Origin of the sequence: Pseudomonas sp. Sample_11, from assembly GCF_004307505.1 — a bacterium.
Taxonomy (GTDB): Bacteria; Pseudomonadota; Gammaproteobacteria; order Pseudomonadales; family Pseudomonadaceae; genus Aquipseudomonas; species Aquipseudomonas atacamensis.
Map to the genome: position 1 here is coordinate 1 of NZ_RCOD01000031.1, position 57,671 is coordinate 57,671.

Here is a 57,671-nt window from a genome sequence, read left to right on the forward strand (position 1 = left end):
CCCCTCGCCACAGTGGCTCAAACCCATGCAATCAGAACTGCCAGTTCAGGCTCAGCCCTACGCCATGCAGCTGCTCGCGGCTGGCCAGTTGGCCGTTGTAATCGAGGTTGACCCGCACGTCCTTGCTCAACGCCAGACTGGCCTGCACGCCGACCAGTGCGGCATCACGCACGAGCGCCGAGCTCTCCACGGAATACGGCGCGCCGCCGCTGGCAAAACGCAAATGCTGCTCTGATTCGATATCGCTGAGGCTGTGCTGCCAGCCGAGCCGAGCGCTGACGTCCAGCGCTTGCTGACTGGAAAGGTGGAAGGTTTTGCTCGCCCGCACGCCCAGAGTGCTCAGCACCACATCGCGCTGATCGCCCGAGCTTTTCAGCGCAGCGGCATCGCCCTTCTCGGTAAAGCCTTCGGTGTCGAGATGCAGGTAGGTCAGGTTGGCGAACGGTTCCAGCGCCAGCGCTTGCAGCTGCAAGCGATACGCCGCCTCGGCAAAAACCTGAGTGGTGGTCGCATCAAGCTTGGCTTTCTGCTTGGCGCTGACCTCGTCGTATTGCAGATCGCGCTTCACATCGCCGCGATGCCAGCTGTAGGCCGCGCCGCTGCTCAAGCGCCACGCGCCGAGGTCGTGCCCGGCGTAAGCACCGAGGTGGTAGCTGTCGACTTTCGCCGAGGAATGCGTGCCCGAGCCCATGCTCAAGGAGCTGTCGCTATAACCGGTGACCAGACCGATGCGGGTCTGCTCGTCCAGCGCGCCGTCGACGCCCGCCAGCAGGCCGCCGATCGAGGTGTTGTAGCCGGCCGTATCGTGACTGGAATCGGTGCTGCCCCAGGCGCCGAGGGCTTTGATCCAGCCGTTGCTGCGGGTCGCCGACTCATCGTGCAGCCGCTCGCCGACCGCATCACGCAACTGGCGGCTGTCGTTGATCAGCATTGTCCCCAGCGCTGGATAAATCTCGCCGCTCAGTTGCTGGAAGGCTTGCTGCGCCGAGGCTTGAGTCGGTGCACGAAGCACGCTTTCGTAAACCGAATTGCCGGCGCCCAGACCTTCGACTGCCGCCGCCACCGAACGCTGGTTCGGCGTTTGCCCAACGCTGGCGAAACTGGTGGCGTTGCGCTGGATATTCAGCTGAATGCCGCTTGCGGCGTAGTCGAGGGCGCCGCCGATGAACAGGTAGTTCGGCACCACCGCAGCGAACTGCCCCTGCACGCCGCCGGCCGCTTGCAGGATGGTGTACTGGCGGCCGAGCAGGCTTTGCGCTTCGGCGCTGCTGAGCAAGGTCGGACTGTTTTCCAGCGCCAGACTGACACTGGCGCCGCTGACGGTTGCCGTGCCGCCGGCAACGATGCGATCGCTGCTGGTAGGCGACAGCTCAAGGGCGTAGGTCGAGCCCGGGGCGAGTGTCACATCACCGCCGACGTTCAAGGTGCCGATGGAATTGCCCGGTGCGACCCGGCCGCCGCTGTTGGCGGTCAACGCACCGATGCGTCCGGAGCCGCCAAGGGTGCCGCTGTTGTTGACGGTGACCGCTGAGGTCAGCGAACCGTTGACCGTCAGCAGACCGCCGTTGACCGTGGTCGGGCCGCGATAGGTGTTTGCGCCGCTGAGCAGCAGTTGCCCGGCGCCGGACTTGATCAGGCTGCCCTCATACACACGGTTTGCCGCTGCCGCATCACGCAGCATGCCGACGGCGTAATCAGTCTGCTCCTGCTGACTGGCGCCGGCCGGCACACCGTTCTGCCAGCCTTTGTCCTGCAGGGTTTGCTGCCAGGCGCTGTGCTCGGCGAGGTCTTCTTTTTGACGCTGGAGCAGCGCGTTGTCGGAGATGTCATTGCTCCAGACATCGCGCTGCCCTGCCCCCAGATTGGCATCGAACGCACCGAGCAATTGCCCCGGCCCGCGCATCGCCCGGTCGAGGTTGGCGACGCCCCAGCCGACGCGCTCGTTCGGTGCGTCTGTGACCGAGCCATCGAGTTGCGTAGCGGTGGTCAGCAGCACCTCGAGCGCCTGCTGGTTGGTCATGTACGGATAACGCTCCATCACCAGCGCCAAGGCGCCGGTCGCATGCGGTGCCGCCATCGAGGTACCGGACTTGATCGCATAACCGCCACCGGGAATGGTGCTGTCGATCTTCGCCCCCGGCGTGGTGATGCACCAGTATTTGGCGATGCCGCACTGGTTGTACTTCTGCTGATTGCTCTGATCGAGCCCGGACACCGCCAGCCAGTGACCTTCCAGATCCGGCTGAAAGTACGGCAGCGCCGAGCGCACGCTGGCGTTCGGGTAACCGCTGTTGCCGGCGCTGAAGACGTTGATCACACCGCGCCGGGAAACGTCGGCAGCGGCGTCGAGCCAGGTGCCCTTGTTCCAGTGCTGCGCGTAGGCGGCGTGCAGATCCGCGAGAGTGCGATAGCTGACATCCGCCGGCTGGCTGCCCCAACTGTTATTGATCGCCCGCACCCCGGCATCGGCGAGGCTGTCGTACACCGCTTTGAAATAACGCGGATCAGGGCTTGGACCGAAGAGGAAACTGTCGTTCTTGTTGGTGTTGCCGACGTAGATCTGCGCGTTGTACGCCACGCCGTGCATGCCGCTGCCGTCACGGGTTGCGCCCATGGTCCCGACGACGTGGGTGCCATGGGAATCATTGTTCGGGTTGAGCGTGCCGTCGACGTTGAACGCTGAGCCATCGACGTAGCTGCCGCTGGCGGTTACCGGGTGATAACGGTCGGCGGAAAATTCGGGATGGGCGGCATCGAAACCGGAATCGAGCGCGCCGATCTTCACGCCCTTGCCGGTGATGCCGGCAGCGTAGGCCTGATCGGCCTGCATGCGTTGCAGACCCCAGTCACGCAGGAACTCGGCGCTGCGCCAACTGGCCGGATTGCCGGGCTGGCCGGTTTCCAGGTATTGCGCCTGCGTTGCCGAGGTCACCAGCAACAGCGTGCCGAGCGAAATCGGTTTGATGCGTACGTCCATGGTCATCACTCTCGTTTTTGTTGTTTTGTTCAGGGCTGAATTGCGGTGTCGCCTGTTCCCCTCACCCCAGCCCTCTCCCCGAGGAGAGGGAGCCGATTTGTGTTGATGTCAAAACCTGCGTCCAGCTCGATGGTTCAGGTCGATGCAGCTATCGCAGGCCACTCGGTCAGTCCCCTCTCCCTGTGGGAGAGGGAGCCGATTTTTGTTGATGTCAAAACCTGCGTCCGGCTCGGTCGTTCAGGTCGATGCATCTATCGCGGGCCACTCGGTCAGTCCCCTCTCCCTCTGGGAGAGGGTCAGGGTGAGGGCTGTTGCGCGACCACAAATGCTTCGTCCACCCGCGCCAGATCCTGCTCATTCAGCGTCCCGGCGTAGTAATGCAATTTGGTCCAGGCCATCAGGTAGTCGTAGCGCGCCTGGGCCAGGTCGCGGCGGGTGGTGAACAGTTGCTGCTCGGCATTCAACGCATCGAGATTGGTGCGTTCGCCGCCCAGAATGCTTTGTCGGGTCGAGACCACCAGCGCCTCGGCCGACTTCAGGGCCTTCTGATAAGCGCGCAATTTGCTCACCCCGGACAGGCACGCGCTGAACTGGCGGCGCAGTTCGATCAAGGTTTCGCGGGTTTTGCCATCCAGTTCGTATTCGGCCTGTTCCATGGTGCGGCTGGCCTGCCGTGTGGAGGCCGATACCCCGCCGCCGGCGTACAGCGGCACGCTGACTTCCAGGCCGATGGTGTTGGTTTCGTACCGCTGGTTATAGGTGTTGCCGCTTTCGGACTCGTTGTCGCGCATCGAGGCATAAGCACTGACTTTCGGCAGATGCCCGGCGCGGTTGCGCTCGACTTCGTAGCGCGCCACTTCCACGGCCTGACGCTGCGAAGCGAGGTTCGGGTTGTTGCTGATCGCCAGTTCATGCCAGGTGTCGAAGTTGGCCGGTTGCAGGGTGAAGGTCTGAAATTGCTGACCAAGCGGCGCCAGATCGCCGATGTCCACCGCCGGCACGCCCACCAGCGCGCCCAGCTCGCGCAAAGCGGCATCCTGCTCGTTGCGCGCTTCGATCTCCTCGGCAGTCGCCAGCTCATAGCGCGACTCGGCTTCGAGAATATCGGTGCGCGTGCCCTCGCCCTGCTTGAACATGTGTTCGTTCTGCTGGAACTGCTGTTCGTAGGCCTTCTTCTTCGCCTGGGCGATGTCGATCTGGTCCTGGGCGAACAAGGCTTTGGTGTAGTTATCCAGCACGCGCACCAACAGTTCCTGACTCTTGCCGCGAAACGCTTCGTCGGCAAACAACGACTGCGCCACGCCTTTGCGATACGCCGCATAAGCCTCGTAATCGAGCAGCGGTTGCTGCACCGTCAGCGCCGAGCCGTAACTGTTGTAGTTGCGCTCATCAGTTCGATTGCGCGCACGATCATCCAGAGACGTCGCCTTGGAAGAGTTGCGGCCCTTGTTGTAGGTGTAACCGATCCGTGGCAGCAGCCCGGCGCGGCCAATCACGCGGTTTTCCAGGCCGGCATCGCGCTCCTTGATTGCACCGAGGAACACCGGATCGTTGCGCAACGCCTGTTCGTAAATCTCGAATGGCCCCATGGCCGCGACTGCCGAGTGACTCGCGAGCAGCATCATTGCGGCCCCCAGCATGCAAAGCTTTTTCATACAGCCGAACATCCTTATTCCTCGGTCAACGCAGAACCGGCGCGATCCAGAAGCGGTTTGAACAGGTAGTTGAGGAGTGAACGCTCACCGGTGCGCACGAACATTTCCGCCGGCATGCCGGGCTTGATCACCAGACCGTTGAGCTTTTCCATCGCCTGATCACTGACGCTGCTGCGCAACACGTAATACGGCACGCCAGTTTTCTCATCGACCATCTGGTCAGCGGAGATCAGGCTGACTTCGCCGGGCACGCGCGGGGTTTTGCTCTGGTTGAACGCGGTAAACAGAATGTCCACCGGCAAATGCGTGCCGACCTTGTCGATCAGGTTGATCGGCAAGTGCCCTTCCACTTCCAGGGTGGTGCCTTGCGGAACGATCTCCAGCAGGGTTTCGCCTTGGCGCACCACGGCGCCTTCGGTGTGCACACCGAGGTTGACTGCCACGCCATCGGCGGTGGCGAGGATCTCGCTGTGTTGCAGATCGAAACCGGCGGAGGTCAGCTGTTCTGACAGCGTCACGCTTTTCAGCTGCGCATCGGCCAGTTGCGTACGCACCTCCTTCTGGTATTCCTCGCCGTGCTGCTGCAACTTCAGGCGCGATTCAAGGATGCCCTGCTCCACGCGCCCGCTTTCACCGGTGTTTTCCGCCAGCTGCTGCTGCACCTGCGACAGTTGCCGCTGGTAGTCCATCAAACGGTTGCGCGGGATGTAGCCGTTGTCGGCCAGCGGTTGCAGGTTGCTCAATTGTTGCTGCAAGGAACTGGCCTGGGCATTGAGGTCGCTGCGGGCGCGGCGCATGCCGGCCAATTGTGCAGTGGCGCCTTCGATATTGGCGCGCAGTGCCGCTTGTTCCCGGGAGAACGCTTCACGGCGGCTGCTGAACAGTTGCCGCTGGCCTTCCAGCACCAGCGCCAGGCGCGGGTCCGGGTCGTTGCTCAATTCAGGCGGAAAGGTCACTTGTTTGAGGTTGTCGCGCTCGGCCTGCCAGCGCGCGAGGCTGGCCCAAGCCATGCGGTACTGCGCCTGCAGCGATTGCACATCGGCGGCGACCTGCGTCTGATCGAGGCGGAACAGTGGCTGGCCCTGCTTCACGATCTCGCCTTCGCGCACCAGAATCCGGCTGACCACGCCGCTACTCATCGACTGCACAGCCTTGCGTTTGCCCGAGACCACCACGGTGCCCTGCACCGGAATGCCCTGATCCAGCGGCGCCAGTGCCGCCCAAGTGAAGAAACTGCCAGCGCCGACGATGGCCAGAATCCAGCCCATGCGCGCGAAGAATTTCGCATCGCGTTCCGGGCGCTCGGTGAGGTAGGCGTGTTCCATGTTCGCTTCGTTTTCAGTGTTCATGCTGGCGCTGCTCATACACCCGAATTCCTTGTCGTGGGCTGATACTGCCGGCTCATGCTGAGCCCGCCCGGTGCTTGTGCGGCCTTTTCGCGTTGCTGTTCGTGCTGACCGGAAAGTGCCTTGAGCACATCCTGACTCGGGCCGAACGCCTGCAAACGGCCATCGTTGAGCACGAGCAATTTGTCAGCCTGAGCCAGCACCGAAGAACGGTGCGTCACCAGAATCACCGTGGTGCCTTGCGCCTTGAGTTGCGCAATGGCGCTGGCCAATGCCGCTTCGCCGACGGTGTCGAGGTTGGAATTGGGTTCATCGAGCACCACCAGACTTGGCGTGCCGTACAGCGCGCGGGCCAGGGCCACGCGTTGCTTCTGGCCGCCGGACAAGCCGCTGCCGTCCTCGCCCAGTTGCGTGTCGTAGCCTTGCGGCAGGCGCAGGATCATCTCGTGGACACCGGCCTGTTGCGCGGCGGTGACGACTTTTTGCGGATCGGCTTCGCTGAATCGCGCAATGTTCTCGGCGATGCTGCCGCTGAACAACTCGATGTCTTGCGGCAGGTAACCGATGTAGGGACCGAGCTGATCACGGTTCCAGCGGTGGATATCAGCGCCGTCGAGGCGCACCGTGCCGCCCAGAACCGGCCACACACCGACCAGCACTCGAGCCAGCGTCGACTTGCCGGAACCGGAAGCGCCGAGCACACCCAGCACTTCACCAGCACTCAGATTGAAATTGACCATGTGCAAAGTGGCTGCACGCCGCCCGGGCGGGCCGGCGCTGACTTGTTCGAAGGTGATCTGGCCTTTCGGTGCCGGCAGTGCCATCGCCTCGTCGCTAGGCGGAAACGCCTGCAACAGCGCATCGAGACGGCGGTAAGCCAGCTTCGCCCCGCTCCACTGTTTCCAAACGGCGATCATCTGATCGATCGGGCTCAGCACGCGGCCCATCAGGATCGAACCGGCGATCATCATCCCCGCCGTCATGTCACCCTTGATCACCAGCAACGCGCCCAGGCCCAGCACCAGAGATTGCAGGCACAGGCGCAGGGTCTTGCTCAGCGAACTGATCACCGCGCCGGTGTCGCTGGCCTGGTTCTGCAAGCCGAGAAAGCGCGAATGCACCCCGAACCAGCGCTTGCGCAGCGAGCCGAGCATGCCCATCGCCTGAATGGTTTCGGCGTTGTGCAAGTGGCTGGTGGCCAACTGGCTGGACTGCTGGGAAAAACCGGCGGCCTCGCCGAGGGGCTTTTTGGTCATGTATTCGTTGAGCCACGCCAGCGCGATCAACAACAGCGCGCCCGCCGTGGCCAGCACGCCGAGCCAGACATTGAACAAGTAGATGACAAACAGATAGACCGGGAACCACGGTGCGTCGAAGAAGGCGAACAACGCCGGGCCGGTGACGAACTGGCGAATGTGGGTCAGGTCGCCCAGCGACTGCCCGGCGTTGCCTTCGCCCTTGAACAGATTGCGCTCGAACGCGGCCTGATAGACGCGCAGATTGAAGCGCCGCTCCAGCTGGCTGCCGATGCGGATGACGATAAAGCTGCGGATCACTTCCAGCAGGCTGATGAAGGCGAAGAACCCGACCACCATCAACGACAGCATCGCCAGAGTGGTTTCGTTCTGGGACGACAATACTCGATCGTAAACTTGCAGCATGTAGATCGACGGCACCAGCATCAACACGTTGATCAACGCGGTGAAACAACCGACGCTGATCAGAATGCTTTTATAGTCGCCCAATGCCTTGATTAACGGAGCGGTGGCAGGAGACTTCGCCATCTTCATTGATTCTTCCTGAATTCATGCCTCGTCATTATCGGACGAGCATTCCATTGATATTCCGCCTGCCTGCCAAAGATGACTTGCAAGTAGCGCTTACAATTTCATAACAACTTGACCGGATGCCGCGCTTATAACGCACGACCACTGGCTTATATCAACTTTCTTTCATCCGACAACCATTGCCTACTGCGCTGCGCGCTCTAACGTAATAAGCAGTTCGGCGCTCAAGGCCTTTGTATAAATGCCATCACGCTGGCGGCTGAAGAAGGCGATCCTCGAACCTTCCTTGCCGGTGATGGAAATGCCATCGGGCTCTGGAAACCAGCCGATTGGCGCTTCGCCCAACCACGCGGCCAGACATTCAGTGCCCTCGCCCAAAGTCTGGTTCGGCGCAAGATCGACCAAGCAAGTGTTCGACGGCTTGTCTTGCAACGACCGCGTTTCGGGTGTGTCGCTGTGACCGGTCAAAGTGGCCTGCCAGCGCCCGGCGAATGCCGAGGGTTCTTCGAGTCTGAGGCTGCTTGCCATGCTTGTCGCTCCGGTCATCATCAGCGTGACTGCCATCAGCCATGCCATCGTCGTGTCAGTTAAAACGTATCGAGTCATAGGAAACTTCACTTCCGCTCGTAGCCTTGCTCGGCGATCAGGCCGATGCAAGCAAAGAAAGCGACGCACGAGGCGCCGCTTTCCTCTCACATCACGCGACGATGTCGCTGGTCGCAGCCTGACCCACGGTGCTGACGATAAAGTCAGCCACGCCATGCCCGGAGAAATCCACCGACAACAGGCTGTTGCCGCCCGACGAGGTCAACACTGCGTCGCCGGCCGAACCGGTGAAGCTGTTGACGAAGTGCAGGCCCGCGCCGTTGGTGATGCCGGTCAGGTCGATTTTGTCCAGACCGCTGACGAAATCGAGAATCTGATCGATCGCCCCCGGCTTGGAGTCCGAACTGGCGGCGAACACGAAAGTGTCCGAACCGGCGCCGCCCCACAGCTTGTCGGCACCGCCAGCGCCGTAAAGGATGTCGTTGCCGGCACCGCCCTTCAGCTCGTTGGCCACACTGTTGCCGATCAACAGATCGCTGCCGGAACCACCAATCGCGTTCTCGATGACCGCGCCCTTGGCGATCGACACGTTGCCGACCATGCCGCCAACGTCGGAGAACGAAGCGCTGTTGAGGTTGATCTTCTGGTTCTGGGTGAAACCGGAGAAATCCAGGGTGTCCTTGCCGCCGGCATCCCAGACCGAGAACACCACTTTGTCGCTCGACGACGAAGCGCTGAGGAAGTCGCGACCGGTATTGGAGTTGAAGCCGTAGGTGGTGTCGCCGGTGCGGGTGGTGGTGTTGGCGCCGTAGAGCTTCTGGATCGCGGCGATGTCGTCCATCAGCGGGCCGGACGAGTAGGCTTCGACGCCGGCCTTGCTGAAGTTCTGGTTGGTGTTGCTCTCGCTCCAGTAACTCATGACGCTGTAGCCACGGGTGTCCTGGCCATAAGTCGCATCGTTGTAGGTCGGGTTGCCGTTGCCGGCGTTGTAGTCGCCGGGGTGCGCAAGGCCAAGGGTATGGCCGATTTCGTGGGTCAGGGTCTGACGACCGTAGTTGTTCAGATCCGGGTTCTTGTTCTGCGTGTAACCGCTGTTGATCAAGTACCACGAGGTGCCGTCATAACCAGCGCCGGTTCCCGGCAGATAGGCAAACGCCGCAGCGCCATCCTGGCCACCGCTGTAGTTACCGAAGGTCATGTGCCCGTCGCCGCCCGAGGCTCTCTCGGTGAAGGTGACATTGGCCACGTCGGCCCAGGACTGCATGGCGAGCTTGGCCTGCGCCTGCTGCTGCGCGCTGAACTGACTGAACCCGCTGATGCCGTGCTTGTTCATCGTGCTGTTCGAGGCCGAGGTCAGGAACGTGTAGGTCAGTTCGATCTTGCCGCTGCCGTCCTTGTCCTGGTAGGCAGCGCCGTCACGCAGCAGTTGCGTAGCCGCCTGATCGACGGTGTACGAGGGTTTGCCATTGACCGTGAGGTTGCCGCCGCGGTCGTACTGATGGCTGAAGCTGTTGATCTGGTTGTACGCCGAGCTGAAGGCAGCCAGCTGGAAAGCCTGTTCGGCGGAATCAACAGCATTGGTTTTAACTTTCGACATAAACACACTTCCTTGTTTAGCAATGGAACAGTTTTTGTCCGACAGGACGATCTTTGGCGAGATCGTCCTATCACTCGCCCAATGAAGGCGTAACGAACCTGACACAATTGGAAATCTGTCGTAAAGAGTTTTTTTGCGATCCAATTTGGCTATATCAGGAAACTGCCGTAAACAAGGCGCGCGGGGAGAAAAGATTGTTTTTAGTTGCGATGAGGGTGGAAATTGTCTGACGATTTTCTATTTAAATATTAAATATCGGTAAGTTTGGATTTGTTGGGCAAGTCACACTTTCAGTCAGGCGTGCCAGTGCTTTGATATCAACTCTATGACGTTATTCGGACTGTAGGAGCTGACGAGTGCAACGAGGCTGCGATCTTTTGACTTTGACCTTTTCAAGATCAAGATCAAGAGATCGCAGCCTCGTTGCACTCGTCAGCTCCTACAGAGGACGGAGGTTCAGCTACCGGTGCGAATCTTGTTCCACACCCGCGTACGAATCCGGTCGATATTCAGCGGCATCGCTTCCAGCGCGAACAGCTTGCCCATCATTTCCGCGCTCGGGTAAACCTTGGTGTCGTTCTTGATCGCCGGGTCGATCAGTTTGTCGGCTTGTTCGTTGCCATTGGCGTAATGCACGTAGTTGCTGATGCCGGCCATGACATCGGGGCGCAGCAGGTAGTTCATGAAAGCATAGCCGGCCTTCTCGTCCGGTGCGTCGACGGGCATGGCGACCATGTCGAACCAGATCGCCGCGCCTTCCTTGGGAATCGCATAACCGATCTCGACGCCGTTCTTGGCTTCCTTGGCGCGATTCTCCGCTTGCAGTATGTCGCCGGAAAAGCCCACCGCTACGCAGATGTCGCCGTTGGCCAGGTCACTTGTGTATTTGGAGGAATGGAAGTAGCTGACGTAGGGCCGCACTTTCATCAGCAAAGCTTCGGCTTTCTTGTAGTCTTCGGGATTTTTGCTGTGGTGCGGCAGGCCCAGATAGTTGAGCGCCGCCGGGAGCAGTTCCGGGCCGTTGTCGAGGATCGCCACGCCGCACTTCTGCAGTTTTTCCATGTATTCAGGCTTGAAGATTAGATCCCAGGAGTCCACCGGCGCGTTGTCGCCCAGCACCACTTTGACCTTGGCGATGTTGTAGCCGATACCGGTGCTGCCCCACAGATAAGGGAAACCGTGCTCGTTGTTAGGGTCGTTGGTTTGCAGGGCCTTGAGCAGCGCCGGGTTGAGGTTCTTCCAGTTCGGCAACTGACTCTTGTCGAGTTTCTTCAGCGCCCCACCCTGAATCTGCCGCGCCATGAAGTGGTTGGACGGGAACACCACGTCGTAACCGGATTTGCCGGTCATCAATTTGCCGTCGAGGGTTTCGTTGCTGTCGTAGACGTCGTAGGTGACGCCGATGCCCGTGTCTTTCTGGAAATTCTTCGTGGTGTCCGGGGCGATGTAGTCGGACCAGTTGTAGACCTTGACCGTCTCGGCCGCGTGACTGACGGAAGCGGCCAGCAGCAGCGGCGCCAATGCGAGGGTTTTCTGGATCATGGGGCGATTCCTGTATGGGCTTTTTTTGTTGGCAGGCAATCAAAGGATCAAACAATCAGAAAATCAGCACGTAGCTCTTGCGCACGGTTTCCTGGATATCCCAGATCCCGAGCGTGTTGGCTGGCAACATCAGTGCGTCGCCGCCTTGTATGTGCAGGGTTTCGCCGCCACCGTCGGGGGTGAAGGTGCAGCGCCCGGAAATGAAATGGCAGAACTCCTGCGCGGTGATCTGCCGCCGCCAGCGGCCCGGGGTGCATTCCCAGACGCCGGTTTCAACACCGTCGTCGCGCTCGACACTGGTGGTCGAGGCAATTGCGACGGGTTCGCCGAGGGGCACGGCGACCGGGTTGGATTCTTCGAGCTCAAGCGTGGCGGTGTTCTTGAATTGGGTGATGCTCATGGCGTGACCTGTTTATTGTGGGAAACGGCGTTTAGTGCATGAAGCCTTCCATGAACCCGGCAACCCGGCTGGCCAGCTTGCGCCGCCAAGGCGCGGTCGCGGGATTGGCCAGGGTCTGGTCTTCGTGCACGAAACTTTTGATGATCGCGTTGTAGCCGAGCCAGCGGCATGGCTCTGGCTCCCAGGCACGCAGCGCATGAATGCCACCGTCGGGCAGGACCCATGGTTGTTGGGTCAGCTCGCTGTCGCGCTCAAGAATCAGATCGGCCAGCGTCCGGCCGCCGAGATTGCTGGCACCGACGCCCTCGCCGCCATAACCGCCCGATAGCGCGATGCCGTTGGCGCGGTCGCAGAGCATGTGCGGCTTGAAATGCCGCGACATGCCAAGGTTGCCGCCCCAGGCGTGGGTGATCTGCACATTTTTCAGCTGCGGGAACAGTTCGCCGAACAGATAGCGGCGCAACTCGACTTCATCGCGGGTCAGGTTGAAGTCATGGCGCAGCTTGCCGGCGAACTGATACCCGCCACGGGCGCCGAAGATCAGACGATTGTCGGCACTGCGCTGGCCATAGGTGACCTGACGGCTGAATTCACTGAAGGCCTGGCCGCGATTGAGGCCGATTTCATCCCAGGTCGCAGCGGACAGCGGTTCCGTGGCGACAATCAGGCTTTGCACCGGCAATTGATAACGGCCAAGTGGCGGCAAGGTCACCGAATAACCTTCCACCGCCGGGACGATCCAACGGCTGCGCACGCTGGCCTTGGCGGTACGCAGACTGCCGGGTTGCCAGTGAGTGACCGGGCTGTTTTCGTAGATTTTCACGCCCATGTTCTGCACGGTCCGCGCCAGACCACGGACCAGCTTCGCCGGGTGAATGGTCGCGACATGGGGAGCGAAGATGCCGCCGTAGGGCTTGGCCACGCGGATCTGCTGGGCCAACTGCTCGGGACTGAGCCAGCGGTAGTCGTTATCGGTAAGGCCTTGGGCGTGCAGCTTGCTCAGGTAATCACGCAGAACGGCTTCCTGCTCTGGGTAGCGCGCGGCACAATAAAGCACCCCGCCCTTACGGTAATCGCAGTCGATGCCTTCGCGTTCGAGGACGATCTCCACTTCATCGGGGATGCTGTGCAGCAGATCAAACGAAGCCCTGCGCTGCTGCGGCGACAAGCCTGCAAGCAAGCGATCCTCACCCAGCAAGTTACCCATCAGCCAGCCGCCATTGCGTCCGGATGCACCGAACCCGGCGGTTTGCGCCTCGACGATGGCGATATCCAGGCCGGGCGCCTGTTTTTTCAGGTAGTACGCCGTCCACAGTCCGGTGTAACCGGCGCCGATGATCGCCACGTCGACATCCAGGTCCCGCTCCAACGCGGGCCGCGCCAATAGCGGCTCATCGAGCTGATCCATCCACAAACTGATCGTGCGCCACGCCGACATGCCAGACTCCGCCACTGAAAACCTTCGATGGCGTCGATCCTAGTGGCTGCCTTCAGTGGATGTCTTGCGCGCGTGCCCGCAGAGAAATTTGTTTGGCGTAGGCCTTGGGCGACTGGCCGGTGTGTTCGCGAAAGCATTTGTAGAACGCTGACAGCGAATTGAAGCCGGCGGCAAACGCCAGCTCGTCGACACGCAACGGCGGCGTGGCGCTGTCCAGCGCACGCAGCAAATGCTGCAGGCGCGCCTGATTGACGTAGCGATAAAAGCTTTGCCCGAGCACCTGATTGAGCAGATAGGAAATCTGATTGCGGCTGTACCCGCACTCCTTCGCCACCCGTTGCAGGTCAAGCTCAGGGTCCAGATAGGGCTGCTGCTTTTCAAAATACTGCTGCAGGTCTTCGGCCATGAAACTCAGTTGCCGCGGTGACAGACCCAGCCGACTGACCGCCGGACGCTGACTCTGTGCCGAACTGCCGTCGGCTTGAGTACGCACCAGCGAGGCGTACTCGTTGACGCGCCAGATCAAGCCGTCCTTGACCGTGATCGCTTCGCTGGAACGAAACGACACCAGGCCGTCGCCGCCGCGCAAGGTCACCTCGTACTGAATGAACGCGGTGTTGCCATCCACCCGGATTCGGTCGCAATGTTCGAGCAGTTCGTCGGATTCTCGCGGCATGCTCACGCGCACGTATTCGCGTAACTCATCCAGACCGAGCACCCGGTTCTGAAAGAAATCGTTGTACTGGATCTCGGCGTGATAAAGCGCCATGACGCTGTCCAGATCCCGGTGTTTCCAGCTCAGGTGATAGCGCATGACCGTGGCGGCCGTGGCCTGGGTCTGTTCTGGGCCGTCGTCATCGGCGTGCATAAGCGGCTCGGCGAAAAAGAACCGAGCTTGCCCAACTTCCTCTGCCGCTTCAATGAAAAATCCATGGTGGCGTTTTGGCGATAATCGATGAGCCAGTGACTTACATCAAAAAATGCGAATCAATCGCTAAACGGACTGAAAAAACTCACAGTTTTTTCACACACGAATGCTACTTTTAAAGCTCAAGCACTGGTTGAGCCAATGAAGGCTCTTCCCACCTAACATGAGCAAAAGGAAGCGCTCGATGAAGCAGGCGGGCAACACCATGAATAAAGGGTTCAGCAAAGTCACCTTTCCAAACGCTTGCCAGCTGATGCGCTGGCATTTTCATCCCATGGGTTTCGAGGCGACGATGGACGCGCCGGGCAGCATGATCGCCCGTCTGTTCGACCGTGCCAGCGGCGAAACCATGATCGCCATCGCCGGCATTCCCTGCGCAACGGTGATGAACGCGGCGGACGTCGAGCGCATGATCGAAGCCATCGAGGATGAGCTGGAAGCCTTCACTCCTCCGGAATCCCTCAAGAACTACGCATAACCACCTGATTTAAAACAAAAAGCCCGCAGCGATGCGGGCTTTTTTATTGGTCAGGCGCTGGTCTTTTCGCGTCGATGGTCGACGAAGAAGGGCTTGCCCTTGGCGACTCGATCCGACGCCCTCGGCATGTTTACCGCTTGGGTTTCCTGCGGCTCGACGTACCAATAGCAATGGCTGACGGCGCGCGTGATACCGACGTAGGCAAGGCGCAGGATTTCGTCCTTTTGCGCAGTGTCATAAGGCTCGCTGTCGCCGCTTTTGCCCAATCCCGCCATGCGATAGACCTGATTCTTGTACGGAGAACTGGTCAGATGCTGGCAATCGCCAAGCAGAAATACCGCATCAGCCTGCAAGCCTTTGGCGCTGTGATAGGTCAGTTGCTTCAGCCGCCGCGCGTCGTAGGGCAAGCTCGAATCTACATTAAGTACAGGCTGAATATGCTGCTCTATCAATAACTTATCGCTGCTTTTTCGATAAAGCATCAAGATTGAATCGCCGCGCCGATAATGCTCGGCCAAGCGCTGACCCAATGCTTCATCATCCCGCTCAAGCACATTGACCGGGTGAAGCGGCTTGGGCTCACCACTGGCCTTGGCCTTCTTGCCTGCGATTGCCGGCGCTGCACGGACAATGTGTTCGGCGGCGTCGATGATGTGCTGATGGCTGCGATAGTTGTCACTGAGCATCACTCTTGTGGTGCTCGGTGAAGGAAATTCCTTGTTGAACTCCATGAAGTAGCTCGGTGAGCTGCCGCGCCAACCGTAAATCGACTGCCAGTCATCGCCAACACACAATAGCGACGAACGCTGCGCCCCTCGCCCAACGTGCATGGCCGGGCCACGGCTGCGGATTTCATTGAGGCTGGCGCGAATCCACGAAACGATCTGCGGCGATACGTCCTGGAACTCATCGATCATCAAATGCGCCATAGGCCGCAGCAACTCATCGCTGAGCAGCTTGAGGTTTTCCGGCGAGTGCTCGCTGAACAGCGCGAACATGCGGTTGTAGGTCATCACTGGCGGCTTCTGATCCAGCAAGTGATCTTCAAATGCGCGCCAGAACAGGCTCAGGGCTTCAAAGAAAAAACGATCAGGATCGTCCTTGGCGAAGCTCATCCGACTGACCGCGTCTGGTACATCCAGGCCGAGGTTTTCGATAAAGCCTGCTGCGGCGACAAAACAATCCAGCAATGGCGCCGATGCCAGCTCGCCTTTGACCTTGTAATCAAAGCCGGGACCGGCGCTGGCATCTCCGGCCAACGTCGCAAGAACGCGCCTGGATGACTCGTAACTATCCAGCCATATCAATGGCTTACGGCAGAAAGCTTGAAATAGGGTGCGCTTGACCGCCCACTCTGCACGGACACTCAGCTTGGCGTTGGGTCGGGTCAGCTGGGCGTTTTCCCTGGGATCAAAGCCGAGCACCACCCAGGCATCGAGGCTGGGAATATAGCCATGAGCGTGGAACTTCGAACCATTGATTTCGAAGGCCTGCCGATTCGGCTCGATGCCTTTGATCGGCCACGCCCCTGCGCGGAACCACAGATCTTCAATCACATCGCAGAGTTCTTCATCGCGCTTGGCTGCCAGTTCGGTGACCGCCATGCGCTTCTGCACATCGGGGTGATCGCGTTCCAGTTCTTTCAACTGTAACCCGGCACGGGACAGCGGCTGGATCAACTGGCGGAAACGCTCATCGTCGTTGAACAGGCGGTGATAACAAGCATTAAGTTGCTGGCGCTGCGCGTCGTTGATACGCAGGTCAAACGGATTGCTGTCAACCTCCTCTGCGCCGCTTTGCGGGCGATCGCTGAGGTTCTCGAAGGCCTGCAAACGCTCGAAACCCGGCAGGCTGCGGACCATCGGCAGGATGCGTGAGTGGAAGGTTCTGACCAGCTCACGGGCCTGCTTGAGGTTCAGCGGCTGCCCCCACAGCGTAAAGATTTCGATGAGTTTGTTGATGAAGTCCTTACGCGATTCGCGGGTGAAGGTCACCACGGTCATCGAATCCAGCTCAAAACCCAGATAATGGCTGAGCAACAGAATGCGCAGCACCAGCGTGGTCGATTTGCCGGCGCCGGCACCGGCGACCACCGAGGTGGACGGCGTATCGCTGAAGATCATCTTCCACTGCGCAGCGCTGGGCTGGGCGTGGGCCGGAAGCAAACGGGCGACGTCAGCCTTGATGCGCTTCTTCAGTTCCGCCGTCAGCGGCAGGCGCCAGTCATCGAACAGGTAGTTATCGACGCTGGGTGGGCGATGCTCGGTGTTACGGCTGTCGCGAATCAGCAGAACCTGGCGGCCTTCCTCCAACCCCTCAAGCTTGCCCTCCTTGAAACCGTATTCGACGCCAGCGGTGTGGCCACTGCGAAATCCGTCGGCTTGCCCGTGCAGCCACGACGCCCGGTGCTGGGCGCGCAGCTTGGTCAACCCGTGACCAAAGAATCGCGCGGCCAGACGTTTGAACCAGGGCATCTCGGCCAGTGGACGAAGTTCAGGGGGAAGATCGGGGGTGTGTTGCGCCACGCTGACGGACTCCAGGGTGTGAGGCTGTGGCGGCTATGGTGTCTGGATTTGCCGTCCAGTTCTAGCGAAATGCTTACAGGTCATCGGTTTAGGCGACGAATTGAAAGTCGGATAAGACGATTTCGAGGCGCATTCCCATCAAATAACCTGATCATGATGCGGCAGTTTTTGCGCTTTTTTTCGATGATTGCCTGATAGATGATCGTCGTCATCAACCACGGGGCCCGCCCCCTGACGACCCTTATTAGGAGACGATCATGCTTGAACTCAGACCCTTCAGCTCGCTGGGCGGCGCCCATCATGGCTGGCTGGACGCGCATCACCACTTTTCCTTTGCCGAATACTACGATCCGCAGCGGATGAGCTGGGGCAACCTGCGCGTGTGGAATGATGACATCATCGCCGCAGGCACCGGTTTCCCGCAGCATCCGCACCGCGACATGGAAATCATCACTTACGTGCGAGAAGGTGCCATCACGCACCAGGACAACCTCGGCAACAAGGGCCGCACCGAAGCTGGCGACGTACAAGTGATGAGCGCTGGCACCGGCATTGCTCACAGCGAGTACAACCTGGAAGACAAGGAAACCAAGATCTTCCAGATCTGGATTCTGCCGACCGAAACCGGTGCGCCGCCGTCGTGGGGAGCCAAGCCGTTTCCCAAAGGCGAGCGCGAGGGTTTTGTGACGCTAGCCAGCGGCAAGGACGGCGACGACCAGAGCCTGCATATTCGCGCCAATGCACGCCTGGTGGCGGCGAACATCAAGGCCGGTGAAACCGCCGAATATCGGCTCGACGAAGGGCGTCGCGCCTATCTGGTTCCGGCCACCGGCGTGATCGAAGTCAATGGCTTGCGTGCCCAAGCGCGCGATGGCGTTGCGGTGGCCCATGAGCAAGTGCTGACGGTCACGGCGATCGAAGACAGCGAGATCGTACTGGTCGACCTGGCTTGATCTGCAGGCAATAAAAAAAGGGCAACCATTACGGTTGCCCTTTTTTCATGTGCGCATCACTTAGTGGAAATAGCGCCATCCACCAACGTTTGCGCTTCGGCCACCAGTTGCTTGAGGTGGTCGTCGCCGAGGAAGCTCTCGGCGTAGATCTTGTAGATGTCCTCAGTGCCCGACGGACGCGCGGCGAACCAGCCGTTCTCGGTCATGACTTTCAGACCGCCAATGGCTTGATCGTTGCCCGGTGCATGGCTGAGGATACTCTGGATCTTCTCGCCTGCCAGCTCGGTCGAGGTGACCTGTTCCGGCGCCAGCTTGCTCAGCAGTGCCTTCTGCTCAGGGTTGGCCTTGGCGTCGACACGCACCGAGAACGGTTCGCCCAGTTCGTCGGTCAGGGCGCGGTAGGCCTGGCTTGGATCGCGCCCGGTGCGCGCGGTCATTTCGGCGGCGAGCAAGGCTGGAATCAGGCCATCCTTGTCAGTGCTCCACACGCCGCCGTCCTTGCGCAGGAACGACGCGCCAGCACTTTCTTCACCGCCAAAACCCAGCGAGCCATCAAACAGGCCATCGGCGAACCATTTGAAACCGACCGGCACTTCGTACAGGCGACGGCCCAGGCGCTTGGCCACGCGGTCGATCAGACCGCTGCTGACCACGGTTTTGCCGACAGCGGCATCGGCGCGCCATTGCGGACGGTTCTGGAACAGGTAGTCGATGGATACCGCCAGATAGTTGTTCGGCGCGAGCAAACCACCGGACGGCGTGACGATACCGTGGCGGTCATGATCCGGGTCGCAGGCAAACGCCACGTCGAAGCGCTCTTTCAGGCCAATCAGGCCCTGCATCGCGTGGCTGGACGATGGGTCCATACGGATTTGACCGTCCCAATCGACGGTCATGAAACGGAACGTTGAATCGACCTGTTTATTCACCACTTCCAGGTCGAGACGGTAGTGTTCGGCGATGGCCGACCAGTAGCGCACCCCTGCTCCGCCCAACGGATCGACACCCAGGCGCAGCTTGGCGTCGCGGATGGCATCGAAGTCGATGACGTTGATCAGGTCGGCGACATAGGTGTTCAAGTAATCGTGACGATGGGTCGTGCTGGCCTTGAGCGCTTGCTCGTAGCTGATGCGTTTGACCCCGGCCAGTTTGTTCGCCAGCAGCTCGTTGGCCTTGGCTTCGATCCACTTGGTGATGTGGGTATCGGCCGGGCCACCGTTGGTTGGGTTGTATTTGTAGCCACCGCTCTGTGGCGGGTTGTGCGACGGCGTGATGACGATACCGTCCGCCAGGCCAGAGGTACGGCCGCGGTTGTAGCAGAGAATGGCGTGAGAAACTGCCGGGGTCGGCGTGTACTCATCGCCTTCGGCGATCATCACGGTGACGCCGTTGGCGGCGAGGACTTCCAGCGCGCTGGCGCCGGCCGGGGTCGACAATGCATGGGTGTCGATGCCGACGAACAGCGGGCCGGTGATGCCCTGGGCTTCGCGATACAGGCAGATCGCCTGGCTAATGGCCAGAACATGCCATTCGTTGAAACTCAAATCGAACGAACTGCCGCGGTGGCCGGAGGTGCCGAACGCCACTCGCTGGGTAGAAATCGATGCATCAGGCTGGCCGGTGTAATAGGCCGTAACCAGTCGCGGGATATCGACCAACAGTTCTGCCGGTGCCGGTTTGCCCGCAAAAGGACTGAGTGTCATGCAAAAACCTCTGAAATCGGAGTGGTTCAGGAAATGCAGCGCAGTTTACTGGCAGTTTGACCACTGTGCGACGGGATGTATCCGAAACTCGCCCGATGTTTTTTAACGTTATGCTCCAGGCGACAGGCGCAAGGCATCACCCAGCAAGCCGATGACACTCGGCAGATCCCGCTCGCCGTGGTGCAACGCGCTTATCCGCAGATGATCCGCATGCAGACCTTGCAGGCTGAACAGCTCGCCGGGGGCCACGATGATCTGTTGCTTGAGCAGGCGACGGAACACATTCGCCATGTCGACCGGCCGTAACGAACGTACCCACACCGTCGCCCCGCCCTGCGGCTCGACGATCTGCAGCGTATCGCCCAAACGTTCGTGCAGAACCTGGATCAACACGGCTCGCCGCTCACCCAGCATTCGCCGCAGCACAGATAAATGCTGATCAAGCCGCCCGCCATTCAACAACCGGGCAATCGCCTTTTGGCGGATCGGCGACAAGCGAAATGCGCGCAGCAGAAAATGGCGTTGCAGCGCCTCACGCCAGTGACGCGACAGGACAAAGCCGAATGGCGCTTCAGCGCCGATGAATTTCTCGAAAGTGGAAAACACCAGCAGACGCTCAGGATCAAGCCAACTGCGCAAACGCTGTGAATCATTGCGCTCGTCAAGCTCGCTGTAGCAGTCGTTTTCCAGCACCCAGACCCCATGTTGATTGAGCAACTGCGCGGCGGCCTGCTGACGCTCATGGGTGAAACCCTTGCCGTGGGGCATGCTCAACACTGAAGACAAAAGAACCAGACGTACTGGTTCGTTCTCCAGCAGCGATTGCAGTACCGACAGGTCAAGCACGCCTTCGGCCAGCAATGGCCATTCGATCACGCGCACCCCGCACGACTCGAGCAGGCGCAATATCACCCAGTCGCACGGTGATTCGACAATCACGCTGGCGTGACGCAATTCAAGCACCGAAATCAGAATTTCCAGGACCCCGCGCAGATCAGCACCGATGTAGATGTCATCGGCATGCCAGAAATGCTCTGTCGAACTCGTGTACCGCGCTGCCAGGGCAACCCGCAACTCCAGCTCTCCGCAAGGTTGCACGAATGTCTGTAGCTGACGCGGATATTGGCGCAGAAGCTCACGTTCCAGCGTCAACAACGGACTGTCCAGCGGTTGCAGCGAGGCCGGTTCGTCGGCGCTCAACACACACATTCCGGGACGTCTGGCGTTGACGTACACGGTCTCCAGCAGATCATTGCCGTTGCCGGGCGCATCCATGCTAAACAGCGCTTGCGCGTAATACCCTGACTTGGCTATCGAATAGACTCGACCTTCCTTCTCCAGAAGCGAATATTCCATACTGTTTTCAATGACTGGTAAACAGAATTCTAGGACAGGTCGGTAAATCAAGCGTTTACGAGCAATGGCTTGAAAATTCTGTATGATTTTACGTAAACAGAGTTTTACACCAATACAAACTCCGACCAAAAACGTAAGAACGACCCAACTGACAGTAGAGACGGGCCCCATGGCACTCAAGATCAAAGACTACAAAGCAGGAGATGGCAGCCGGTTTTCACTGCTCATTGACACTGAAGATGACGGGATGCCTCTGTACTACCCCACTGCTTACGTCTCAATGAGCTTGGGTAGCCTCATGCCGAATACCCGTCGAGCAAACCTGTACGCCCTGAAGAGGGTGTACGACTGGGCAAATGACAAGGGCATTGACCTTGATCGGAGGTTTGCCACGAAGAAGCTTTTCACCATGCCCGAGGTGGAGTCGCTGGTGCAGGCGCTCTCGGTCAACTCGAAGGAGAGCGACGGTACGACGATTCAGGGATCGAAGGTCAACTATCACTTGGACATTGTGAGCACATACTTCGGATGGTTGTTTGGTAACTGGATTACCGATTCGAATGCGGACGCAAACAGACTTCTCATAGAGAGGTTGCAGGCCAGCTTAGTGGCCCGAAAACGTAAAGGTGGTTCCGTAGCGCGAGCCAAGAGGCGACGCATTGCCAAGAAGCTGAGCGATGGAGCAGACGCTGCATTACTCGAACTCTTTGCCGCATTCCAGCCGCCGGACGAGAGCACGCTTGGGCCTAACAGCCAAAACCGCTATCTGGACGCGAACGGCAAAACGATTTCTAAATTCCAGTATGGAGTGGCTTATCGCAATGTGCTCGCGCTACGCATCCTGTACGACCTAGGCATGCGCATCGGTGAACTCCTGGGCTTGCGATACTCTGACTTCATCCCTGCCTCAGGGGGTGAGACCGCTTACCTTCGGATTGAGCGCAACCACGATGACGCATTCGATCGGCGCATGTCGCAGCCAGTAGCCAAAACGCTCGGGCGCACCTTGCCGCTGACGCCGCAGCTTGAGCGAATGATTTCTGAATACCTGGCCCAATACCGTGCGGATATTCCCAATGTCGGCTATGGGGACAACGCCTTCATTCTGGTAAACCACAAACGCGGGGTGAACCAAGGGCGAGAGATAGAGATGTCGACATTCCGGTCAGCTTTAGCCGTTATCACCGAGCGAGATCCACGGCTGAAGAAGGTACACCCTCACCTACTTAGGCACCATTGGAACTACAGATTCTCCGAGTTGGCGATCCGGGAAGGCCTTACAGACGTACAAACTCGTCAAAGACGCGAGCACTGGATGGGTTGGGTAGAAGGCTCTAGTTCAGCCAGAGATTATGACCTGCGCCACATTCAGGAGTCGGCCAACAAGCATGGGCGCTTGGTCGCATCGGATACCGCCAGGAGCAAATCAGACCGCAAGAGAACCACGGATGCATGAAGCAACGTGGCCCCAAGGTAGCCCATACGCCCACCGTATTTTTGACGCGCATTATCATCAGAAGACAGGGCCAGCGATCGCCATTAGAACGCAACTGGCAGAGCCCATGTCGCCCAGATGCAGCATTTGAAATCAAACACAACACAATAAAAATAATTAACTGCCGAATTAGTAAGGATGAGTAATGATCAACACGTTCAATCCAGCCGTAGATATCGATGACATCAACGATGATGCGGACGAAAACTTCGATCATAAGGAAACTTTAGTCGGCTTCGATCGAAATGAGCCGCCGGCAAAATATGCATATGGCATTTCATATTCTGGCGACTGCCTAAATGTAGCGAATAAAACGAATATTACAATCGCAAACATTCTAAGCATGGATGCTCAAACAGTCGCGGGTTTCAAGGCAACCACGGAAGCTATAGCCTGCAGCGGATCGCGATCACCTTCAACTTTGGCGGCAATTGTTCGCAAGCTGGAGAAGGGTATAAGAGAAGTATCGATCACCAGTTTCACATCTGAAAATTATCAACTTTTGGCTAAGAATGCCAACGATGAAACTGTAAATACCTTCCGCAACCTGCTGAACCTCTGGTATCGCCTCGGTTATCCGGGTGTGGATTCTACCACCATTGACATTGTAAATATGCTGAGGCGTCCGGCGAGAAAAGTCCGTCGAAGAGTGATTTCGGATGATGTCACAGAGGGCTGGTATACCGATCAAGAATATGAAGATCTGGTCGACTCGTACTGGAATGATTACGAGGCGGGCCGTGTAAACTTGCGCTCCACAGTTGCACGATTGCTGAACGCGCAATTTGGTAGGCGTGGCGCTCAGTTGGCAGGACTAAAGATAATGGATTTTGAATTCGACGGAGAAACCGACGGCATCACCGGACGCCGAATTGCTTTCCCCGGCGTAAAGGATCGAGGCGCCGAAGAATGGTTCCGGGGATCTAAAGTCGATGTGCACCCTCTCGGAGACGACCTGTGGAAAATTTGTGAACTGCAGGCGCAAAGTTCGATCCGTGTTTTTGAGAAAAAATTGGGGCGTACGATCTCGGAGGAAGAGCGCAAGCAACTCCCTTTCTTCGAGCCCGCAAAATTTCCCAAGAAATATTCTGTACAATTAAGAGATCCCAGCTTTCCATTTACTACGCTACTACCCACGGCGCACTTTCACCTAAACTCGGCCGCGATATCGCAACTGTTAATCAGAATGACAGGCAGCCCGCCGACTTCCCATCGTACTGGCGAACCCATTCGAGAGTTCGCTTATAGGATGAGGTACACCAGGGCAAGGCAATTGGCACGCTTGGGTGTGCCCCGATTGACGTTGCAATATTGGCTTAGTCACGAGGATCGTACGAGCCTTGAGCACTACTACAGCGATCCTGCCGAGGAAGCGAGGCAACTGAACGAAGAGGTAAAGCTTATTTTGGGGCCGCTCGCCCAAGCTTTCGCTGGAACGGTCAGGGACAAGGAATCCGATGCAAGTCGCGGCAGTAATCCGGCGAGCCGCGTTGAGCTCGATGGGCGGCTCAACGTCGGTAGTTGTGGTATGCACGGCTACTGCTCAGCGTCTGTTCCTATCCCGTGCTATCACTGCGCAAAGTTTGAGCCATGGGTTCATGGCCCACATGATGAAGTTTTGATCCGGTTGATTGAGCGCCAGGAGGAGGAAAACAACATCTACCTGCCGAGCAAGGCAAGAAGGATTTTGACACCGCTGCAGCTTAAGAAAGACATCCAGGCAGTCCAGCTGGTAATCCGTTTGTGCGACGCTCGTAAGAGGGAAATCGCCCAAGCTCAAAATCGCAACGACTCAACGACCCCCCCTCCTCCAAGTGAGGCAATGAAAGGCGATAAGCGTCAGCAAAAGCAGCAGCCGGAGCAAATGCAAGAGCCAGACCTGATCGAAACTACCGCTATTGAGGTTAAGTAATGGCAATTGCAACTCCTACCCCATTTGTATCCAAAGCACAGTTGCAATGTCAGCAAAATTTGGCGACTTACATTCATCAAGCCCGAGTTGTCAGCCCAGTTTGGAAGCAAGTTCCGGGGTTCTCGTGGGAAGCTGCTGTCTGGGCTACTCCAAGGGGCTCAATCCGTTTCATGAAGTATGACGTCGAGTTGCACGCACGTGCGCTTCCGACTCCTGAACAGCAGTTTGATCATGAATTCATGGAATTTGCGAAGGCCTACCTCATCAACTCTCGTCGGGGTGATCCTGCCAAAGCGTTCAGGGGAGACTATCTCGCAGTGCAGATTGTTTGGGCGGCCCTGATGCATGTGGACGGCCATGCCGACATCACAAAGCTTTCCCCACTACACTTGGCGAAAGCTGTAGACATCATCGGCAAGAGGAACAAAAGCCATCGCAACACGGCCCTAGCTGTTCGAAATTTGGTTCGCACGGTAGCTGAGCACAATTTAAGCCCACATAGTCTTAAACACTGGAAACCATCTTTCGAACAGTGGGGAGCTGACCTGAGCAAACAGCCCGTCAAGACAGCCTTGCCGGATGACGAGGCCTTGCTGGCTTTTGCGGAGATTTTTTCTCGCGGCTACCACGGTGAGCTGGACGATGAGGCTATCTATATCACGAGCATCACCGCGATCCTGCTGTCTGTTCCGATGCGCATTGCTGAGAAGTTGCGATTCAGACTGGACACGCTCAAAAGTGAGTTCGATACAAAAGGGAAACTGCAGTGGTATCTGCAGTACTATTCCAACAAAAACAAGAAAGTCGTATTGAAAGGCATTCCCGAAGTGATGGTTGAGCATTGCCGGGAAGCATTCAGTCGTCTCGAACGCATCACTTGTGAAGGCAGAAGGCTCGCCCTTCATCTTGAAAGCGGAACGATGGAGTTTTTCCCCCATCCGGGTGTGCCTGCTGTACCCGCCGACCAAGTGCTAACTCAGGAGCAGGTCATGTCAGCCTTGGGCTGCCCTACTGCTAAATCTGCACAAATTTTTATGAGGCGTGCAACGGGCAATTATCGCCTCGAAGGACAAACTCTGACCACGCTCTGGAAAATCGTCCGCGATGAAAATATGCGCTTCCTTCCTTACTTCCCTTACCAGGTCGACCCGGATCTGCACAGTACGAAGCCACCGAAAATGTCGGAATCGTTGATATGTTTGCGCAGAGGCCAGCTAACTGATGTCTACAGGACGAGTCCAGTACTTCTCGGCCCGACTACTTTGCATCATTACTCAAAACGAGTATCTCCTAGCTATGCTAAGTCAAATGGGGATACTCATAGGTCGTTCCTTGAGCGCCATGGCTATCCCGACTCTTCGATCCGATCCCACCAGTTGCGGCATTTTTTGAATACTGCGGCAAGGGAAGCAGGCGTCGGAATCGAGGTCATCACGAAGTGGAGCGGGCGAGCCGCTGTAAAACAGACACGCGACTACATCCACCTGGATCCCGCCCGGGAAGCGCGCAAGCTCGCCGAGGGTATGATCCCCGTGGCTGATGTAACGCCAACACCCATTACGAGTGCCGAATACGATATTCGCGACAAGGGCCCCATCATCACCACCCGGTACGGCATCTGCATGCACTCATGGACGGTCAGCCCCTGCCAGAAGTCAGGTGACTGTCTTAACTGCTCTGAGCTTTTGCACTGCAAAGGCCATAAGAAATCTCTGACTGCCGTGAAGGTGGAGCGGGATCACGTGGCTGAAAACCTGAATGCGACCTTAAAAGAGATCGAGGCGGGAAACCGACCGGCTACTCGCTGGGTGGAAACTCACACCCGTTATTTGGAACGGTTGAACTCAATTGTCGCGATGCACGAAGATCCGAACATCCCAGATGGAAGTCCGGTAATGATTGCTGGGAAGGACTTTACGCAAGCACAGCGCATCCTCTCACAGGAGCAATCGGCGCCTAAGAAACCGTTACTTGAGAAGACCACTGTCGTGACGAAATTTCTGGATGATGTCTATGACGATGACCTGCGGCTCTGCCTTGACGAAATGATGGGAGCCAACTGACATGCCTCGCGCATTCACACCAAAAGAGATTAAGGAAATCGTCGGGATAATCAGGGATTGGCCTATTGGGCAGAAGCTGACTTGGGACGCAATATGCAAGGCAGCTGAGTCGGTTCTCGATTTCGTTCCGACGCGGCAGGCGTTCGTGGACAAACCGGCGGTTACGAACGCTTATAAAATCAGAAAGGCAGCCATAGCGTCACACCGGGACAGACTTGCGAGTGTCCCGATGCCCAAAAGCCTCGCTGCGGCTGCAGAGACCATTGCTCGACAACAAGAGCAGATCAATCAGCTCAAGCAGGAGATTCAGGGTCTGGCGGATATGGCGCGACGTTTCATTCATAACGGTGTGTTGCACGGACTCAAACGCGAACAGTTAAACGCCCCACTGCCTAAATTCAATCATAAAAAGTAGTCATGTGAATTGATGAAGGGAGCGTTCGACGAATGCATGCGTAAGGAGACCAAGAGCATGATAGGCACTACAAGCCCCCTACCCTACACCGGCAAGGCGACCGTCTATCTTGATCAGAACGTTCTGGACACGGCAGTCAAGGTCACGACCCTGCTTTTTTTAAATCGATAGCCGAGCGCTTCCAGATCATCTACTCAGACGAAACGCTCCGTGAGATCAAGCGCAGCGGCCAGCCAGGTAAATTCTTGGCGGCCCTCTCCTCTCTGAATGCCCTGCATTTCAAGTACAGGTTCAACGAGCGCTTCGAGCATACCGGAGAGATGACCGTCAACGCCCTATATCCTGAAGAAGCCTACGCCCAGTATCTGCTCGTGGAACCGGTCTACGACATCATGCTGGCAGCAGCTCATCAAACGACACTCAAGATGTATGGCGGCCGTTCTGATTCATCTTTTGCCGACATAGCCTCCGAGCAGGTCGAGGCGTTTGAGGGGCTCAAAGGAAGCCTGGCCGCTCACCGAGCAGAGCTGGACGATAGCAAGCTTGGTCTAAGCGCGTCGATCGACCAATTCCTGCAGCACCTGCAGTCCCAGTACGAGCAAGTTGCTGCGATGGCCGCTGTCGTGATGACGAAACACATCGGCGAAGAACCAGGTCAGTCAGAAGTGAACAATTACCGCGCCTTAGTCGGGATGGGCCCGAAAGAGCTCAACAATATAAAGCCACCCCGCATCATTGAAAAAAATCTGGCAGATCTATCAAAGCCTGTATGGATATCGCGACCAAGGATACTCGATCGAAAACTTTCTCGGCATCGCCGGCGACCCGCTGTACAGGCGGATGATGTATACGCATGAAAAGGTCACAGCCATCTATAACTTGCTGAACATTATCGGTTACAAGAGCGATAGCAAACTCAATCGTGAGCATCGACATGTCGCAGCCATCAGCGATGCCGCCCACGCTGCAATCGCCTCTGAAGCGCATTGCCTGCTGAGTGCAGATGAAGTTTTTGTAGACAAGGTGTTGGCAATTTATGAGTACCTGGAAGTGGCCACTGAAGTGGGCTTTGTAAAGCTAGCTGACAGTAGTATCCAAGTGAAAAGCCAGAGTCAGGCAACGGCTGCTGGCGGCAAGATAGCGCAGGGAGGGAGCTAGTACTCATCGGGTATGGAAGTGTGTATGACGCGCAGGGGAGCGGGATAGCAGGAAGCCTGTCACCATGATCCACGCCACCAAGCTCTCTCGCCGCCCCCAACATTTCAGAGGGCACTCATGGTCATATCTAATCAGCATTTTGCCTTGCGGGCGACTGCGAGAATACTTGATACCAAGTGGTGAAACCGGTCGGTATCAAGAAGCGTGCGATAAATACCAGCGTCCTTGAGGCAGCTTAATTTTTAGTGGCCAGGCGGGAAGTTGATCGGGGCAAATGAGCTTCGTGTCACTCTGGTTCTCACGCCCAATGCCACCTCCCCCAATGGACGAGTGAAGACTGACGACAATATCTGTTGAGAATTGTCGCCTCGTGATCTCAAAATTTAGCTGTCCGGCCCCTAAAGCAAAGGGCCAAGCATCTAATATGCTTGGCCCGGTTCATGATCGGAGCAGGAGCTGAACGCTGACGGTGCACAGCATTAGTGCGCTATTTATCCGGCGATTAAATCAGCATGCGAACCCATGATTGATTCGTTCTAGCTCTTCTATGACATGCTGATACGTTAAGTCGCTCTGGGCGTACTCCAGCGCACTGAGACCTTCAAATACAGCTCTTGGATGCATCATCCACTCCGCTGCCTTTACTTTGCACCCAAATACCTGCTCCGCGTAATGGCGAAGCGGCTCTGCAAACTCCATGACGCTCTCCTCTTTACATCGGGTAGATCACCGTGAGGCCACGGCTTTGGCTAATATCGATGCTGGTAATCATTTAAACAGGCTCCCCTCGTTCCCGCTCTGCAAGCCTAAACAGCACTGTAAAGAACTCTGAATCCTTCGAGTGATCGCAACCGCAAGGCCAATGATTATCGTCGACGTAAGAACGCCCTTAAGCCTTGTCTGCCAATCTTGCCTGTTATGACCAAAGCGCCTAAAAACCAACAATGACAAAGCACCGGCCCAACGGCTACCTGGAACTGATCACAACGGCGGTTCGTAATTTGGATCGAGCAGATAAGGGATCTCTGGAAGGTGCGGCAAGAGTGTTTCGATCAAGCCAGCCCGCAGTCGGCCATCGATGTCTTTATGCAGACGGATTTTTCCAATCGCCAATGCGATCACGAACTCCAAGGCGGCTTCACCTCGCTCATGGCCATACCCTGCGGCTACACGCTTGATGATGTCCCCCATCGACAAGCTGTGGGTTTCCTGAGCCCGGTAATCAAGCTCGGCAGGTAGCGCTGCGCGCAAAAACGCTGCCTGGATGACGCCATCATCAAACCGCGAGAACACATCTGGCGAGAGGAGCACTTGCTGAAGCTCGCCAGACTCCAGCCGCTTGGCGTTCTGCACCTTATCGCTATGCCGGGCATTCTGCAGAATCCACAGGATGGTAAGGTAGATGTCCGTCGACGTCGCGATCCTCACATCTTCCGTACCGTCGACAAATGCGAAACCTCGGCTCAGAGTCATCGGTTCATTGGTGTGGCTACTGGGCCAGAAAGGATGCTGGCCAAGCCCACCTGTGCCTGCGTTATCAAACACCTCCATGCGCTGCGTTATTGGTGCTGAGAACGTGTCGACGACTGAGTGCAAAGAGTCGAGCAGACGCTGCTCCTCGGCCCAGTGATTCGTGCAGGCCAGCTCTGCCGCAGGGATTTCCATGAAGGTCTTGAAAACGTACCTGCTGTGATCCTTGGCGGGCTGGGTCAAGTTGCTCTGCAGATCCTTCATCAGTGCGTAGCTGCGCCCGAAAAGTGCTCCAGTGATGTACAGCCGGGTGCCGGACTGCTGCGCGGTGCGCAGACGACGGCTTACGCTCTGTAGCCGCGACCCACGCTCAGCAGCAGCTGCAATGACAATGACAGACCCGTCAAAATCCACACTGGCATCAAAGTTATCGAAGGACACCTTGCTCTCGACCGTCACGCCACAGGACGCAAGGTACGCGATTGCCCGGTCAGCTAAAGCCTCGCTGGCCCCGTCGTCATCGTGAATGATCCAGCGGGTTGATGCGACCGCTTCCTCCAACAAGACGCGCTCAAACCATTCCACGAAGTCGTCGGCAGCTGCCAGATTGTCTTTATCGACGCACACCGTCCGAGGCCTGAGCCCTGGCCGATCATGGGCGTAGCAACTGAAAAGGTTCGCCCCCATGAAAGAGTGAAACAGCTTTTGCAGCAAAGCCGGTGCATGATCGGTTCCGATGTTCAGCGCCTTGGTTTCGCTGTGCTCTGCAACGAATCGCTCACCATGAATCCGAATCAGACGGGTACCGCCCGCTTCGCCCTCCCCCAAGATTTCGAAGTCCTCTGGCTGCTTGAGCGTGTACAGGACAGAACAGGAATCCGATGACCGCTCAAAGGAGAGGATGGTCGCTACACGCTCTGGAGGAGCGCTGTTCACTTTTACCCACTGCTGCGCGAGGCCGCACTGCGTCGAGGCAGAGATGAGGCACAAGGCGGATACCGCTTTGGGCAAAGGCCCGTCTTTGATCAGTCCCTCGTGCGAGTGGAAAGAACGAATGTTGGCGAAGCCTGGCAGCCCGAATTTCATGAGGTACATCTGCATGCACATCGCCAGGGGCAGCAAGGCAATCGTGTCCAGGTAGAGGGTATCAGGGCGAGCCGCGCCCTCATCCGTGGCCTTCTCGATCAGGGGCAGGCATGCGAATGCCAGGTAATAAGCGTGCAACGTCTCGGAGAGGAGGTCTTCAGCGCGGATGAAATAATTCGAGGCCCGAGAGGAAGGCTTTGAATAGAAGAAGCCCGCAGGCGCCTTCTTTAGGACGCTGGAACGCTCGACGAGGTTCGTCAGACCGGCTTTGACGATGGCCCTGGACTTGTCCTTGATGAGCGTTGCCAAGCCCTCCTCGGGCCCTGAGATGTGGACATACTCAGTTATGGCGCCCTTTACGTCGTAGAACGCACACGCATAGGTGCGAGGCGACCCCGGGCCTTTGCGGCTTAGCTCCGCCATGAGCGGGGATGTTGTGTCTGCTTGCTGAGCGCGAAATTCCGCCAAGATGTAGCCTGGCATGAGAAACACCAGGAGATCGGGCATGACATAGCCGGCGAGCTGGTGCTGGAGGGCGTGCGCTGCTTGCGTCTCGGTCAGGAGATCTGGGCCGGTGAAAAACACCACCGCGTGAACCGGCTTCCCGGCGTGACTTAGCTCGACTTCAAAATCCACGAGATCGAACATGTCAATTCACCGGAATGCAGATCGTGAAGACAGTGCCTTCGACAGCAGCCAATACTCGGCCACCGAATCGAGTCGACGGTTCGAATTCCATAACCTCATCTCTTCCATGAAAGGCCTGGTGCAATGAAAGCCGCCCCGTCCGGACACGTACAAAGGCTTTCAGTTTGTTGAGTGCCTGAACAGCGTTGTGCAGGCCCATTCCCGAATTCGGAGACTGCGTCTTGGAAGTGACGTGCTTCTTGAAGCAGTCAAGCGTGGCCTCAAGTTCAGCCTCTAAGCTCAGTCCATCCAGCGATTCGACCGGTCGTTCCTCCTTGACCGTTAGCCATCGCCGGGCCAGGCCAGGCCCGCTATCGATGACCGAGATCTCCAGGAATTCCAGTACTTCAGCTTTGACAAAACGCTTCAGAATGAATCGAGCAAGTTCTGGCTCAACGTCGGAGTACTCCAGCGCATCCTGACGACTCATCCTGTTGAGTTTGATCGAGGTGCCGCGCAACGCCTTCTTGTACTTGTTCCCATCAACGTCTGTGACCGCATGCTGGTCAGCGTTCGAGATTAGCTCCCAGAGTACGCTGCCCAGTGCAGGGAGGCCTGATCTGAGCAATGCACCTTGGTGACTGCGAGTAGTCATCAGCTTCGACGACGTCTCTACGAGCGTTGAGAACCACGTCCTGGGCTGGACTTTTGGGACGGAGTGATCGAAGTAGAACGGCTTGATGAATTCACGCTTTGCGTTGTTCACGCAGAATAGGTTGATGGCAGTTGGTCGCGCGCCTCTCAGGTTCGAGGTGTTGCGCAGATCACCTGCAAACATTGCATCGACCAGGGGTCTGATCGCCATGAGGGCTTCTCGCCGATCAATCAGTTGATGATCCCGAGCATGCACTTCACTGCACATGATCAAGGCAAAGAATCCAGCGGCGCTGTGAGCCAACTGCGTGACTTGGGCGATCGCTTCATCAGCAGGCGAGTACAGGTGAAGGACGGTCTTTTCGTATGCACGAGCCCAGGTCACGATGAACTGAGCCAATGCTGCATCAACACCCAGCCCACCGCCGTGGCTCATGCTGCGGGGAAGCCTGAGGTTGGGATCAGTGCCTAGCGACTGATAAAGATCCTCAATCTCGTAAAGGTTGAGCTTTCGGCTGATTTGCATTCACGCCCTCACATTCCATCGATGACTTGCCTGCCTGGGATTCCCGGCTGCCAGCGTCGTGACCTGCCTTAGCCGCCTCAGGCCTCGCATCGGAAAGGGCGCAGGCGGAACATGCTCCAGACTCTACTCGATGCAACAAATTTAGGCGATGATCCGAATACTGAGTAAGCTTCAATGCGGTAGATGCAGCATTACCTTGGACAAGCTCGACCAGGTCAGCCAGCGGCTGGAGCTAAGCCCACTGGCGATACTGACGCTGAGCCTCGAATTCGACAAACCTACCGTAGAGCTCATTGATCACCTACGATCCGAAATTGAAGGCCTGGAGCGCAGTGGAGGTGTTCCAGGGCTGGAACAAGCTACTCGGGGCATTGCTGCTCCGTCGCCTCGCAAAGCGCGGATTTTCCACGCTACGCATTCACTGCAAACAGAGATCTTCTTTCCGGCACCTTGAGCCACAGGCCACTACATTCGTGCGAATTGCCCTACTTGAGCACAGCGCAAAGCGGGCGCAATAAACTCAAGAGCGACAGCACTTCTTATATTTTTTTCCACTGCCGCATGGGCATGCTTCATTGCGGCCCGGCTCCACGTGACGCATGCCTCTCTCCGAAACTTTCATCGCCGCGTTCATGGCTACAGGCTTTCGCATTCCCTTAGTCAGCTCGTCCATCACGTCGGATTGAGCCCAGGGTAGGTTGTACATCATGCCGAATTGAATTTTTCCCTGCGTATTGATGGAAACACCGAACCATGTAGCAGCTCGCCCAACGTACTTGCGTTTTTCACAATGAAGCTTCAGGTGTTCAACCGCGTGAGGATCTGGAGCTGGGTAGCAATGGAACGTAATCCCCGCCTCCCCTCCATCAATGGCAAAGGTGAAGTCGTGAGGGCCTCCATCTCTCATGGCCCTACCCGTGATACCGGCTATACCATGGTGGATGTGCTGACACGCCCTGCCATCCAGCGACAGCAGCACGAAACCAAGTTCAAGCATTGCAGGATCTGCTGCTCGCTCAATCTGGGCAATCAACTGCTCATACTGAGTACCTAGCATGTGCGTCAGAATTCCTGGCGGTGTTCTTTTCCCTGGGAATCCTTCCCTGCGCACCGTCATCGCGACATCCACGTCACCCGCGAACGAGTCGTCCACCGATGCCATGCTGTAGGTTGGGTCGAGCCAGAGATTTTGATTCAGGTGATAACCCAGAGCTGTCAGCTCATGGCTAACTCTGAGTTTGTCACCTGCGATCGCCCGCAAGCGTGCGTAGCTGAGGAGTCGCAGGGGGGAGTCCAACATTTCCGTCAGGACATCCAGTAGGAAAACGTCCATCACCAATGGGGCCCGGACAATCTCCGTAGTTTCGAACTCAAGGTATTGGCTCGCCTGGAGCGCGAGCGCGGGATAGTGATCAGATACCACGCAGAACGGGAAGACCTCTTTAATCGAATTAGGCATGGCGACCTCATGCCCTGCCTCATCGATCATCCGGCACCTTCCCGAGAGAATCGCCTCAGCGCAGTCCCAGGCTTGATCAGATGCCTTCTGAATAGCCGCAGCGAAGTCAGCCTTGAGCTGACCATCGTTCCCCTTTCGTGCGGCCAGTGTTAGCTTCTTCGCTTTGGCTTGAACGATGATCATGCGGTCACCGAAGATCACCAGCACGTCAGCCTCTCCGGCCCTGTTCTTCCCGTCAAGAATGTTGACGTTGGTGTAAACGTTGGCTCTTCCAAAGACCGCAGCTAATCTTTTGTGAGCAAAACGCTCAACGAAAGCGCCACGGTTGTCAGAGGCCTGTCGGCGATAGACGGGGTCGTCTTTCATCCAAAAGAACGGTGACTCGTAGAGTGATTCGTAAATTGCGTAGTGCATGAAGAGAAGCACCGACCCGCGATCAGTCGGCAACAGCGGCGTCCCGACCACGCTGTTGTAATCTCCGAGTTCCCGGAATTCCGAGTTCTGACCGGTGAACGTCAATGCCTCAAACACTGCCTGTACGACCCCGATGTCCAGCCCAGTTTTTCGAGCGACTTCCTCAGTGGTGAACTCGAAGTGAGCCAGAGGCGAACCGGCGGCTTCCAGTGCTTTCTTACCACTTTGATGCAGCTGGGTTGCACGTAAGTCCATGAGCGAACACATCGCACGGGCAACTGTTTGTGCCTGACGACTCGTGAAGCCCTTGTTCTGCTGAAGCCAAGCGTCATCGTCCTCGTGCTTGTCGACGAAAAAATCTCGGTACTGGAAACTGTAAGCGGACTCCGGGCCGTAGAAGATTGGCTCCCTCAGCGCCGCCCCTTCCCAAATAGACATGCGATCTGTCGCGCTCGCAGATTTGCGCTTCAGCGCCTCGAAGATGACGCTATTCATTGAGCCATGGAGTTCAACCATCAGCTCATCGGTTTTCTCTACATAAGCTTGGATTTGACCAAGCTCCGGGAGCGTCAGATCCGGCGGCTGGCGCACAATAAGTCCTAGTAGGGTGTTGATTTCCGTTCTGAGAAGTCGATTGGGATCGTATAGTTCACTCAGATCAGAAGCTGTGTACTCATCTCGAAACGCGACCATGTTATCGCGATGGCAGATGTACGCGATCGCGTGAACGTAACCCGGTTTGGCAGTAAGCACGCCAAGGTCGGCGAACACCTCGGACTCACTACGTCCTGTAATACGCATGTGTCACTCCCTCAGGGTCAAGTTAGCGGCAGACGACACCAATCAGCAGATGTGTCGCACGGTGGTACAACTGATCGGCGGGCTTGGGTTATGGATCGTTGGCTGCGGGATGCGATCGCGCCCAGATCCAGGCCAATTGAATCAATATGGACGATGGGTCAGCTTTGGCTGTCGAGTTCCTTGACGTTTCGGCTTACCGGGTTTGTATTTGCAGCGAGGAAAGCCCGAGCAGGATTTGAAATCACCGAACTTACCCGTGCGCTGAAGCACGACCCCATGCTGACAGACTGGGCATCGTTCCTCTTGGATTGGTTCACCCTTCATGTCCGTGACCATGACCACACCGTCTTTCGCCAGCTCGGCCAAGAACGGCGAGTTTCTGGCAGTCACGGTGAACATGGCGACCGACCTGCGCGCCCGAGTCAACGCAACGTAGAAAAGCCGCCGCTCCTCTCCATGCAGGTAAGTGTCACCCTCCGGCATCACCAGGTTAAAGACAGGATCATTTCCTTTCAGGCTAGGGAACCCTCCAACCATCATCCCTGGCAGCAATACGTAGTCGGCTTGGTCGCCCTTTGAGGTGTGGATGGTTTTGAATTTGAGATCAAGCTTGTCGCCGTAGCGCTGCTCCCATCCCTGCGGGATGAACTGAGCATCGGATTTGTAGCGCCCAAGGACGAAGACCGATATCAACCTACCGCTGGCTCCTGGGGTGACGCCGGTCGACAAATGCTGGTAAAGGTCGTCCAGGTACTGCCGCAAGCCATCCCGAACCTGATCCCTACTGGACAGTTGAAACGCCTGGAATGCGGGGCCGATGGGCTCCGTCACAGAGATCACAGTCTTCTGCAATTGAGCCGGGTTTTTAGCCACAAACTGGCTGGAGGCATCACAGATGGCCTGTGGGCACCGGTAAGTTTTCTCAAGCCGGAATACCTCTCCGTGGCCATACCATTCCACGAAGCCAGTCATTACGCTCACATCGGCGCCTGCGAACCGGTTGATCGACTGCCAGTCATCTCCCACTGCGAACAGGTGACTGTGAGGCTCTTGAACCAACGCCCGGCATAGCCTCGCACGCGCGCGCGAGGCGTCTTGGTACTCATCAGCCATGACCAAGCGATAAGGCGACGGGTAACCACGTTCAAGACAATCTGCGGCCAGGTTGATCATGTCCTCAAAATCGATCCCACGGTCTTCTTTCAGGGCGGCATCCCACCCTTCGATCACCGGGATCGCGAGTTCCAGAAACATTTTGTACCGGAACTTGAAGACGCTGATCGGAAGAGTGTCATACCGTTCGTACAGCATCGCCGCCGTCAGGCTGTTGCTTTTGTAGTGAGAGATGAACGATCGGAGCACCTTCACCAAATCTATATGATCCAGCGGTACTAGGCCGGAGTCCGGGATCGGACGGTCGGGGTCTGGATCTAGCTCCACGCCCCGCGAAGTCAGCTCTTGGGAGAGATGTGCGAAGATTTCCCCCGTCCGCAATTGGTGAGAAGTCGACTCGATCAACTGCGTGCCATAGTTAGCATGGGTCTTCCGCTTCCAATCGGCCCCTTCCGCATAGTTCACAAAATGCGCGGGTGCCTGGCCCTCTGCATCGAAGGCGAAGTGCTCGTGATAGAGGTTCAACTGCGGGTAATAAAAGTCGGGCGCATATTGGCGGTGATCGGCGGTTGCAGTGTCGTGCTCATAGGGCCGCTCATAGGCGTACTCGACACCGTTATAGAACAGCCAGTTGGCAATCAAGCGCTCTTCCTGGCTCGCGACATGCTCGCCATTGAGAGTGATTAGCCGAGCCTCCCCTTCTCTGTCAAAGGCTTCCGCCACATCTCTCAACGGCGCAGTGGAGTGATCCCGTCCAAAGACCAAACGGAAAAGATCCCACTTGGTGCGGAACTCGTCTGAGCTGTCTTTAAGCGTATCGACAATCACCCCAAGCTTCTCCAGCCCGAGATCCGCCTTGGTCGCCCACTTCGGGACGCTTGGTTTTTTGCCTGTAGCGCCGCCAATGATTTTGAGGCCCAGTGAGTGGAACGTAAGCGCATTGATCTTGAGACCGGTCATGCCTAGCCGTGCGAGAGACTGCGCGCCCCTTTCCTGCAGCTCTTGCGCAGCATCCTTGTTGAAGGCCAGCATGATGATCTCGGATGGAGCGACAAACCCGCGATGAATCGCGTAAATCGCCTTGGCGACCATCGTAGAAGTCTTGCCGGAGCCGGCGGAGGCAATAAGCTGAACCCGATTGTCGAAGCAAACCACGGCTTTTGCTTGCTCATTATTGAGCTCTCGGGACTCGACGTTATCCAGAAGATCTGAGCAAGCATCGAGCTCCCGGGTCATGTGCATGTGGTTACGGGCTTTCCAATGCTCAGTCCAGTCCTGAGACCACTGACGCAACCGTCCCTGCACGCGCGACTTGTTATCTCCCATCGCTGCCTGGATGACTGGAGAATCAAACAACGCCTTGAGCTTTGCAGCATCGATCCCCAGGGCACCCTTTTTGGAGAGAAGCTCCTGCTGCATGTCGTGTGTCAGCCAGCGATGCTCTGCATCTGCTGTAGCCGCGACCCGTTCGGCCTCTTTCAGCCAGCCCGTGATCTTGGCGTAATAAGCCCGAAAGTGCTGCTTGCTCGTTACCGCTCGAAGCTGGTGATCCAGGGTGCTACGGGCTGCGTGAGGCAAACCAACAAGATGAACTTCATGACCAATCCAGACAGTCACGTTCGTCCACAGCAGGCGCTGATGAAAGCGCAATGAGGAGAACGCTTCGAGAGCTATCGGATACATTTGGTTGCCCAGCGTGACGCTCAGCTCATCATTTTCGATGGTCAGACGCCAAGAGGCCGCCCTTCTGAAAAGACGCGATAGGAAAGAAGGTTGCCATTCCATTGTCATCCGCCAACCACACCGCAAAAAACAGGGAGTTTATCAGAGGCCGAAAGTCATCAGGGGCCGCAGTGCGAGGCGAGACTGGTGCGACTGGAAAACCAGTAGGCCGAAAAAAAATTCCCGAACGCGGCCCCCAACGTGACGCCATCGAACCGAGGGTTGCGGGGGTGTAAAGCGGCTCGGTATAAGGAACCCCCATGCTTGTAGGCCAGCCCTCGATTGGTACACTGATGGCCCATAGCTATAAACCAGAACGCTAGAGCTGTCCGTAACATATGGAGCGCAACCGTATCGGCTATCACGCAGTCGTCGGCAGGATGACCGTGGCTTCATGCCCGATATGAGGATTGGATTTACTCCACCTTTGATATGAGGGGATTGCATGGGCATCAAGATGGATCACGCCTTCGACCAGAATGGCGATCGTTGGGAAGCTGACACGTACACGAAGGGAACTGGCGCCGAACCTCTACAGTGCCAATGCGGCACTCCAGTCGCTCACAATCCTCCCTACACCAAAGAGATGTATGACAAGCCGGTTTTCGTCCAGGGCTATTTTCGTCTCTATCCTAAGGGCGCTCACGCCGCGAACTGTCGCTTTGGAGTGGATGAGGAGATCAATGAAATTGCCAGCACTTCTGAAGACTTAATCGAAAGCATCCAGCACAACCGTTACCGGATGCGGTTGGTCATGATCAAGGAGGCACTGGAGAAAGCCGGACGCCCCTCTGGCAATGACGGGGGTGCCCGTGCGACAGCCGGTAGAACTTACACGCACAACCCCGGCCTCCTACCTGCATACATTAACTCCGCCAAGCGAGCCCTGAGGCTTCGCGCGCTCTGTGAAATGACCAAGACATCGAACAGCACCTAGAGCTGGTGTTTGAAGGCAACGTGAAGGTCGCCTGGAATCAATTCTATTTCGAGACTGAGCGTCACGCAGAGGCGTATTACGCAGTGTCGCACAACACCGTTCAACACCCCATCGCGATTCAGGGCGCCGTGAGCAGCGTCAGGACTGAAATCAGGGGTGACAAATCCAAGAACGTCATCAATCTGCAAATGAACAAATTCCGGGCCGACCCCGACGACTCTGAAAATGGCATCGGCCTTGAGGTCAGCATTTGGGCCAAAGATCCGGCTTGGATTAAGGGCATTGAGAAGGACGATGAGATCGTCGTCTTGGGCATGTGGAAGCACTCCAGTACCGCACCCGAGAAATCGCCCAGAGAGGGACGCTTCAAAACCCTCACCAAGCGCAGATTGACCTTGAACCTAGTTCTGAAGGCTCAAGTTTCCAAAATCGATCAATGACCTTTCACGGCACAGACGGCGCCGCAAAAGCAAACGTACGCATGCATCAGGAACCCTCATGACCAGTAATACCCTTTACATCATTGGCAACGGCTTTGATCTTCACCATCGCCTTCCGACGCAGTACTGGCAATTCAAGAACTACTTGGAAAAAGTGGATCGGGAGGTATACGACTGGGTCGAAAGCTACATCGCCATCGACGACGACTGGGCGGAGCTTGAACTTTCGCTTGCCGACCTGGACACCGAGAACATTGTCACCGAACTGGAGGGCTTCCTCGTTCCCTATTCGGCTGAGGATTGGAGCGACGCCGGCCATCACGACTTTCAGTACGAAGTGGAGAAGGTGGCGACCGGTTTGTCTGCTGGGTTGCAGCAACACTTCGCGGACTGGATCCGATCCATCCCGATGCCTGACCGCGACCAGGTTCCCCAGCTACTAACGTCCCTGGACAAGGATGCGGCCTACCTGACATTCAACTACACCAGAACGCTGACGAAGCTGTACGACATTGCTCCAGAGAACATTCTGCACATCCATGGTGAGGGCGAAGACGAAAGCTCTGATCTGGTGCTTGGTCACGCACGGGCAGTCGCTGATCGCTCGTCGCTCCAAGACGGGGTGGATGAGAACACTGATACCCGGTTTGCGGAGGCGATGGGTATTCTGGATGACTATTTCGAGAAGACTTTCAAACCGAGCGCCAAGATCATCGAGCAGCAAAAGCCTTACTTCGAAGGACTGAAATCGATCACTCAGGTCGTCGTCCTCGGCCATTCCCTTTCAAAGGTGGATGAGGCGTATTTCCTGGCGCTCGTTGAAGCCTTGCAGGCTAGGCCGCGTTGGACGGTGGCGGTCAGGTCGCTCAATGAGAACACGAGCAAAGCAGCGTGTCTCATCGATTTCGGTGTGCCCAGCGAATCCATAGACTTCAAGCTATGGTCGCAACTGTAGCCAGCCTGCATTAACGCTCGCGGACATTTATTGATAGCCAAGCCCTGCCCGACCTGCGCCTGGCATCAGGCGCATCAGTTCGGCTCGGAGTATGACCTGCCCAGGCGCCTGCCCCCGAGCCGCATTGATAATTGATACAGTCTCAACCTCTGGCATGCACAGTACTGACGAAGAAAAATTAGCATTCGGTTGGTCTTCCTTCTCCATCTAGTCGCCCTCGACCTCGGCTTGTAAACTAAATTTTTGACCTGTTAACTAACACGGTTTACACATCAAAAAAAAGGCTTACATGGGTCGTGATCGACAGAGTTCTTCTTGTTGGTGGTATCCAAGGACGCGCACCGAATCCCACGCACATTCTGGCGTGTGCCCCAGCAGTGTGATCGCCTTCCTAGCTGCAGCCCGGTACTGCTCAAACCCTCCGACAACGGAGCTCACGAACACCTTAATAAAGATCCCCCAAACTGAAGCCTAACTGACGGCCTTGGAGAACTACTGTGTGTCCTAACAGAGGCCAGTGCTAAGCACCCGACCTGAGCTAAGTAGCACTCAAACTAGCGGGTGATCAGCCCTTCCCCACCTGCAGTGAATATAGCTTTCAACAAGCGAACCCATGCTCGATCTGAGTCAGCACCTCGATCACCCTCTCCAAATCTTCCTGATCTTTCACGAAGTCGATAGGTGCCTCGCCACCGAATAACTGACTAAGCGTCGAAAGCCATGCTGCGGCTTTGGCCCTGTCGCCAAAAACCTGCTCAGCTTTTTGCCACACCGCATCTAAATTTTGCATACGCCACCCTGCACTATCGAGCTCGCCATCACCGTGCAAGCCTAGTCTGTTCTGTAATCATGGAAGGTCATGCAGCCAGCCCGAGAATCTCGAAGTACTCATCAATCACTTTCTTGCATAGCGCTTCAGCTTGTTTGTGCCGCTTCAACTTCCACAGAGCGATCGAGTGGCTGTAGTCAAAAACCCGCTGGTTGTCAGCGTCCGGAATTTTTGGCGTGGCGTACTCCACCGCCTGCCTCACCTCGTCCTCGCGGCCTTGGTCGGCAGCGAACAGAATTTTTCTCATCGCCCAAGCGACCTGCTCACGGAACCGAAATCCATGTTCGGTCAGGAGCTACTCCATTGTGAGCAGAGACTCAGCCACTTCGTCGAATCGACCTTCTCGCATCAACGAAAACACAAGCCCATCAAGCGCGCAGAAAGCCTAGTGGGGATTCAGACCACCTTCATCAAGCACCTGCTTTAAGGTTGAAGTGATGTCGACTGACAGCCCCATCTCGTAGAACAGCTCCTCCCCTGCCAATCCAATCAGGGTCATCACGTCGTTGAGCCTGATGAATATCCGAGTGAGAAGCGCAAACCGTGACGCATCAAGGTTCTTCTCCATGCTCTCGATCAGCAGATCCTTCAACGCTACCAGTGCAGTGGTGATCACCGGCTCACCTCTCAGCTCCAGATGGCGCATGCCCAGAGCACGGACGGCATCGTGGACTTTGAGTGTTTTGCACCGAACACCTCAACCGTGCCGGTGGCTTGGATTTTCCTGATGGCTGTGGCTGCGCCGCCCTTTGACAATTCCAGCGTGGCTGATAACAGTCGCACGATTTCTTCTTGCGTGAACCCTATATCAGCAAGGCTGACGACGGCTACTCACCGCCCTGAAGCAGTGGTGGTTTCCAGTCAGCGAAGTGTTTTAACGCATCAGGGTCGCCGACCAATTCCTTCGCGTTGGCCAGCCGCTCCATGACAGCCTCTCTCGCCACACCATCGAGGCACTGCGCTGATTTTTCGATGTCGGCGAAGAATGCGCGAACACTGTTCACCTTTGCCCACGTCTGGATTACGGCTTCGAGTTGCTCACGGCTGTCCTGTATGGCCTTGAGGTGCCGTTTTTCCTCCTCCTTTCTTTTCCATTCAGCTAATTGCAGCTGGTGCTTTTGCCATTCGAGCTCGGCTTTCTCCCGTTCGAGCTTCACTTTCTCGGCAAGCCCTGGAGCTTCAGCGATCAGAAGCTTCACGATGCTTGGGATTTTATTGATCAGATCGCCAGGCTTGTCTTCCTTCCAGCGCTGAACCCACTCCGCCCGGTAGTAAGGGGAGTAAACCTGAAGGCACAGTCGACCGCTGGGCATGTCCGCACGCATTACCCATTCGTTTCGATAAGGGGCAACGCGTTTTTTCTCTGGACGTGAACCCAGCCGGACTAACCTTTTGTCTACGCTTTTGACTTCAACGTATTCGCTGATTTCGTAGATGGACAAACCAAAAACGACGCTTCCAACATGAACCACAGTTGGACGTTGAGGCTGCCAAAGCGAGGGATAGACATATCTCGATGAGGGGTTGTCCCTATGATCAACTGGTTTGCGGCTCATGCGCTCGGCAGGATCGGTGAAGGTAACGGTGAGGCCTTTTTTCATAAACGCTAGAAACAACTGGTTTGCGAAGTTGACTGCATGAGCGAGCCCACTGCGGCTCACTATCAAATCCGCCATCGCACGTTTGGTAGGCCTATCGTAGCCGTTCTCGCTTTCCCGCACTTTTTTGAAGTGATCTTCAATGCTCAGTAAAAGTGGGTGCCTTCGGGGTTGCGCGTCAGCATTGCGCGGCGCCGTACCATTCACCTTCTTTTGTTTGATCGCTGACGGTCGCTGAACCTGAAGCGGTGCTTCATTTCGGTTCCACACCGTGGGTTCGCCAGGTTGAGCGTCAGGCAAGACTGGGCGAGCCTTAGCTTTTCCTACCGCGACTTGCGCCCAGTAGCCAACAGGCGGCCTAGGAATATTCAGGCTGATGTAGACCTTCGTGAGATAGCTGGAGGAGACTCCGTAGCGCAAGCTAATTTTGGTCATTGGCATCGTCCAAGCCTGCTCGAACAGGGACTCTCTCGTAACGACCTCGTCCAACGTATCAACGGTGCCTTCCATCCTGGTCACTTTCTACCGACTGACAAATAAATGATCGTAGCTAACCCGTCGCGACTACACAGCTGGTTACCTACTTCCGACGGATAAACGATGTGAAATGAAGCGTCGATCTTAAAGGAAATGGTGGTGCTCCGATTAGCCCGGCGTTGTGCCCGATAATGCCTTCTTACATATGAACCTACAGACGGAACAGCCGTAAACGAATCGTGCTAACGTCTGGGCTTGCCGCGACACCTCATCAAGCATTGATCGGCGCCTCAATGAATCGATCAGCCGAGTCCATGTAGGTGGCTAGGTCGACGATCTGTCGAAGGACAATGACCACCTCAAGCTTGTGTGCATCGTCGGGCAGCCCTATCCGTTTTAGCATCGCCTTTGCGTCTTCCTCGATCGCCGCTAGCGCATCGATATCGCTCTGAAACCTCATGTCGGCCTCCTGCCAGTGTGAGTCAGAAATAGATAGCCCACTTCTTCGTGTCACGCCAGCCGACACATGCGCCGCTTCCGAGATGCAGTGTGGAGCAGTGCCGGCCCTTCGTCTCCATTGGTGGCGACAGTTGCCGCCTTACAGTAGCGTTCTATCGACAACCTGTTATGACTGTACGAAGTGACATATGGTGCCAGTGCTTACGGCGCCCCACTCCGCTCCAATATTTCCGGGCTTAATTGAAGCTCCACTCGTCAGCACGAACTACATGGCAGAACGGCCCATCAAGAGTTGCATTGTGGTGAGCAACGATGTCCTCAGCCTTCATAACTGCCGTGTCTGAACAGGTATGGCCGTCGCCGATAAGTACAACGTCGAAGCCAAGATCACGAGCAGCTCGGCATGTGCTGTCGACGCAGTATTGAGTTTTCATTCCAGTGATTACCACACCGCTAGCCCCGTGAGAGCGCAAACTCCCCGCCAGTTCAGTCATTTCGAAGGCGTTGGGTCGCCGTTTTTCAAATACCACTTCTGCCCCAGAAAGCTTCAGTTCTGGCACAAGCGAAGTTAAGGGGCTACCTGGTTCTATTGGTGTGCCAACGGGCCCGACGTGGCGTGCTAGAAAAATCGGGGCACCAGCGCTGCGGGCTTTTTCCATCAGACTAGTCACTGTCTCCAGCAACTCTTTGCAGCGCCATGGCTTTCTGTGCCGTGGACTAGCCCGACCTGGATATCGAGTATCAGTAGGACGTTCATGGGTGCATCTCCTTGCGTTTGAGCCAGCGACACAAGGCGTAAAAAAGGCCCTGTCCATCACTGGCGGGCCTTTGAAGTTCGTCTGCTATTGGCTCACGAAACCTCGCACGCTCCGCTTTCAGCGGTCGTGGTGGTTGTAGTCGAGGTGAGCAGATAGGTAGTCATTGATCGAAACTAGCAATATCGTAACGAACTGACAAGCTGGATCTTGGGATAGATACGTCTGGCTGACTCTTCGATCAGAACGATTTGCCTGACAGGTGGGTATTGCGATGGGTTGTACTCTCCCCGAGCGTTCATTGCTCGTATACCGTCACTGGAGTTGCCGTGGGCAGCAAGACGAACTAGGCAACCGCCCTCGCCGTCTATGCCCCCATTTGCAAACAGCCATCGCCGTTTTGTGTTTCCCGGATCCGGCGTGTAGTGGGACAGCCTCACCGTTATGACGCGTACCCAGCAGTTGGCAAAACAAAATCTGTAGACGGCTACCACGCCGGCTGCAGCCAACTAGGCATTGAACGTCTCTAATGGCGAAATGTTTCGCTGGAAATGGATGCGGGGCCGAATTTCCATATATTTCGACTTGCCTGCTGGTGATTATGCCGCTTCACTTTCATCCCTGAGAAGCAGACAGCAGGCGATCAGGATGTATTAGTCGTGGAACACGGCTTGAAGGAAGCAGATATAGGTCGCCTGGTGTCTCCATGGCACACCGATGCTGATCTCGGCCGACCAATCGAAGTGGTCACGGACATGTCCAAAAACCGTGCAATGGGTTTCGCTGCCGACCAGTCGAGTACTCACGCTTTTTTCGACGTGTTCGACAAACTAAGCGAGATGCACTTGATACCCTAGGTAGTTCCAGCAGATTTTCTCAGAAGAATCGAAGGAGAGGAGAAGGAAAATGGCAGGGGAATACTCGTTGTCCGACGTGCTGGAAAGGATGTATCAGAATCAGCTCGCCCTAGAGGCCGCATTGATGGAGTTAACGCTCCATGTCGAAGCCCAGGGGAGCGTTGAGGTTGGGGGTAACGTTCGAGGTGCGTTATGGACGATTGGCGAGAATGCGGGGCACATTAAGCAGGGTTTAGCCCGGCTTAAACAGCTCCCATGAGTCAGACGCTTTTCGATCTTGATCTCAAATGCGTTCCGTTTGAGCATTACATAACTGCATAAGCAGCCATCAACTTCCCTTACCCTGAAAGCACTACTGGTGGGTGGCATTTTCTATCCCGCTTCGACCCAGAGGCAGGGGTGCCTAAGGTGTCTCTAGCCGGTATTCACCACCCAGATACCGCCGACTTTTTTTGATGGCGCCGGAATCATCGAAGTAACCGAAGAGCTCGCAAAGCGTGGCTGGTCTGTAGACGGTAGAAAATTGTTCATGGCGATCACTACCGAGCCCCAGCGGACATGATCGTCAGATGGGCTCTCAGCGATACTGAGTTTTGCAACATTGAAGTCTCCAAGTGGTTCCCTACCCACCCTGACCGACAGCAACTCTTCGCGGTTTTGAGCTCAGGAAAACAGAGACCATACGAGCTAGGTCGCCTGCAAAGGCTGGAAGTGTGGCTAAGCTCTCAGTAGCCAGCAAGCTGAGTTGGCCAAGCAGGCACCAGAGCGTAAGTTCCGAATGTGAGCAAAGGATATGCGCAAGAAATCCGAGTCATGGTTTTTCCCGCTCCTTATTTTGTTCGTCGTGCTTTGGGCGATAGGCAAAAAGGAAAACCCTTCAACCCAAGCCCAGCCAAGTGCCGTCACCACGCCGACCTCACTCGCCTCAACTACAGCTACTGCATCCCCTACACCGCCCCCGCCAATCGAGCTATACGTGAGCGCGGACAAACTCAACGTCAGGGATCAACCTAGTGGAAATGTAATATCCAAGCTGCAGCTTGGAGCAAAGGTTCAGATCTACGAAAAAGCAAATGATTGGGTTCGGATAAGCATCGACGGCCAGCCTGCGCGATGGCTATCATCCAAAAACCTTTGCAGCGGATCGAACTGCTTCGCCAAAGCCCAGCCAAGACCCGTATCGCCCGCACCACAACCTGCGTATAAACCTAGCCGTGAATTCAGTTCATCCTGTCCCTGCTCGTCTGGCAACGTCTGTATAGGCCCACGAGGTGGCAGATACTGCATCACATCAGGAGGGAAAAAGCGTTACGGCGTTTGAATGCCGAAATCTTTGCTCCATCCAACGTGTGGTGTGATGTCGAAATTGGCCAGTGCTGTCTTGCTGAGCGTCACTCCAACTATTTTGGAGACAATCCACGAGGCGGTTTGGAGCGGAGCTCAAAGTCATCCCATTGCTCTGCTGGTCGCTGTTCTCCGCACATAACACAGACATAAACATCGCTTAACAACCCTAGGTAATACCCCTTCCTGATATAGGGATGGGTGCACCTTTTCGTCTTTTGTTTCGGATCAGTTGCAGGCCTCATCTGCGCACCACCTTCTTTCCTACAAGTCCGTAAGGATGAGCGACTCGTGCGGAGGGGTGAAAAAAGCCCGCACAGTGTACGGGCAACAGGAGGAACCACATGAGCAGCCAGCAATGCCGTGGCAGGCCTATTTGTAGGAAGGCGTCGTGATGAAGGACGTTTCATTTATTTCGACATGATGGGTGTGCGTCAGACAGACGGTTTCTGAAGCACTCAGGCGTGGGTGGGCTTTGGGTGGGATGTGATGCACTGGTTTGGTCTACAGGTCGGTACCACCATGTGACAACATCAAGGAAGCGTTCGCCCCGCTCTCTTCACAGCGACCGATGAGCTTAGAGCGGAAGCAGACGCGCGATAAATTGCGTGGCGTTCATTTGACCCGCCCATCGAGAAAATCGACTTAAGCTTTTTTTTACCACGCTTTTGGACAGATCGGCGAACACCTTTGCAAGCCATACGAGCCAAAGCACTACCTCACTTGCCGTATGCAATCGCTGGCCAATGGGAACTGAGGCGTCGCTCCGTCCGGATAATCTAAAATTCCTGAACTGTTCTCCCACCAAAGCCATCCACTGCATTACACACCCATGATGGAGCGAATGAACATGGCTACGCGACAAGAAAATCTACTCGACTGGCTGCGCGACGCGCACGCAATGGAGCAACAGGCGGAACACATGCTCAAGGCTCAGTCTAAGCGGTTGGAGCACTACCCTGAACTAAAAGCTCGGATCGATCAGCACATCGAAGAAACCCTTGGCCAACAGAAATTGATCGACGAGTGCCTCTCACGTCTTGGTGGTAGCTCTTCAACTATTAAAGACATGACGGGCAAGATCATGGCCTTCGGACAAGCAGCCGGCGGCTCGTTGATGAGCGACGAAGTGGTTAAGGGGGCAATGGCTGGCTACGTCTTTGAAAACGTAGAAATAGCGACTTACACGGTTCTGATCGCAGCCGCACAAGCGGCGGGTGACGTTGAAACTCAAGCTGCATGCGAGCAGATCCTTCCCCAAGAGGTTGCGATGGCCGAATGGTTACTTGAACATTTACCACAAATCACGGAAGCATTTCTGGTTCGCTCAGAGGATCCTAACCTGGAAGCAAAAAAATAAACTGACTGCGCAGTCATCAGAGCTGCGCACTCGGTTCAATTTTTATTGAACTCTCGAGCTTATACCGTTGGTCTTGAATAGCAGCACCAAAAAGTAATTTCTACGTTCGCTACACCTCACAACTTATGCACGCGCTATCGCCCGCAGTGGCGAGCGCGCCTAAAGCCGAGTCTGAGGAAATTCAAAATGTTCTTACATAACAAGCGACTTCAGTACACCGTTCGTGTGGCAGAGCCTAATCCGGGCCTGGCCAACTTGCTTCTTGAGCAATTCGGCGGCGCTAACGGCGAACTTGCTGCGGCGGCGCGATATTTCACCCAAGCGTTGGCGGAAGAAGATCCGGGTCGTAAAGACCTTTTGATGGATATTGCGACAGAAGAATTAAGCCACCTCGAAATTGTGGGCTCGATCATTGTCATGCTCAATCGAGGCGCCAAAGGTCAGCTTGCGGAGGGCGTGCAAGAGGAAGGTGAGCTGTATCGTGCCATCAACGGTAACGGCAACGACTCGCACATCACCAGTCTGCTGTACGGCGCTGGTGCTCCCCTTGTGAACTCTGCGGGTGTGCCGTGGACGGCGGCATACGTCGATTCAATCACAGAGCCTACCGCCGATTTCCGTTCTAACATTGCGGCGGAAGCGCGCGCAAAAATCTTATACGAGCGCCTGATTAACGTCACCGACGATCCGGGCGTTAAAGAAGCACTAGGCTTTCTTATGACGCGAGAAATCGCCCATCAACAATCGTTCGAGAAAGCTCTGCATTCGATCCAGCCGAACTTTCCGCAAGGCAAACTTCCGGGCATGCCCGAATTCACCAACAAGTATTTCAACATGTCGGGCGAGCCGAACGTACGCGGCCCATGGAACGAGGGCGGTGCTTGGGAATACGTGGAAAATCCTGAGCCGGCGGTCGACGGAGGCGATGGGCTGGCGACGGTCAGTCTGCCTGCCGAGGATGTAGAAGTCTTGGAAGCGATGAAGGCCCGCACGGCCTCTGATCCGCTCAGTGAACCCGTCACGGGCGCCGACCTTGGGTCGGGGTATGTTCAAGGCAAAGACGCCTAACTCAGTACAGCGGCCCCACACCGGGGCCGCCACAACCTCAGATGACCAAAATGAAAAACGTTAAAGTAACTTCGCTTACCACTGACCTTTTCAAAAATTTGATGGAAGCAGCCTCCGCTAGCTTTGAACACGATTGCCGACAAGCCTGTCGAGGTTTAAGGGTGAGCATGGCAGTTAATGCGTTCGGGATGGGAAAGCTGATTCCTAATAACCTAGCGAGCGAGAGCGGCCCTGAAACCAGTTCACGATTATAATTACCGAGACCGTACTTGCAATGACAGCAACTGTTACCCGTCTAACGGCGGTGAGGACAACCTATTGGGTGGGACTGATTATCCACAGCGAGGAGAGGTGAAAAATGAGGTTTACAAGGAATGCGGGATTTCACGTCGGAATCATAAATGCTCACAGACTTACATTCCTGTTCGGTAGCGCAATTTTCTGTGTCGGCACGCTCATCATCTTTTCCAAGTTCGCAAGCAAATTGTTTTAAATCAACGACCCGGCGTGCCACCCGAGTACGCCAAGAAGTCTAGCTGTACAGAGGTGGAACTGGTTCTCACAGTAAACATTCTAACTTTCTACTCGATTGCGTCCTTTTGACTTCGCGGCGTAAAGTAAACGGTCAGCCTTGAGCAGAAAATCCTTGTAATTCTCCTCCCCTGTTTTGCAAGTCGAGACCACACCTGAGCTTATTGTGACAACGCCTAATGGGCTCACTGAATGTTGAACTTTTGCGTTAAAAAGCGAAGTTCTAATATTTTCTGCAACCATGACCGCACCTGCAAGTTCAGTGTCCGGAAGTAGAATTACAAATTCTTCCCCACCGTAGCGAGCTGCGATATCACCTGGCCTATTGACGCTGGCTGCAAGAACGTTCGATACGCGCACAAGGCAATCATCGCCGCCTTGATGGCCATAATGGTCATTATATTGTTTGAACAGATCTATATCCAGAAGGATCAAGGATATGCATGTCTGATTCCTCGTCGCACGCTTCCATTCTTTATCCAATGCCAAATCAAAACTTCTTCTATTGGCTAGGGAAGTGAGACCATCTGTATGGGCTATCACCTCTAGCTCTTTTCGGATTACTTTGAGCTCACGCTCTGCGATAAGCAGCTGTTGGATCTGCCGATATAGCAAGCTACCTAAAAACGCTAATGCCAATATGATGGAGCCTACCAGTGCAACCGATTGGTAAACATATGACCACCAAGGCGCAAATACATGCTCATACGAAACTCCGGCTGCTGCGACGATAGGCAGCCCAGCCAAGCGACGATAGGCGTAGATGCGTTCAATACCATCTACAATGGACTTGATTATTGCAGTACCGCTATTGCTCTGAGGTAGGTACCGGCTAAAAATTTCACCTTTTGAAAGATTGGTTGTCATCAATGCTGCGACGGTCGGGCGTCGCGCGAGGAGCTCGCCGTTATCGAGTGCTAGGAAAATAACTCCTTCGTCGTCAACGGCCATACGTTTGAAAAAGCTTTGGAAATATGAAACCGGAACCGTGGCTAACGCAACCCCTGCAAAGGCTCCATCGGCTGTTTCGATACGCCGGCTAATAGGGATCACCATATCCCCTGTCGTTCGACTTTCCACTATCGAGCCAACGTGGATGGACTGGTCATCGTGCTCACGGTGATATCGAAAGTAAGCTCTGTCGCCGTTGTTCTTGTTTTGCAGACCTTCGGAAAACGAATTGGCCATCCAATTGCCTTGCGCATCGAAGATGAATAACCCCTGAACGCCTTCGATGTTGTTCACCTGACGGGCCATCAGCTTAGCCAACCGCTCCCGTTGATCAGGGCCGCTTCCATCGTGCGCTACACGCTCTGCCAGATCTCGCAAGGTATTATCAGCCTGCAGCATCGTGTCACGGGCCTGCTGTTCAGCGGCAAGTACAATGTTCGAAACAGTTATTTTGGCCGCGTCTACTCGCTCACCGGACGACTGCACAATCTGCCAAGCAGTAGCAAGGATTAACGATAAACAAACAAGAAGAATGAAACCTATCAGCGAAAGGGACAGCGCTTTAGGTGTCAGCCTTGCATAGATCGGTAAGGAGAGCGTCATATATACGTCTTCAAATTGGCGGTGGGCTTAAGCGAGCAATTTTTATACCGGCATCGAGATAAAAGCGCTTCACCCGCAGTTCCGGAATCCCTGAAAATCTGCGCAAATAGGCGTTGCTCTTCGTATATCCCACCGCAGTTTGACACTACACGACTGGATGCTGCACAACCCATGGATTGAAGACCGCGAACGCAACGACTCCCACTTTCTTCATCGTAGAAGGATTCCCGTCCTGGCTACCGCAGACCCACGAATGGGCATGATGGCGGGAATCGTTCCGGGCTTCAGCGCGGTTCACTGCCACCCTATCCTAGAAATGATCTCGCGCCGGCAAGGCGTATCGATCTGCGACGGCACTTGTTTGATGTAGTCGCGCGCGCTCTCAAGTGTTTCTCCGCTTAAGCCGGCGAGATAGGCAACAGCGTCCTCGGCAGCGGGGACGAGCCCCTCAACGCCTCCGAACCTTGGAGGCAGTCCTGTCCAAACTACCGCGTCCAATCGGCGGGCGATCGCCCATTGAGCGATGACTCCCGCTGGGTTCGTCCCGACCACGAAACTACCGATGCCATCCTCCCGCTCTTGAGGAACCCCCTCCCGAATTCTAAGAGCCTCGCGCGCCTCATCCAGCTTGTCCAGATCCAATACCGCCCAAAGCACTTTGCACCCAGGTGCGTTCGCACAGATGGCTGTCGTCAGGTCTCCGTTATCACTGACCCGCGCGAACTCGATGGGCAACACAGGGCCGTCCATAAACCACTCGTTCGCAAGCGGTAAGGTGCCCGGTTTACAGATCAACGATCCCCATCCTAGACATGCAATTACCATGATCAGCACCTGTGTTTGAGACGAAGTTCACTCGCAATGCGTCCAGCCCTCTAGTCAACCGCGTGCACGGCAGTCCGGTGCAATGGGCACTGCCCCTCCTTGGGTAACCAGGCCGTTCAGCCTTTGGTTTTTCTAGGATCTGCTGATCGGGGAAATGTACGCTCCTCTTGAATCGTGCCGTCCTCTTTGTGGATTTTGAGAGAGGCCGTCTTGCCCTGAAGAAATTCGCTCGCTATCTCGGTGATTTCCGCTTTGGTAGATGCGGTCTTGGAGGCGCGTTGCGCGCCCTCTTTGACGAGTTCCCAAAGTTTTTCCGTTTTGTTGATGTGATAGTTATCCATTGGCTCACCTCTGACATGACGATTAATACCTGTCAGGTTGACCGTAAGAGAACCGAAGAGTTTGAACGGATTGGCGGCATCCTTGATGCTTACGGAAAACCTCTTGAGTTTTCTCGGGCGTGGGCCAAATGCCCGAAGCATGGGGCTGTAGCCGCTATACAGAGTAAGAGCTTTAGCATGGCAAAGATTAAACAGCATTGGCTCGCTGCAAGCGTTGCTTAGCAGCGCGGTTAGCGATCTCCGGCGCCGGGCCATCACCGTTCTGCTGCCGGCAAAGAAATTCCCGTATCAAAACAGCAGTTCGCCTGGCACTGGTCACTACGAAAAAATGCCCCTCGCCCTTGAGCACGCGTAGTTCAGCTTGTGGAATTGAGCGTCGCAGGATATGCGCGTTATAAGGCTGAACCAGGGTGTCACGGTCGCCGATCAGAATAAGCGTGCGCGAGTGCAGACGGAATAACCGCAGTAGACTTGTCCAGCCTACCAAAGCGGCTAGCTGGTGATGATAGGTTCGCAGGCGTACGGTTAGCATTCGCTTTACAACACCGAAACGCAGCAGCGCCTGTGTCGAACTGGCTGAACCATCTCGTTCGGGCTGTTTGCCGCCTGCGTTCCCTCTAAAAAATTCTAGGATGTCGGCGGGCTTTACCAGTAGCACCGGGCCCGCAGAGGTCGCCGCCAGGATAAGCCTGCGTACCATCGTGGGATGACGAAGAGCCAACTCTTGCGCCAAGGCACCGCCCCAACTCACGCCGAATACATCAACATGGTCAAAACCCAGTTGCTTGAGCATTTCGGCGATCAGATCGGCATGACTCGGCAAACGCATAGGCCAGCGGGGCATCTGCGACTTGCCGACACCAGGTACGTCCAACGTGATCGTTGTGTAGTCGCCTAGTTCGTTGCGCAGAGCATCGAAGGTTTTGATCAAACCTCCCAGACCGTTGAGTAGGAGTAGCGGAGGGCCTTGGCCGGTGATTGAGACATTCACCTGCAAGTCTTTAACGGTCATCATTCGGCTCGGCATGGACACCTCCTCCGTCATTGGTGAAGCAGTGTAGACGAGCAGTTATGTGGCGTTCGACCACCGCCTGTCCTCCTAACATCTCGGTATTTTTGTCTATGCCCAACCCATTCTGATAAAGGTTTTCAAAGGCTTGGTGATCACGCAATTCAGGGCCACGATCTTAGGTAGAGGAACCCTCATCCGGGACGGGCGCCTAACAGTTGAACCCCTCAGCTTGAGAAAGACAAAATGCATATGTCCGAGGCAACGCAAATCATGGAAGCGCTTCGACCAATGCAGTAAACGTTAAGCTCGCTGAGGGTTGGTCACTAATATCTATTGTTGTGACAACTCATCCTAATGGTCAGCTCCATCCCCTGCTACGTTCTCGGCAAATCGAAACCCCTATCCGACGATGAGAAGCCTGACTGATCAGCCTGGCATCCAAACAGCACTCCGGCTCACGAATGTATTGAGAGGATAATTTGTCTTATTGGGATTGGATTCAGTGGCCAGCGATGGTCGTCACCGTTCTGGCCGCGTGGCTCATCGGATCGCAGCGACCAAAAAGGCGAATGACAGGGTTTGTGTGCTTCAGCGTGAGCAACGTGCTGTGGGTCATCTGGGGCGCTTACGCAGGAGCATATGCGTTGATCGTATTGCAGGTTTGCCTTTTTCTGATGAACCTTCGTGGATTAAGGAAAAATTCGAAGGGCAGAGAAGATCAGAGGATTCAATAATGACGGTGCCCGTCGAAGTTTTTTTTAAAACCTCGGGCATTCATTCCCAACGGTACGCACTCAAGAATAATCAGAGCATACGCCTCAGCATGAAGTCCCCAGGCCACCCAAAGCGTATTGCTTAGGATGAACCCCCAAAAAGCGATCATCCGGCGGTACGCTCGTTGCGAGCCGATGAACCAGGCTGAGATGACTGTTACAGCCATCGCTGGCCACTGAACCAGATCGATGTAATCCATGTGCGCTCCGCATTTTGAGGTGCATCCTTGCTTCTAGCATGTTCTGCATTCATCTATCCGAAACGATCCCAAGGCTGATGTTCTCGAAGGGTTGCTACACAAGGTTGTCCAGGCTCGCGCATACCAATGCCCAACGCTGAAATCGATGTGTTCAAGGCTTCATTGACGATCAACCCGAAGCGTTACTCATGTCCGGCGCACCCTGCCTCCGAGATCTACCTGAACCCGATTTGTCGCAATCGCTTTCGAATCGGAACGATTCGAAATGCGCCTACTCGGCACATGTTGTTTTGATAGATACCTCGGGGTGAAGGTTCGAAAAATTGCGTAATGTTTGATCTAGATCAAGGGATTGCTAAGCAGCACCCATAGCCCTAAGCGCACAATTGGTTCTGAACTCGATGCTCTTGCGGGGCGACTAGAAAAGCGAGGCGCCACGCTCCTCAAATACGCTGCGAGGACATCTGCAAAGGACATATCGTGAGTCGAGAATCCCGCGTGCTCCAAGCGCTTTCAAGGCACACGCGATATTTTCGCTTACACTCATGCAAACCGTTCCGCCCGTTCGGTCGGTTTCTCGGATTAGAGGAGGATTGTTTGAACGTAAACTGGGAAGGATTGCTGCCGATTCGCGGTGAGGTCATCGTCATTGAGGACGACCCAACTTTACAGTTGCTCATGACCGATATCATGGATGAGATTGGCGCGAAGACTGTCCCGTTCGCGACGGCGGATGATGCGTTGACCTATCTGCTCGAAGCACATGGTGAATGCGCCTTAGTGATCGCCGATCACGGCGTTCCCGGACAAGTCCAAGGCATTGAATTCATAGAGATGGTTAAAGGCAGGTGGCCTCACATCGCTGCGATACTTACCTCGGGATATCTGATCGAGAGCACCGCAGTGCCAGCTCGTACTATTTACCTGCACAAACCCTGGTCACTCGATGAATTGGTGACAGCAGTTGCGGAGCTTTTGCAGCCCGGTAAACCGATTAGCAAACGCTAAGCTTGGCTTCGAAATGGTAAGACCAGGCAGGCCATGATTGGTGCTGAGCCTGTAGGCCTGCAACACTCTCTGCTCATGAAACCAGTCCGGTGCTGAAGTCCCTGATTTTTTGAATTTTTCCGCGCCCGATGACTCCGTTAGATCAGAGCAGACGGAGTGAGTCATGGAAAACAATCTATTCGTCATCAACTACAAGCTTCATGATGCGCCAAAATCCTTCATCATCCGTAGCAAAGCAATGCAAAACGCCGATGCATGGCATTGGGCTAGCTGCGATGCGGGTGTAGCGCCCATTCCCAGGCCTGGTCGCCCGCCACTGAAGATGGTGTCCAAACCTCAAGCCGAAAAATACGGCATTCCCGATGTCACCTGGCGACCCAGCTCAACGTAGCAGGGCGTGCTATGACGCGGGCTTTTGATAAATCCGCTTCATTCGTAGCCGCCCGCAAAGTCGATTACCCGCTGGATACTCCGACATCAGCTTTTGAAACCAAAGACTGTTAAATAAATCGAGGACAAGATGTCGCCTTTTGATATCCAGCGGATGCTGATAGACGAATTTCCCTTAGCGTTTTTACTGGAGGTAGGTTTCAGGGCCACATTCGCTTTTCTCGCAGTTTTTCTTTTTTTGAAATCCAGCGGTCGACGAGGGATCAGACAGCTTTCACTTTTTGAGCTAGTCGTGATTTTAACATTGGGCTCGGCCGCAGGAGACGTGTCCTTTTACCATGACGTTCCGCTACTCCCGGTCGCCGTAGTATTTCTTACGCTCCTGCTTCTCTACCGCCTCACCGTCCTGATCATGACGAAGAGTAAAAAATTTGAAGCTTGGATGGATGGGCTCCCGGTAACCGTGATCCGTGACGGTCTCTATGAGCTCAAGTCTTTGGAAACGCTGAACATCTCATCTAACGAATTATTGATGGAGTTACGACAGCAAGGGGTTGAACATCTCGGACAAGTAAGGCTCGGGCTGGTTGAGACCGACGGCGACGTCAGCCTTTATTTTTTCGAACAGAAAGATCTGCGCCCTGGGCTGTCCGTCCTGCCATTAGAGCATCGTGCCGAGTTTGAAACTGCGCCTGCGTCGGGTTTGTATTGCTGTGTGAATTGCGGGTTCTCCCAGCATATCGTGGAAGCCCAAAGAGCAGACTGCCCTCGGTGCAACCACGATATTTGGTCAACTGCACTCAGTAGACCACGCTATCGGTGACGCCCTGCCGAAATATCGTTCGCCTTAACAGCGCGCGCAACGCTGCGATTCTGCGCCCGACGATAAAAGAGCCCCGTAGGGCTCTTTTATCTCAACGTACAATCATTTGGTCAGCCATGACTCAACGGTTTCAGAACCGTGCTCAGCTTTCCAGTCTTTAAGTCCGCGATGGTTGCCGCCCTTGGTTTCGATCACTTCACCAGTGTGCGGATTTTTATAGGTCTTGACTTGCCGTGCCTTACGGCGTCCAAGATTCGATTGGACAGCGGGTTCGCGGCGACCAGCTCGTGGGTCAAGCACGTTGATTACGTCTTTCAGGCTGTAACCGTATTTCGCAAGGAGATCACGCAGCTTAGTCTCAAACTCAATTTCTTTTTTAAGATCAGCGTCGCCTTTAAGCGCTTCCAGCGCCTTGAGTTGTTCTGCGAGATGTCTTTCTAATTGGCGGTATTCTGCGAGCTTGGACATGGACATTCTCTTTGGACGGCTGGTGAAGGTCTGTATGAAATAATATCTCAGATTTACAGATGGATAATCTAGCGATCATCATCACTGCGTGCAGAATCAACCTTAATCTGACCCGATTCACCTAACGTGCGGTATTGCTCACGAAGTTTTCTGAGTTCACTCGACCCCATTTGCTCCAAACCCAGCGTGGCATTCTGCGCATCGTGAGTAGCTCGTATAAGCTCATCGAGCTTCAGATGCAGGATGTCGTTGTCACGGTTCTGGGTGTTTTGAATCAGAAACACCATCAGGAAGGTAATGATCGTGGTCGACGTATTGATGATGAGCTGCCATGTATCGTTGTAGTGGAAGTATGGGCCGGTCGCGGCCCAAGCGATGATCAACAGAATTGCGCTCAAAAATGTCTTCGGGCTGCCAGCCCAATTGGATAGCGCTTGGCAGAATAGGGAAAATCTCATAAGACACACTCTGAATGAACACAGTCTGTTGACCGCACAGAAGCCAGAAATACTTTATTACAT

Annotated in this window: 50 protein-coding genes and 2 pseudogenes; 21 read left to right on the forward strand and 31 right to left on the reverse strand. The window is 55.8% G+C overall.

Annotation, left to right across the window (positions count from 1 at the left end; genetic code table 11):
• Nucleotides 1-31: 31 nt before the first annotated feature.
• The 10 genes from D8U60_RS07290 to D8U60_RS07335 all read right to left on the reverse strand — a co-directional run bounded on the left by D8U60_RS07290 (nucleotide 32) and on the right by D8U60_RS07335 (nucleotide 14,156).
• Nucleotides 32-2,977, reverse strand: a complete 2,946-nt coding sequence (locus D8U60_RS07290; protein WP_130899824.1) for an autotransporter serine protease — start codon at nucleotides 2,975-2,977, stop codon at nucleotides 32-34.
• Between the two features lie 296 nt (nucleotides 2,978-3,273).
• Nucleotides 3,274-4,644 carry a TolC family outer membrane protein gene (locus D8U60_RS07295; RefSeq protein ID WP_122611322.1) on the reverse strand — a complete coding sequence of 457 codons (1,371 nt, stop codon included), beginning with the start codon at nucleotides 4,642-4,644 and terminating at the stop codon, nucleotides 3,274-3,276.
• A gap of 2 nt (nucleotides 4,645-4,646) precedes the next feature.
• Nucleotides 4,647-5,996, reverse strand: coding sequence for an HlyD family type I secretion periplasmic adaptor subunit (locus tag D8U60_RS07300; RefSeq protein ID WP_130899825.1), 1,350 nt, complete (start codon nucleotides 5,994-5,996; stop codon nucleotides 4,647-4,649).
• Nucleotides 5,993-7,768, reverse strand: coding sequence for a type I secretion system permease/ATPase (locus D8U60_RS07305; protein ID WP_130899826.1), 1,776 nt, complete (start codon nucleotides 7,766-7,768; stop codon nucleotides 5,993-5,995). The genes D8U60_RS07300 and D8U60_RS07305 overlap by 4 nt, the downstream gene beginning before the upstream one ends.
• A 180-nt stretch (nucleotides 7,769-7,948) precedes the next feature.
• Nucleotides 7,949-8,371 carry an AprI/Inh family metalloprotease inhibitor gene (locus D8U60_RS07310; RefSeq protein WP_153188788.1) on the reverse strand — a complete coding sequence of 141 codons (423 nt, stop codon included), beginning with the start codon at nucleotides 8,369-8,371 and terminating at the stop codon, nucleotides 7,949-7,951.
• Nucleotides 8,372-8,462: 91 nt separating this feature from the next.
• A complete protein-coding gene (locus D8U60_RS07315; RefSeq protein WP_130899827.1) occupies nucleotides 8,463-9,908 on the reverse strand; it encodes a serralysin family metalloprotease in 1,446 nt (481 codons plus the stop codon).
• Between the two features lie 456 nt (nucleotides 9,909-10,364).
• The gene (locus tag D8U60_RS07320; RefSeq protein WP_130899828.1) at nucleotides 10,365-11,450 is read right to left on the reverse strand and encodes a polyamine ABC transporter substrate-binding protein; all 1,086 of its coding nucleotides are present in this window, start codon (nucleotides 11,448-11,450) and stop codon (nucleotides 10,365-10,367) included.
• Nucleotides 11,451-11,505: 55 nt separating this feature from the next.
• Complete coding sequence (locus D8U60_RS07325; protein WP_024013066.1) at nucleotides 11,506-11,850, reverse strand: cupin domain-containing protein; 345 nt, start codon at nucleotides 11,848-11,850, stop codon at nucleotides 11,506-11,508.
• A 31-nt stretch (nucleotides 11,851-11,881) separates the two neighbouring features.
• Nucleotides 11,882-13,288: an FAD-dependent oxidoreductase gene (locus D8U60_RS07330; protein ID WP_122746142.1), complete on the reverse strand. Its 1,407-nt coding sequence runs from the start codon at nucleotides 13,286-13,288 to the stop codon at nucleotides 11,882-11,884.
• A 52-nt stretch (nucleotides 13,289-13,340) separates the two neighbouring features.
• Nucleotides 13,341-14,156 (reverse strand): nuclear transport factor 2 family protein, encoded by an 816-nt coding sequence (locus D8U60_RS07335; protein WP_073476200.1) that lies wholly within the window; start codon nucleotides 14,154-14,156, stop codon nucleotides 13,341-13,343.
• Between the two features lie 265 nt (nucleotides 14,157-14,421).
• On the opposite strand from D8U60_RS07335, the gene D8U60_RS07340 reads away from it, so the two are divergent.
• Complete coding sequence (locus D8U60_RS07340) at nucleotides 14,422-14,694, forward strand: DUF1652 domain-containing protein (protein WP_038862172.1); 273 nt, start codon at nucleotides 14,422-14,424, stop codon at nucleotides 14,692-14,694.
• Between the two features lie 50 nt (nucleotides 14,695-14,744).
• Here the strand turns inward: D8U60_RS07340 and D8U60_RS07345 are convergent, their stop codons facing one another.
• The gene (locus D8U60_RS07345) at nucleotides 14,745-17,219 is read right to left on the reverse strand and encodes a UvrD-helicase domain-containing protein (RefSeq protein ID WP_130899829.1); all 2,475 of its coding nucleotides are present in this window, start codon (nucleotides 17,217-17,219) and stop codon (nucleotides 14,745-14,747) included.
• Nucleotides 17,220-17,476: 257 nt separating this feature from the next.
• On the opposite strand from D8U60_RS07345, the gene D8U60_RS07350 reads away from it, so the two are divergent.
• Nucleotides 17,477-18,172, forward strand: coding sequence for a pirin family protein (locus D8U60_RS07350; RefSeq protein ID WP_073476198.1), 696 nt, complete (start codon nucleotides 17,477-17,479; stop codon nucleotides 18,170-18,172).
• A gap of 56 nt (nucleotides 18,173-18,228) precedes the next feature.
• Here D8U60_RS07350 and pgm read toward each other — a convergent pair whose 3' ends face one another.
• Nucleotides 18,229-19,875 (reverse strand): phosphoglucomutase (alpha-D-glucose-1,6-bisphosphate-dependent), encoded by a 1,647-nt coding sequence (pgm, locus tag D8U60_RS07355; RefSeq protein WP_016774846.1) that lies wholly within the window; start codon nucleotides 19,873-19,875, stop codon nucleotides 18,229-18,231.
• 108 nt (nucleotides 19,876-19,983) lie between these two features.
• Complete coding sequence (locus D8U60_RS07360) at nucleotides 19,984-21,231, reverse strand: PLP-dependent aminotransferase family protein (protein ID WP_241663518.1); 1,248 nt, start codon at nucleotides 21,229-21,231, stop codon at nucleotides 19,984-19,986.
• Between the two features lie 169 nt (nucleotides 21,232-21,400).
• Between D8U60_RS07360 and D8U60_RS07365 the strand changes: the two genes are divergently transcribed.
• The 6 genes from D8U60_RS07365 to D8U60_RS07390 all read left to right on the forward strand — a co-directional run bounded on the left by D8U60_RS07365 (nucleotide 21,401) and on the right by D8U60_RS07390 (nucleotide 28,274).
• On the forward strand, nucleotides 21,401-22,687 hold the full coding sequence (locus D8U60_RS07365; protein WP_177435446.1) for a site-specific integrase: 1,287 nt from the start codon (nucleotides 21,401-21,403) through the stop codon (nucleotides 22,685-22,687).
• 184 nt (nucleotides 22,688-22,871) lie between these two features.
• The gene (locus tag D8U60_RS07370; RefSeq protein ID WP_130899831.1) at nucleotides 22,872-24,638 is read left to right on the forward strand and encodes a hypothetical protein; all 1,767 of its coding nucleotides are present in this window, start codon (nucleotides 22,872-22,874) and stop codon (nucleotides 24,636-24,638) included.
• Nucleotides 24,638-26,701 carry a hypothetical protein gene (locus tag D8U60_RS07375; protein ID WP_125926610.1) on the forward strand — a complete coding sequence of 688 codons (2,064 nt, stop codon included), beginning with the start codon at nucleotides 24,638-24,640 and terminating at the stop codon, nucleotides 26,699-26,701. The genes D8U60_RS07370 and D8U60_RS07375 overlap by 1 nt, the downstream gene beginning before the upstream one ends.
• A gap of 1 nt (nucleotide 26,702) precedes the next feature.
• Complete coding sequence (locus tag D8U60_RS07380) at nucleotides 26,703-27,116, forward strand: hypothetical protein (protein WP_065869973.1); 414 nt, start codon at nucleotides 26,703-26,705, stop codon at nucleotides 27,114-27,116.
• Nucleotides 27,117-27,361: 245 nt separating this feature from the next.
• Complete coding sequence (locus tag D8U60_RS07385; protein WP_130899833.1) at nucleotides 27,362-27,973, forward strand: hypothetical protein; 612 nt, start codon at nucleotides 27,362-27,364, stop codon at nucleotides 27,971-27,973.
• Nucleotides 27,960-28,274 carry a hypothetical protein gene (locus tag D8U60_RS07390; RefSeq protein WP_241663519.1) on the forward strand — a complete coding sequence of 105 codons (315 nt, stop codon included), beginning with the start codon at nucleotides 27,960-27,962 and terminating at the stop codon, nucleotides 28,272-28,274. The genes D8U60_RS07385 and D8U60_RS07390 overlap by 14 nt, the downstream gene beginning before the upstream one ends.
• A 507-nt stretch (nucleotides 28,275-28,781) precedes the next feature.
• Here the strand turns inward: D8U60_RS07390 and D8U60_RS27980 are convergent.
• From D8U60_RS27980 to D8U60_RS07405, 3 genes are all read right to left on the reverse strand, one after another.
• A complete protein-coding gene (locus D8U60_RS27980) occupies nucleotides 28,782-28,973 on the reverse strand; it encodes an MbcA/ParS/Xre antitoxin family protein (RefSeq protein WP_125926608.1) in 192 nt (63 codons plus the stop codon).
• Nucleotides 28,974-29,255: 282 nt separating this feature from the next.
• Nucleotides 29,256-31,478 carry a hypothetical protein gene (locus D8U60_RS07400; protein ID WP_125926607.1) on the reverse strand — a complete coding sequence of 741 codons (2,223 nt, stop codon included), beginning with the start codon at nucleotides 31,476-31,478 and terminating at the stop codon, nucleotides 29,256-29,258.
• Nucleotide 31,479: 1 nt separating this feature from the next.
• A complete protein-coding gene (locus tag D8U60_RS07405) occupies nucleotides 31,480-32,637 on the reverse strand; it encodes an ATP-binding protein (protein ID WP_125926606.1) in 1,158 nt (385 codons plus the stop codon).
• Nucleotides 32,638-32,833: 196 nt separating this feature from the next.
• On the opposite strand from D8U60_RS07405, the gene D8U60_RS07410 reads away from it, so the two are divergent.
• The gene (locus D8U60_RS07410; RefSeq protein ID WP_125926605.1) at nucleotides 32,834-33,091 is read left to right on the forward strand and encodes a hypothetical protein; all 258 of its coding nucleotides are present in this window, start codon (nucleotides 32,834-32,836) and stop codon (nucleotides 33,089-33,091) included.
• A gap of 66 nt (nucleotides 33,092-33,157) precedes the next feature.
• Here the strand turns inward: D8U60_RS07410 and D8U60_RS07415 are convergent, their stop codons facing one another.
• Together D8U60_RS07415 and D8U60_RS07420 are read right to left on the reverse strand one after the other, a co-directional pair.
• Nucleotides 33,158-35,311 (reverse strand): SEC-C metal-binding domain-containing protein, encoded by a 2,154-nt coding sequence (locus D8U60_RS07415; protein ID WP_125926604.1) that lies wholly within the window; start codon nucleotides 35,309-35,311, stop codon nucleotides 33,158-33,160.
• Between the two features lie 141 nt (nucleotides 35,312-35,452).
• Nucleotides 35,453-38,209 (reverse strand): UvrD-helicase domain-containing protein, encoded by a 2,757-nt coding sequence (locus D8U60_RS07420; protein WP_241663520.1) that lies wholly within the window; start codon nucleotides 38,207-38,209, stop codon nucleotides 35,453-35,455.
• A 382-nt stretch (nucleotides 38,210-38,591) separates the two neighbouring features.
• Between D8U60_RS07420 and D8U60_RS27820 the strand changes: the two genes are divergently transcribed.
• Genes D8U60_RS27820 through D8U60_RS07430 form a run of 3 tightly spaced genes read left to right on the forward strand, consistent with a single transcriptional unit; the run spans nucleotide 38,592 to nucleotide 40,478 of the window.
• Nucleotides 38,592-39,083, forward strand: coding sequence for a hypothetical protein (locus tag D8U60_RS27820; RefSeq protein WP_241663521.1), 492 nt, complete (start codon nucleotides 38,592-38,594; stop codon nucleotides 39,081-39,083).
• A gap of 5 nt (nucleotides 39,084-39,088) precedes the next feature.
• Nucleotides 39,089-39,523: a hypothetical protein gene (locus D8U60_RS27825; RefSeq protein ID WP_241663522.1), complete on the forward strand. Its 435-nt coding sequence runs from the start codon at nucleotides 39,089-39,091 to the stop codon at nucleotides 39,521-39,523.
• Between the two features lie 58 nt (nucleotides 39,524-39,581).
• Nucleotides 39,582-40,478: a bacteriophage abortive infection AbiH family protein gene (locus D8U60_RS07430; protein ID WP_125926601.1), complete on the forward strand. Its 897-nt coding sequence runs from the start codon at nucleotides 39,582-39,584 to the stop codon at nucleotides 40,476-40,478.
• 598 nt (nucleotides 40,479-41,076) lie between these two features.
• Here the strand turns inward: D8U60_RS07430 and D8U60_RS07440 are convergent.
• The 6 genes and pseudogenes from D8U60_RS07440 to D8U60_RS07465 form a co-directional block, all read right to left on the reverse strand.
• The gene (locus D8U60_RS07440) at nucleotides 41,077-41,268 is read right to left on the reverse strand and encodes an MbcA/ParS/Xre antitoxin family protein (protein ID WP_125926600.1); all 192 of its coding nucleotides are present in this window, start codon (nucleotides 41,266-41,268) and stop codon (nucleotides 41,077-41,079) included.
• A gap of 67 nt (nucleotides 41,269-41,335) precedes the next feature.
• Nucleotides 41,336-41,554 carry a hypothetical protein gene (locus D8U60_RS07445; RefSeq protein ID WP_125926599.1) on the reverse strand — a complete coding sequence of 73 codons (219 nt, stop codon included), beginning with the start codon at nucleotides 41,552-41,554 and terminating at the stop codon, nucleotides 41,336-41,338.
• A gap of 138 nt (nucleotides 41,555-41,692) precedes the next feature.
• The gene (locus tag D8U60_RS07450; RefSeq protein ID WP_125926598.1) at nucleotides 41,693-41,953 is read right to left on the reverse strand and encodes a hypothetical protein; all 261 of its coding nucleotides are present in this window, start codon (nucleotides 41,951-41,953) and stop codon (nucleotides 41,693-41,695) included.
• 181 nt (nucleotides 41,954-42,134) lie between these two features.
• On the reverse strand, nucleotides 42,135-43,415 hold the full coding sequence (locus D8U60_RS07455; protein ID WP_125926597.1) for a hypothetical protein: 1,281 nt from the start codon (nucleotides 43,413-43,415) through the stop codon (nucleotides 42,135-42,137).
• A gap of 238 nt (nucleotides 43,416-43,653) precedes the next feature.
• Complete coding sequence (locus D8U60_RS07460; RefSeq protein WP_125926596.1) at nucleotides 43,654-43,842, reverse strand: hypothetical protein; 189 nt, start codon at nucleotides 43,840-43,842, stop codon at nucleotides 43,654-43,656.
• A 235-nt stretch (nucleotides 43,843-44,077) separates the two neighbouring features.
• Nucleotides 44,078-44,598 (reverse strand): annotated as a pseudogene (locus D8U60_RS07465) (isochorismatase family protein).
• 291 nt (nucleotides 44,599-44,889) lie between these two features.
• On the opposite strand from D8U60_RS07465, the pseudogene D8U60_RS28020 reads away from it, so the two are divergent.
• The 5 genes and pseudogenes from D8U60_RS28020 to D8U60_RS07495 form a co-directional block, all read left to right on the forward strand.
• Nucleotides 44,890-45,453, forward strand: a pseudogene (locus tag D8U60_RS28020) (NAD-dependent dehydratase); the annotation flags it as partial.
• A gap of 49 nt (nucleotides 45,454-45,502) precedes the next feature.
• The gene (locus D8U60_RS27830) at nucleotides 45,503-45,712 is read left to right on the forward strand and encodes a hypothetical protein (protein ID WP_125926595.1); all 210 of its coding nucleotides are present in this window, start codon (nucleotides 45,503-45,505) and stop codon (nucleotides 45,710-45,712) included.
• Nucleotides 45,713-46,246: 534 nt separating this feature from the next.
• Nucleotides 46,247-46,774 carry an SH3 domain-containing protein gene (locus D8U60_RS07485; protein WP_125926594.1) on the forward strand — a complete coding sequence of 176 codons (528 nt, stop codon included), beginning with the start codon at nucleotides 46,247-46,249 and terminating at the stop codon, nucleotides 46,772-46,774.
• Between the two features lie 873 nt (nucleotides 46,775-47,647).
• Entirely contained in the window at nucleotides 47,648-48,157 is a 510-nt protein-coding gene (locus D8U60_RS07490) for a DUF892 family protein (RefSeq protein ID WP_125926593.1), read from the forward strand.
• 186 nt (nucleotides 48,158-48,343) lie between these two features.
• Entirely contained in the window at nucleotides 48,344-49,225 is an 882-nt protein-coding gene (locus D8U60_RS07495; RefSeq protein ID WP_039768429.1) for a manganese catalase family protein, read from the forward strand.
• 573 nt (nucleotides 49,226-49,798) lie between these two features.
• On the opposite strand, the gene D8U60_RS07500 is transcribed toward D8U60_RS07495, so the two are convergent.
• The 4 genes from D8U60_RS07500 to D8U60_RS07515 form a co-directional block, all read right to left on the reverse strand.
• Complete coding sequence (locus D8U60_RS07500) at nucleotides 49,799-51,310, reverse strand: diguanylate cyclase (protein WP_125926592.1); 1,512 nt, start codon at nucleotides 51,308-51,310, stop codon at nucleotides 49,799-49,801.
• Between the two features lie 294 nt (nucleotides 51,311-51,604).
• Nucleotides 51,605-52,060: a hypothetical protein gene (locus D8U60_RS07505; RefSeq protein WP_241663523.1), complete on the reverse strand. Its 456-nt coding sequence runs from the start codon at nucleotides 52,058-52,060 to the stop codon at nucleotides 51,605-51,607.
• Nucleotides 52,061-52,251: 191 nt separating this feature from the next.
• Complete coding sequence (locus D8U60_RS07510; RefSeq protein WP_125926638.1) at nucleotides 52,252-52,476, reverse strand: DUF2188 domain-containing protein; 225 nt, start codon at nucleotides 52,474-52,476, stop codon at nucleotides 52,252-52,254.
• Nucleotides 52,477-52,663: 187 nt separating this feature from the next.
• Nucleotides 52,664-53,503, reverse strand: a complete 840-nt coding sequence (locus D8U60_RS07515) for an alpha/beta fold hydrolase (protein ID WP_125926590.1) — start codon at nucleotides 53,501-53,503, stop codon at nucleotides 52,664-52,666.
• 464 nt (nucleotides 53,504-53,967) lie between these two features.
• On the opposite strand from D8U60_RS07515, the gene D8U60_RS07520 reads away from it, so the two are divergent.
• A complete protein-coding gene (locus D8U60_RS07520) occupies nucleotides 53,968-54,222 on the forward strand; it encodes a YgjV family protein (protein WP_125926589.1) in 255 nt (84 codons plus the stop codon).
• Here D8U60_RS07520 and D8U60_RS07525 read toward each other — a convergent pair.
• Nucleotides 54,216-54,461, reverse strand: a complete 246-nt coding sequence (locus D8U60_RS07525; RefSeq protein ID WP_130899834.1) for a hypothetical protein — start codon at nucleotides 54,459-54,461, stop codon at nucleotides 54,216-54,218. The genes D8U60_RS07520 and D8U60_RS07525 overlap by 7 nt on opposite strands.
• A gap of 597 nt (nucleotides 54,462-55,058) precedes the next feature.
• On the opposite strand from D8U60_RS07525, the gene D8U60_RS07530 reads away from it, so the two are divergent.
• The 3 genes from D8U60_RS07530 (at nucleotide 55,059) to D8U60_RS07540 (ending at nucleotide 56,682) form a co-directional block, all read left to right on the forward strand.
• Complete coding sequence (locus tag D8U60_RS07530) at nucleotides 55,059-55,469, forward strand: response regulator (protein ID WP_044287094.1); 411 nt, start codon at nucleotides 55,059-55,061, stop codon at nucleotides 55,467-55,469.
• A gap of 163 nt (nucleotides 55,470-55,632) precedes the next feature.
• Nucleotides 55,633-55,860: a DUF6555 family protein gene (locus D8U60_RS07535; protein WP_125926587.1), complete on the forward strand. Its 228-nt coding sequence runs from the start codon at nucleotides 55,633-55,635 to the stop codon at nucleotides 55,858-55,860.
• Nucleotides 55,861-55,989: 129 nt separating this feature from the next.
• The gene (locus D8U60_RS07540; protein WP_125926586.1) at nucleotides 55,990-56,682 is read left to right on the forward strand and encodes a YetF domain-containing protein; all 693 of its coding nucleotides are present in this window, start codon (nucleotides 55,990-55,992) and stop codon (nucleotides 56,680-56,682) included.
• Nucleotides 56,683-56,784: 102 nt separating this feature from the next.
• Here D8U60_RS07540 and D8U60_RS07545 read toward each other — a convergent pair whose 3' ends face one another.
• Both D8U60_RS07545 and D8U60_RS07550 read right to left on the reverse strand, forming a co-directional pair.
• Complete coding sequence (locus tag D8U60_RS07545; protein ID WP_080923198.1) at nucleotides 56,785-57,150, reverse strand: histone-like nucleoid-structuring protein, MvaT/MvaU family; 366 nt, start codon at nucleotides 57,148-57,150, stop codon at nucleotides 56,785-56,787.
• A 68-nt stretch (nucleotides 57,151-57,218) separates the two neighbouring features.
• Nucleotides 57,219-57,608: a low affinity iron permease family protein gene (locus D8U60_RS07550; RefSeq protein ID WP_125926585.1), complete on the reverse strand. Its 390-nt coding sequence runs from the start codon at nucleotides 57,606-57,608 to the stop codon at nucleotides 57,219-57,221.
• Nucleotides 57,609-57,671 lie beyond the last annotated feature (63 nt).

Coding starts and splice junctions, on each gene's coding strand:
- D8U60_RS07290 (WP_130899824.1), bottom strand. CDS start 2,977: ATGGACGTACGCATCAAACCGATTTCGCTCGGCACGCTGTTGCTGGTG.
- D8U60_RS07295 (WP_122611322.1), bottom strand. CDS start 4,644: ATGTTCGGCTGTATGAAAAAGCTTTGCATGCTGGGGGCCGCAATGATG.
- D8U60_RS07300 (WP_130899825.1), bottom strand. CDS start 5,996: ATGAGCAGCGCCAGCATGAACACTGAAAACGAAGCGAACATGGAACAC.
- D8U60_RS07305 (WP_130899826.1), bottom strand. CDS start 7,768: ATGAAGATGGCGAAGTCTCCTGCCACCGCTCCGTTAATCAAGGCATTG.
- D8U60_RS07310 (WP_153188788.1), bottom strand. CDS start 8,371: ATGACTCGATACGTTTTAACTGACACGACGATGGCATGGCTGATGGCA.
- D8U60_RS07315 (WP_130899827.1), bottom strand. CDS start 9,908: ATGTCGAAAGTTAAAACCAATGCTGTTGATTCCGCCGAACAGGCTTTC.
- D8U60_RS07320 (WP_130899828.1), bottom strand. CDS start 11,450: ATGATCCAGAAAACCCTCGCATTGGCGCCGCTGCTGCTGGCCGCTTCC.
- D8U60_RS07325 (WP_024013066.1), bottom strand. CDS start 11,850: ATGAGCATCACCCAATTCAAGAACACCGCCACGCTTGAGCTCGAAGAA.
- D8U60_RS07330 (WP_122746142.1), bottom strand. CDS start 13,288: ATGTCGGCGTGGCGCACGATCAGTTTGTGGATGGATCAGCTCGATGAG.
- D8U60_RS07335 (WP_073476200.1), bottom strand. CDS start 14,156: ATGCACGCCGATGACGACGGCCCAGAACAGACCCAGGCCACGGCCGCC.
- D8U60_RS07340 (WP_038862172.1), top strand. CDS start 14,422: ATGAATAAAGGGTTCAGCAAAGTCACCTTTCCAAACGCTTGCCAGCTG.
- D8U60_RS07350 (WP_073476198.1), top strand. CDS start 17,477: ATGCTTGAACTCAGACCCTTCAGCTCGCTGGGCGGCGCCCATCATGGC.
- pgm (WP_016774846.1), bottom strand. CDS start 19,875: ATGACACTCAGTCCTTTTGCGGGCAAACCGGCACCGGCAGAACTGTTG.
- D8U60_RS07360 (WP_241663518.1), bottom strand. CDS start 21,231: ATGGAATATTCGCTTCTGGAGAAGGAAGGTCGAGTCTATTCGATAGCC.
- D8U60_RS07365 (WP_177435446.1), top strand. CDS start 21,401: ATGGCACTCAAGATCAAAGACTACAAAGCAGGAGATGGCAGCCGGTTT.
- D8U60_RS07370 (WP_130899831.1), top strand. CDS start 22,872: ATGATCAACACGTTCAATCCAGCCGTAGATATCGATGACATCAACGAT.
- D8U60_RS07375 (WP_125926610.1), top strand. CDS start 24,638: ATGGCAATTGCAACTCCTACCCCATTTGTATCCAAAGCACAGTTGCAA.
- D8U60_RS07380 (WP_065869973.1), top strand. CDS start 26,703: ATGCCTCGCGCATTCACACCAAAAGAGATTAAGGAAATCGTCGGGATA.
- D8U60_RS07390 (WP_241663519.1), top strand. CDS start 27,960: ATGTATACGCATGAAAAGGTCACAGCCATCTATAACTTGCTGAACATT.
- D8U60_RS27980 (WP_125926608.1), bottom strand. CDS start 28,973: ATGGAGTTTGCAGAGCCGCTTCGCCATTACGCGGAGCAGGTATTTGGG.
- D8U60_RS07400 (WP_125926607.1), bottom strand. CDS start 31,478: ATGTTCGATCTCGTGGATTTTGAAGTCGAGCTAAGTCACGCCGGGAAG.
- D8U60_RS07405 (WP_125926606.1), bottom strand. CDS start 32,637: ATGCAAATCAGCCGAAAGCTCAACCTTTACGAGATTGAGGATCTTTAT.
- D8U60_RS07415 (WP_125926604.1), bottom strand. CDS start 35,311: ATGCGTATTACAGGACGTAGTGAGTCCGAGGTGTTCGCCGACCTTGGC.
- D8U60_RS07420 (WP_241663520.1), bottom strand. CDS start 38,209: ATGGAATGGCAACCTTCTTTCCTATCGCGTCTTTTCAGAAGGGCGGCC.
- D8U60_RS27820 (WP_241663521.1), top strand. CDS start 38,592: ATGGGCATCAAGATGGATCACGCCTTCGACCAGAATGGCGATCGTTGG.
- D8U60_RS07430 (WP_125926601.1), top strand. CDS start 39,582: ATGACCAGTAATACCCTTTACATCATTGGCAACGGCTTTGATCTTCAC.
- D8U60_RS07440 (WP_125926600.1), bottom strand. CDS start 41,268: ATGCAAAATTTAGATGCGGTGTGGCAAAAAGCTGAGCAGGTTTTTGGC.
- D8U60_RS07445 (WP_125926599.1), bottom strand. CDS start 41,554: ATGAGAAAAATTCTGTTCGCTGCCGACCAAGGCCGCGAGGACGAGGTG.
- D8U60_RS07450 (WP_125926598.1), bottom strand. CDS start 41,953: ATGCGCCATCTGGAGCTGAGAGGTGAGCCGGTGATCACCACTGCACTG.
- D8U60_RS07455 (WP_125926597.1), bottom strand. CDS start 43,415: ATGGAAGGCACCGTTGATACGTTGGACGAGGTCGTTACGAGAGAGTCC.
- D8U60_RS07460 (WP_125926596.1), bottom strand. CDS start 43,842: ATGAGGTTTCAGAGCGATATCGATGCGCTAGCGGCGATCGAGGAAGAC.
- D8U60_RS27830 (WP_125926595.1), top strand. CDS start 45,503: ATGGCAGGGGAATACTCGTTGTCCGACGTGCTGGAAAGGATGTATCAG.
- D8U60_RS07485 (WP_125926594.1), top strand. CDS start 46,247: ATGCGCAAGAAATCCGAGTCATGGTTTTTCCCGCTCCTTATTTTGTTC.
- D8U60_RS07490 (WP_125926593.1), top strand. CDS start 47,648: ATGGCTACGCGACAAGAAAATCTACTCGACTGGCTGCGCGACGCGCAC.
- D8U60_RS07495 (WP_039768429.1), top strand. CDS start 48,344: ATGTTCTTACATAACAAGCGACTTCAGTACACCGTTCGTGTGGCAGAG.
- D8U60_RS07500 (WP_125926592.1), bottom strand. CDS start 51,310: ATGACGCTCTCCTTACCGATCTATGCAAGGCTGACACCTAAAGCGCTG.
- D8U60_RS07505 (WP_241663523.1), bottom strand. CDS start 52,060: ATGGACGGCCCTGTGTTGCCCATCGAGTTCGCGCGGGTCAGTGATAAC.
- D8U60_RS07510 (WP_125926638.1), bottom strand. CDS start 52,476: ATGGATAACTATCACATCAACAAAACGGAAAAACTTTGGGAACTCGTC.
- D8U60_RS07515 (WP_125926590.1), bottom strand. CDS start 53,503: ATGCCGAGCCGAATGATGACCGTTAAAGACTTGCAGGTGAATGTCTCA.
- D8U60_RS07525 (WP_130899834.1), bottom strand. CDS start 54,461: ATGGATTACATCGATCTGGTTCAGTGGCCAGCGATGGCTGTAACAGTC.
- D8U60_RS07535 (WP_125926587.1), top strand. CDS start 55,633: ATGGAAAACAATCTATTCGTCATCAACTACAAGCTTCATGATGCGCCA.
- D8U60_RS07540 (WP_125926586.1), top strand. CDS start 55,990: ATGTCGCCTTTTGATATCCAGCGGATGCTGATAGACGAATTTCCCTTA.
- D8U60_RS07545 (WP_080923198.1), bottom strand. CDS start 57,150: ATGTCCAAGCTCGCAGAATACCGCCAATTAGAAAGACATCTCGCAGAA.
- D8U60_RS07550 (WP_125926585.1), bottom strand. CDS start 57,608: ATGAGATTTTCCCTATTCTGCCAAGCGCTATCCAATTGGGCTGGCAGC.